The sequence below is a fragment of the Pseudorhodoplanes sp. genome, assembly GCF_035565795.1.
In the GTDB taxonomy this organism is placed as follows: domain Bacteria; phylum Pseudomonadota; class Alphaproteobacteria; order Rhizobiales; family Xanthobacteraceae; genus Pseudorhodoplanes.
In genome coordinates, this window is the sequence record NZ_DATMRV010000022.1 from 1 (window position 1) to 55606 (window position 55606).

The 55606-nt window shown below is 62.9% G+C and carries 58 protein-coding genes, 1 tRNA gene and 1 pseudogene (1 of these 60 cut by a window edge); 40 read left to right on the forward strand and 20 right to left on the reverse strand.

All coding sequences use genetic code 11. The features are described 5' to 3' along the window. A pseudogene (locus VNZ93_RS01795) lies at nt 1-320 on the reverse strand (porphobilinogen synthase); the annotation flags it as partial. A gap of 229 nt (nt 321-549) precedes the next feature. Between VNZ93_RS01795 and VNZ93_RS01800 the strand changes: the two are divergent. The 25 genes from VNZ93_RS01800 to VNZ93_RS01920 all read left to right on the forward strand — a co-directional run bounded on the left by VNZ93_RS01800 (nt 550) and on the right by VNZ93_RS01920 (nt 25695). Beyond that, nucleotides 550-1947 (forward strand): DUF1254 domain-containing protein, encoded by a 1398-nt coding sequence (locus VNZ93_RS01800; protein WP_325699211.1) that lies wholly within the window; start codon nt 550-552, stop codon nt 1945-1947. Nucleotides 1948-1964: 17 nt separating this feature from the next. Then, nucleotides 1965-2999 carry a DUF1254 domain-containing protein gene (locus tag VNZ93_RS01805; RefSeq protein WP_325699214.1) on the forward strand — a complete coding sequence of 345 codons (1035 nt, stop codon included), beginning with the start codon at nt 1965-1967 and terminating at the stop codon, nt 2997-2999. A 51-nt stretch (nt 3000-3050) separates the two neighbouring features. Further along, nucleotides 3051-4190, forward strand: a complete 1140-nt coding sequence (locus VNZ93_RS01810; protein WP_325699217.1) for an acyl-CoA dehydrogenase family protein — start codon at nt 3051-3053, stop codon at nt 4188-4190. 1 nt (nt 4191) lies between these two features. Then, a complete protein-coding gene (locus VNZ93_RS01815; protein WP_325699220.1) occupies nt 4192-5253 on the forward strand; it encodes an enoyl-CoA hydratase/isomerase family protein in 1062 nt (353 codons plus the stop codon). After that, a complete protein-coding gene (locus VNZ93_RS01820; protein WP_414709946.1) occupies nt 5250-5723 on the forward strand; it encodes a DUF6163 family protein in 474 nt (157 codons plus the stop codon). The genes VNZ93_RS01815 and VNZ93_RS01820 overlap by 4 nt, the downstream gene beginning before the upstream one ends. Nucleotides 5724-5771: 48 nt before the next feature. Continuing rightward, entirely contained in the window at nt 5772-6659 is an 888-nt protein-coding gene (gene mmsB / locus VNZ93_RS01825) for a 3-hydroxyisobutyrate dehydrogenase (RefSeq protein WP_325699223.1), read from the forward strand. Nucleotides 6660-6847: 188 nt separating this feature from the next. Next, nucleotides 6848-7078, forward strand: a complete 231-nt coding sequence (locus VNZ93_RS01830; RefSeq protein ID WP_325699226.1) for a DUF2945 domain-containing protein — start codon at nt 6848-6850, stop codon at nt 7076-7078. Then, on the forward strand, nt 7075-7608 hold the full coding sequence (locus VNZ93_RS01835) for a DUF488 domain-containing protein (RefSeq protein WP_325699229.1): 534 nt from the start codon (nt 7075-7077) through the stop codon (nt 7606-7608). Before VNZ93_RS01830 ends, VNZ93_RS01835 begins: the two co-directional genes overlap by 4 nt. 303 nt (nt 7609-7911) lie before the next feature. Continuing rightward, a complete protein-coding gene (locus VNZ93_RS01840) occupies nt 7912-8712 on the forward strand; it encodes a Crp/Fnr family transcriptional regulator (RefSeq protein ID WP_325699232.1) in 801 nt (266 codons plus the stop codon). A 499-nt stretch (nt 8713-9211) separates the two neighbouring features. Next, nucleotides 9212-9727: a transcriptional regulator LdtR gene (gene ldtR, locus VNZ93_RS01845; RefSeq protein WP_325699235.1), complete on the forward strand. Its 516-nt coding sequence runs from the start codon at nt 9212-9214 to the stop codon at nt 9725-9727. Nucleotides 9728-9882: 155 nt separating this feature from the next. Beyond that, nucleotides 9883-10137, forward strand: coding sequence for a hypothetical protein (locus VNZ93_RS01850; RefSeq protein WP_325699237.1), 255 nt, complete (start codon nt 9883-9885; stop codon nt 10135-10137). Nucleotides 10138-10543: 406 nt separating this feature from the next. Continuing rightward, nucleotides 10544-11836, forward strand: a complete 1293-nt coding sequence (locus VNZ93_RS01855; protein ID WP_325699240.1) for a L,D-transpeptidase family protein — start codon at nt 10544-10546, stop codon at nt 11834-11836. 20 nt (nt 11837-11856) lie between these two features. Then, a complete protein-coding gene (locus tag VNZ93_RS01860) occupies nt 11857-12045 on the forward strand; it encodes a DUF6898 family protein (protein ID WP_325699243.1) in 189 nt (62 codons plus the stop codon). A 94-nt stretch (nt 12046-12139) separates the two neighbouring features. Further along, on the forward strand, nt 12140-13444 hold the full coding sequence (gene glyA, locus VNZ93_RS01865) for a serine hydroxymethyltransferase (protein WP_325699246.1): 1305 nt from the start codon (nt 12140-12142) through the stop codon (nt 13442-13444). A gap of 54 nt (nt 13445-13498) precedes the next feature. Beyond that, nucleotides 13499-13984, forward strand: coding sequence for a transcriptional regulator NrdR (gene nrdR, locus VNZ93_RS01870; protein WP_325699249.1), 486 nt, complete (start codon nt 13499-13501; stop codon nt 13982-13984). 23 nt (nt 13985-14007) lie between these two features. Further along, on the forward strand, nt 14008-15081 hold the full coding sequence (gene ribD / locus VNZ93_RS01875; protein ID WP_414709947.1) for a bifunctional diaminohydroxyphosphoribosylaminopyrimidine deaminase/5-amino-6-(5-phosphoribosylamino)uracil reductase RibD: 1074 nt from the start codon (nt 14008-14010) through the stop codon (nt 15079-15081). Continuing rightward, on the forward strand, nt 15082-15690 hold the full coding sequence (locus VNZ93_RS01880) for a riboflavin synthase (protein ID WP_325699254.1): 609 nt from the start codon (nt 15082-15084) through the stop codon (nt 15688-15690). A 66-nt stretch (nt 15691-15756) separates the two neighbouring features. Continuing rightward, on the forward strand, nt 15757-16266 hold the full coding sequence (gene ribH / locus VNZ93_RS01885; protein WP_325699257.1) for a 6,7-dimethyl-8-ribityllumazine synthase: 510 nt from the start codon (nt 15757-15759) through the stop codon (nt 16264-16266). Beyond that, complete coding sequence (gene nusB / locus VNZ93_RS01890) at nt 16263-16760, forward strand: transcription antitermination factor NusB (protein WP_325699260.1); 498 nt, start codon at nt 16263-16265, stop codon at nt 16758-16760. The genes ribH and nusB overlap by 4 nt, the downstream gene beginning before the upstream one ends. A gap of 19 nt (nt 16761-16779) precedes the next feature. Then, nucleotides 16780-17769: a thiamine-phosphate kinase gene (gene thiL, locus VNZ93_RS01895; protein ID WP_325699263.1), complete on the forward strand. Its 990-nt coding sequence runs from the start codon at nt 16780-16782 to the stop codon at nt 17767-17769. A 63-nt stretch (nt 17770-17832) separates the two neighbouring features. Further along, entirely contained in the window at nt 17833-19068 is a 1236-nt protein-coding gene (locus VNZ93_RS01900; RefSeq protein WP_325699266.1) for an alpha-hydroxy acid oxidase, read from the forward strand. A 236-nt stretch (nt 19069-19304) separates the two neighbouring features. Then, nucleotides 19305-20522, forward strand: coding sequence for an MFS transporter (locus VNZ93_RS01905; RefSeq protein WP_325699269.1), 1218 nt, complete (start codon nt 19305-19307; stop codon nt 20520-20522). 93 nt (nt 20523-20615) lie between these two features. Next, nucleotides 20616-21602, forward strand: a complete 987-nt coding sequence (locus tag VNZ93_RS01910) for a tripartite tricarboxylate transporter substrate binding protein (RefSeq protein ID WP_325699272.1) — start codon at nt 20616-20618, stop codon at nt 21600-21602. 4 nt (nt 21603-21606) lie between these two features. Further along, on the forward strand, nt 21607-23373 hold the full coding sequence (locus tag VNZ93_RS01915) for an adenine deaminase (protein WP_325699275.1): 1767 nt from the start codon (nt 21607-21609) through the stop codon (nt 23371-23373). A 195-nt stretch (nt 23374-23568) separates the two neighbouring features. Beyond that, the gene (locus VNZ93_RS01920; RefSeq protein WP_325699278.1) at nt 23569-25695 is read left to right on the forward strand and encodes a sodium-translocating pyrophosphatase; all 2127 of its coding nucleotides are present in this window, start codon (nt 23569-23571) and stop codon (nt 25693-25695) included. A 239-nt stretch (nt 25696-25934) separates the two neighbouring features. Here the strand turns inward: VNZ93_RS01920 and VNZ93_RS01925 are convergent, their stop codons facing one another. Beyond that, on the reverse strand, nt 25935-26408 hold the full coding sequence (locus tag VNZ93_RS01925; RefSeq protein ID WP_325699281.1) for an outer membrane protein assembly factor BamE: 474 nt from the start codon (nt 26406-26408) through the stop codon (nt 25935-25937). Nucleotides 26409-26490: 82 nt separating this feature from the next. On the opposite strand from VNZ93_RS01925, the gene VNZ93_RS01930 reads away from it, so the two are divergent. From VNZ93_RS01930 to VNZ93_RS01955, 6 genes are all read left to right on the forward strand, one after another. Further along, complete coding sequence (locus VNZ93_RS01930; RefSeq protein WP_325699284.1) at nt 26491-27024, forward strand: ubiquinol-cytochrome C chaperone family protein; 534 nt, start codon at nt 26491-26493, stop codon at nt 27022-27024. 8 nt (nt 27025-27032) lie between these two features. Further along, nucleotides 27033-27572, forward strand: coding sequence for a DUF177 domain-containing protein (locus VNZ93_RS01935; protein ID WP_325699287.1), 540 nt, complete (start codon nt 27033-27035; stop codon nt 27570-27572). 97 nt (nt 27573-27669) lie between these two features. Then, nucleotides 27670-28728 (forward strand): phosphate acyltransferase PlsX, encoded by a 1059-nt coding sequence (gene plsX, locus VNZ93_RS01940; RefSeq protein ID WP_325699290.1) that lies wholly within the window; start codon nt 27670-27672, stop codon nt 28726-28728. Next, entirely contained in the window at nt 28722-29699 is a 978-nt protein-coding gene (locus VNZ93_RS01945) for a beta-ketoacyl-ACP synthase III (RefSeq protein ID WP_325699380.1), read from the forward strand. The genes plsX and VNZ93_RS01945 overlap by 7 nt, the downstream gene beginning before the upstream one ends. A gap of 166 nt (nt 29700-29865) precedes the next feature. Continuing rightward, nucleotides 29866-30195, forward strand: a complete 330-nt coding sequence (locus VNZ93_RS01950; protein ID WP_325699293.1) for an integration host factor subunit alpha — start codon at nt 29866-29868, stop codon at nt 30193-30195. A gap of 74 nt (nt 30196-30269) precedes the next feature. Then, on the forward strand, nt 30270-30776 hold the full coding sequence (locus VNZ93_RS01955; RefSeq protein WP_325699296.1) for a MerR family transcriptional regulator: 507 nt from the start codon (nt 30270-30272) through the stop codon (nt 30774-30776). A gap of 154 nt (nt 30777-30930) precedes the next feature. On the opposite strand, the gene VNZ93_RS01960 is transcribed toward VNZ93_RS01955, so the two are convergent. Together VNZ93_RS01960 and VNZ93_RS01965 are read right to left on the reverse strand one after the other, a co-directional pair. Beyond that, nucleotides 30931-31881 (reverse strand): cupin-like domain-containing protein, encoded by a 951-nt coding sequence (locus VNZ93_RS01960; RefSeq protein ID WP_325699299.1) that lies wholly within the window; start codon nt 31879-31881, stop codon nt 30931-30933. Beyond that, complete coding sequence (locus tag VNZ93_RS01965; RefSeq protein WP_325699301.1) at nt 31878-33116, reverse strand: GNAT family N-acetyltransferase; 1239 nt, start codon at nt 33114-33116, stop codon at nt 31878-31880. The genes VNZ93_RS01960 and VNZ93_RS01965 overlap by 4 nt, the downstream gene beginning before the upstream one ends. 288 nt (nt 33117-33404) lie before the next feature. Here VNZ93_RS01965 and VNZ93_RS01970 point away from each other — a divergent pair, with 288 nt between their 5' ends. Continuing rightward, nucleotides 33405-33599, forward strand: a complete 195-nt coding sequence (locus tag VNZ93_RS01970) for a hypothetical protein (RefSeq protein ID WP_325699303.1) — start codon at nt 33405-33407, stop codon at nt 33597-33599. 21 nt (nt 33600-33620) lie between these two features. Here VNZ93_RS01970 and VNZ93_RS01975 read toward each other — a convergent pair whose 3' ends face one another. After that, nucleotides 33621-34154, reverse strand: a complete 534-nt coding sequence (locus VNZ93_RS01975; RefSeq protein ID WP_325699306.1) for a VOC family protein — start codon at nt 34152-34154, stop codon at nt 33621-33623. Between the two features lie 311 nt (nt 34155-34465). On the opposite strand from VNZ93_RS01975, the gene VNZ93_RS01980 reads away from it, so the two are divergent. Further along, complete coding sequence (locus tag VNZ93_RS01980; RefSeq protein ID WP_325699310.1) at nt 34466-34876, forward strand: hypothetical protein; 411 nt, start codon at nt 34466-34468, stop codon at nt 34874-34876. 22 nt (nt 34877-34898) lie between these two features. On the opposite strand, the gene VNZ93_RS01985 is transcribed toward VNZ93_RS01980, so the two are convergent. Beyond that, nucleotides 34899-35681, reverse strand: a complete 783-nt coding sequence (locus VNZ93_RS01985; protein WP_325699313.1) for a DUF2189 domain-containing protein — start codon at nt 35679-35681, stop codon at nt 34899-34901. Between the two features lie 279 nt (nt 35682-35960). Here VNZ93_RS01985 and VNZ93_RS01990 point away from each other — a divergent pair, with 279 nt between their 5' ends. Both VNZ93_RS01990 and VNZ93_RS01995 read left to right on the forward strand, forming a co-directional pair. Then, nucleotides 35961-36356 carry a hypothetical protein gene (locus VNZ93_RS01990; RefSeq protein WP_325699316.1) on the forward strand — a complete coding sequence of 132 codons (396 nt, stop codon included), beginning with the start codon at nt 35961-35963 and terminating at the stop codon, nt 36354-36356. Between the two features lie 181 nt (nt 36357-36537). Continuing rightward, the gene (locus VNZ93_RS01995; RefSeq protein WP_325699319.1) at nt 36538-36837 is read left to right on the forward strand and encodes a hypothetical protein; all 300 of its coding nucleotides are present in this window, start codon (nt 36538-36540) and stop codon (nt 36835-36837) included. Between the two features lie 152 nt (nt 36838-36989). On the opposite strand, the gene VNZ93_RS02000 is transcribed toward VNZ93_RS01995, so the two are convergent. Both VNZ93_RS02000 and VNZ93_RS02005 read right to left on the reverse strand, forming a co-directional pair. Further along, nucleotides 36990-37067: transfer RNA gene (locus VNZ93_RS02000), tRNA-Pro, on the reverse strand. A 56-nt stretch (nt 37068-37123) separates the two neighbouring features. Further along, a complete protein-coding gene (locus VNZ93_RS02005) occupies nt 37124-38488 on the reverse strand; it encodes a hypothetical protein (RefSeq protein ID WP_325699321.1) in 1365 nt (454 codons plus the stop codon). Between the two features lie 152 nt (nt 38489-38640). On the opposite strand from VNZ93_RS02005, the gene VNZ93_RS02010 reads away from it, so the two are divergent. Beyond that, entirely contained in the window at nt 38641-39429 is a 789-nt protein-coding gene (locus tag VNZ93_RS02010; RefSeq protein ID WP_325699323.1) for a class I SAM-dependent methyltransferase, read from the forward strand. A 22-nt stretch (nt 39430-39451) separates the two neighbouring features. Here VNZ93_RS02010 and VNZ93_RS02015 read toward each other — a convergent pair whose 3' ends face one another. From VNZ93_RS02015 to VNZ93_RS02025, 3 genes are all read right to left on the reverse strand, one after another. Then, nucleotides 39452-40726: an O-antigen ligase family protein gene (locus VNZ93_RS02015; protein ID WP_325699326.1), complete on the reverse strand. Its 1275-nt coding sequence runs from the start codon at nt 40724-40726 to the stop codon at nt 39452-39454. Further along, nucleotides 40723-42246, reverse strand: coding sequence for an undecaprenyl-phosphate glucose phosphotransferase (locus tag VNZ93_RS02020; protein WP_325699328.1), 1524 nt, complete (start codon nt 42244-42246; stop codon nt 40723-40725). Before VNZ93_RS02020 ends, VNZ93_RS02015 begins: the two co-directional genes overlap by 4 nt. A gap of 122 nt (nt 42247-42368) precedes the next feature. Continuing rightward, nucleotides 42369-43505: a glycosyltransferase family 4 protein gene (locus tag VNZ93_RS02025; RefSeq protein WP_325699330.1), complete on the reverse strand. Its 1137-nt coding sequence runs from the start codon at nt 43503-43505 to the stop codon at nt 42369-42371. 169 nt (nt 43506-43674) lie between these two features. On the opposite strand from VNZ93_RS02025, the gene VNZ93_RS02030 reads away from it, so the two are divergent. Next, entirely contained in the window at nt 43675-45891 is a 2217-nt protein-coding gene (locus tag VNZ93_RS02030) for an exopolysaccharide transport family protein (protein WP_325699332.1), read from the forward strand. A gap of 12 nt (nt 45892-45903) precedes the next feature. Here the strand turns inward: VNZ93_RS02030 and VNZ93_RS02035 are convergent, their stop codons facing one another. The 3 genes from VNZ93_RS02035 to VNZ93_RS02045 form a co-directional block, all read right to left on the reverse strand. Beyond that, nucleotides 45904-47106, reverse strand: a complete 1203-nt coding sequence (locus VNZ93_RS02035; RefSeq protein WP_325699335.1) for a GNAT family N-acetyltransferase — start codon at nt 47104-47106, stop codon at nt 45904-45906. 153 nt (nt 47107-47259) lie between these two features. Next, nucleotides 47260-47895, reverse strand: a complete 636-nt coding sequence (locus tag VNZ93_RS02040; RefSeq protein ID WP_325699338.1) for a type VI secretion system-associated protein TagO — start codon at nt 47893-47895, stop codon at nt 47260-47262. Nucleotides 47896-47948: 53 nt separating this feature from the next. Next, entirely contained in the window at nt 47949-48362 is a 414-nt protein-coding gene (locus VNZ93_RS02045; protein WP_325699341.1) for a hypothetical protein, read from the reverse strand. Nucleotides 48363-48593: 231 nt separating this feature from the next. Here VNZ93_RS02045 and VNZ93_RS02050 point away from each other — a divergent pair, with 231 nt between their 5' ends. After that, entirely contained in the window at nt 48594-49655 is a 1062-nt protein-coding gene (locus VNZ93_RS02050; RefSeq protein WP_325699344.1) for a polysaccharide deacetylase family protein, read from the forward strand. Here VNZ93_RS02050 and VNZ93_RS02055 read toward each other — a convergent pair. Further along, nucleotides 49652-49861, reverse strand: coding sequence for a DUF2842 domain-containing protein (locus tag VNZ93_RS02055; RefSeq protein ID WP_325699347.1), 210 nt, complete (start codon nt 49859-49861; stop codon nt 49652-49654). The two genes, VNZ93_RS02050 and VNZ93_RS02055, sit on opposite strands and share 4 nt — an antisense overlap. A gap of 69 nt (nt 49862-49930) precedes the next feature. On the opposite strand from VNZ93_RS02055, the gene VNZ93_RS02060 reads away from it, so the two are divergent. Continuing rightward, nucleotides 49931-51010, forward strand: coding sequence for a COX15/CtaA family protein (locus tag VNZ93_RS02060; RefSeq protein WP_325699350.1), 1080 nt, complete (start codon nt 49931-49933; stop codon nt 51008-51010). 12 nt (nt 51011-51022) lie between these two features. Here the strand turns inward: VNZ93_RS02060 and VNZ93_RS02065 are convergent, their stop codons facing one another. The 5 genes from VNZ93_RS02065 to VNZ93_RS02085 form a co-directional block, all read right to left on the reverse strand. After that, nucleotides 51023-52093, reverse strand: a complete 1071-nt coding sequence (locus tag VNZ93_RS02065; protein WP_325699353.1) for an HD-GYP domain-containing protein — start codon at nt 52091-52093, stop codon at nt 51023-51025. A gap of 128 nt (nt 52094-52221) precedes the next feature. Continuing rightward, nucleotides 52222-53502, reverse strand: coding sequence for an O-acetylhomoserine aminocarboxypropyltransferase (locus VNZ93_RS02070; RefSeq protein WP_325699356.1), 1281 nt, complete (start codon nt 53500-53502; stop codon nt 52222-52224). Nucleotides 53503-53670: 168 nt separating this feature from the next. Then, nucleotides 53671-54252, reverse strand: coding sequence for a CoA-binding protein (locus VNZ93_RS02075; RefSeq protein ID WP_325699359.1), 582 nt, complete (start codon nt 54250-54252; stop codon nt 53671-53673). Between the two features lie 12 nt (nt 54253-54264). Next, nucleotides 54265-54492, reverse strand: coding sequence for a hypothetical protein (locus tag VNZ93_RS02080; protein ID WP_325699362.1), 228 nt, complete (start codon nt 54490-54492; stop codon nt 54265-54267). Then, nucleotides 54492-55307 carry an enoyl-CoA hydratase gene (locus VNZ93_RS02085; RefSeq protein ID WP_325699365.1) on the reverse strand — a complete coding sequence of 272 codons (816 nt, stop codon included), beginning with the start codon at nt 55305-55307 and terminating at the stop codon, nt 54492-54494. Before VNZ93_RS02085 ends, VNZ93_RS02080 begins: the two co-directional genes overlap by 1 nt. A 70-nt stretch (nt 55308-55377) precedes the next feature. Here VNZ93_RS02085 and VNZ93_RS02090 point away from each other — a divergent pair, with 70 nt between their 5' ends. Next, a protein-coding gene (locus VNZ93_RS02090; RefSeq protein WP_325699368.1) for a PaaI family thioesterase crosses the window boundary here: on the forward strand, nt 55378-55606 show its 5' portion. 209 nt of this gene lie beyond the right edge of the window; only the first 229 of its 438 coding nucleotides appear in the window; its start codon is at nt 55378-55380; the stop codon falls past the right edge of the window.

Below are 55606 nucleotides of genomic sequence, written 5' to 3' on the forward strand. Positions count from 1 at the left end.
TCGGTGTATGGAAAGATCGCGATGCACGGGATCGTCAGTTTCGCTGCGCGTTCGACTTCGCGGCACGCCTCATCGATCGACAGGCGGTCGACACCGGGCATCGACGGTACCGGGGTTCGCCTGGTGTTGCCGTCCACTACGAAGATCGGCCAGATCAGGTCGGCCGTGGACAATTCGTTCTCGCGCACCATCCGGCGCATCCAGTCGGCCCGCCGGAGCCGGCGCGGCCGATGTGCGAGGTCGAGCGGCAGGTGAGGGGGCGCCTCCAGTGGCACGACCCGGGTCTTTCGTTCGAGCGGCCGACCATATTTGATTGCCATGGCGAACTCCTTGCCCAGCCCTTTTACCGTTTCCCGATTTGCACCGCCACCGGTCGTGGAATGGTTCAGCGAGGATCATCCATGCCATCACGGGAGTTTGAATCGACCCATGCATGCGCCTTGCGCCTCCTGTCGCGCTGCGCGAAGGAGATGCAAGATGTGGCGTCCCGTTCCGGACAACCGCAAGGCTGCTAAAGCGACCGGTCATCGTGCGCGGAGAAAATATATCATGCGGCCAATTTCAATCCTGAGCTGTCTGCTCGTTGCCACCTGCTTCGTGTCGGTGGCGCAGGCGCAGACGACGACACCCGAGGAGGCGCGCGCGATAGCCAAGGAGGCCACGATCTATGGCTTCCCGCTCGTCGACAATTATCGCGTCCAGTATTCGTATTTTGTCGATCGTGGCAGTCCCGAATTCAAGGCGCCCTGGAATACGCTCGTCAATAATGCGCGGGTCTACACGCCGGACGACAAGGCGATCCAGACGCCCAATTCCGATACGCCGTATTCCTTTATCGGCGCAGACCTGCGCGCCGAGCCGCTGGTGTTCACGGTGCCGGCGGTGGAGAAGGGGCGCTATTACTCGCTGCAATTCATCGATCAATACACGTTCAATTTTGCCTATGTCGGCAGTCGGGCGACAGGAAACGGCGAGGGCCGTTTTCTGCTGGCGGGGCCGAAATGGAAGGGCCAGGCGCCGAAAGGCATCAAGCAAGTGATCCGCTCCGAAACCGAGTTTGCCTTCGTGTTGTATCGCACGCAGCTTTTCAATCCGGCCGATATCGACAACGTCAAGAAGGTACAGGCGGGCTACAAGGTTGAGCCGCTATCGGCGTTTTTGGGCAAGCCCGCGCCGGCCGCACCGGCGGCGGTGAACTTCATCAAGCCGCTGACCGCCGAACAGGAGCGGACCTCGCTCGAATCCTTCAACATCATGAGCTTCGTGCTGGGCTTCTGTCCGACCAACAAGGCGGAGGTTGCCATGATGCAGCGCTTCGCGAAGATCGGGATCGGTGCCGGTAAGTCGATCGACATCGGTGCGTTGTCACCGCAGATGCGCAAGGCGCTGGAAGATGGCATGGCTGACGCCTTCGCGGCGTTCAAGGTGTATAAGGAAAAGCAGGTCGATACGGGTAAACTCTCGAGCGCCGACAGCTTCGGGACGCGTGCCTTCCTGAAAGGCGATTACATGGCGCGTCTGTCCGGCGCTATCCTTGGAATTTACGGTAATTCGAAAGCGGAGGCGCTCTACCCGGTCTATTTCGTCGATGAGAAGAAGCGACCGCTCAGCGGCGTCAATCGATACACGCTGCGTTTCGCACCGGGTCAACTGCCGCCTGTCAATGCGTTCTGGTCGCTGACCATGTACGAGCTGCCGGCAAGTCTGCTCTATGCGAATCCGATCAACCGCTACCTGATCAACTCACCGATGCTGCCCAATCTCAAGCGCGATGCCGATGGCGGCATTACTCTCTATGTTCAGAACGAATCTCCCGGCAAGGACAAGGAAACGAACTGGCTGCCGGCGCCCAAGGGGCCGTTCTTCGCCGCCATGCGTCTCTACTGGCCGAAGCCCGCTGCGCTCGGCGGCAAGTGGAAGGCTCCGCCACTCAACGTCGTGAACTAGATTGGAAGGTGACACTCATGAACGCAAAGTTTTTCCTTGCTGCTCTCGCCGCAATGCTTGCCTCCGGCGCCGCGCACGCGCAGGCGCCGGCCGGCTCGCCGGTGCCCGTCACCGCCGATAATTTCATCCGCGCCGAAAGCGACCTCTATCTTGGCGGCATTCTGAAGGACAGTGGGGGGGCGCCAGGGAAGTTCAACCACCGGCGTGAGCCGGCTTCGATCGACGATCAGACAGTGATCCGACTTAATCGTGACACGCTGTATTCATCGGCGATTTTCGACCTCGATGCGGGGCCCGTGACGATCACCATGCCGAATCCCGGCAAGCGCTTCATGTCGCTGCAGATCATCAATGAGGACCATTATGTGCCGGCGGTGCATTACGGCGCCGGCAGCCATACACTCACACGGCAGAATGTCGGTACCCGCTATGTCGCCGCCGCCGTGCGCACGCTGGTCGACCCCAATGATCCAAAGGACATCCAGCAAGTTCATGCGCTGCAGGATGCGATCAAGGTCAGCCAGAAGGCATCCGGCAAGTTCGAAGTGCCGAACTGGGACCCGGTCAGCCAGAAAAAGGTCCGTGACGCGCTGCTGGTGCTCAGCAGCACAATTCCCGATTTCAGGAAAGCGTTCGGCACCAAGGCGGAAGTCGATCCGGTCCGTCATCTGATCGGATCGGCGGCCGCCTGGGGTGGCAATCCGGACAAGGACGCGACCTATCTGAACATCACACCGGCCAAGAATGACGGCAAGACGGTCTACAAGCTGCGCGTCAAGGACGTGCCGGTGAATGCCTTCTGGTCGGTGAGCCTGTACGATGCGAAAGGCTATTACGCGAAGAATCCGTACAACGCCTATTCGGTCAACAACATAACCGCGAAAAAAGAAGCCGATGGAGCGGTCGTCATCCAGTTCGGTGGCTGCGACGGCAAAATTCCGAATTGCCTGCCGATCATGGATGGCTGGAATTATACGGTCCGCCTGTATCGTCCGAAGCCTGAGGTCCTCAACGGCAAATGGAAATTCCCGGAGCCGCAGCCGGCGGGGTGAGGGCCGCTCGCCGCATTTGACGTAGCGGCGCGGCTAACCTACCGCTTCGGCATGGATTTCGCCCTCACCGAGGACCAGCGTGCCTTCCAGGCCACCGCCCGGCAATTCGCGCGCGACGCGATGATGCCGCAGGCGGCGCATTGGGACGAGAACGAGGTTTTCCCGGTCGAGACGTTGCGGGAGGCGGCGCAACTCGGCTTTGGCGGCATCTATGTCAAAGGCGATGTCGGCGGTTCGGAACTGACGAGGCTCGACGCCGCCATCATCTTCGAGGAACTGGCGCAGGGCTGCACCTCGACCGCCGCCTATATCTCGATCCACAACATGGCGGCGTGGATGATCGACGCGTTCGGCAGCGAGGCGCAGCGCAAGCGCTTCCTGCCGAAGCTTTGCACGATGGAGCATTTCGCGAGCTACTGCCTGACTGAACCGGGTGCGGGCTCCGATGCGGCGAGCCTTGCGACCCGCGCGCAGCGAGACGGCGACCACTACGTTCTAAACGGCGCCAAGGCCTTCATCTCGGGTGGCGGCACATCCGACGTCTATGTTTGCATGGTGCGGACCGGCGGCGCGGGCCCGAAAGGCATCTCGTGCATCGTGGTGGAGAAGGGGACGCCGGGGCTGTCATTCGGCGCGCAGGAACGCAAGCTCGGCTGGAAATCGCAGCCGACCGCGATGGTGATTTTCGAGAATTGCCGTGTGCCCGCGGACAATCTGATCGGCAAGGAAGGTGACGGCTTCAGGATTGCGATGATGGGGCTCGATGGCGGGCGGCTCAACATCGCGGCCTGTTCACTCGGCGGGGCGCAGTTCTGTCTCGATCGGACGATCGAATACATGCGCGACCGCAAGCAGTTCGGTTCTCGGCTTTCGGATTTCCAGGCGCTGCGCTTCAGGATTGCCGACTATGCGACCGAGATCGAAGCGGCGCGCCTGATGGTGCGGCGCGCTGCGCATGCGGTGAGCGTGGGTGAGCCGGGCGCGACGCGGCTTGCCGCGATGGCGAAACGTCTCGCGACGGATGCGGGGTTCGAGACGGTGAATGGCTGCCTGCAATTGCACGGCGGCTACGGCTATCTGCGCGATCATCCGATCGAGCGCGTGCTGCGCGACGTGCGCGTGCATCAGATCCTCGAAGGCACGAACGAGATCATGCGACTGATCGTGAGCCGCGATCTGCTGGATAACTGACGTGAGCAATACGGACGACATCCTGTTCGATCGGCGCGGCAGCGCCGGCGTGGTGACGCTCAACCGGCCGAAGGCGCTGAATGCGATCACGCACCAGATGGTGCGTGCGCTGGCGGCGCAGCTCGATGCATGGGCGCGCGACAATGCGGTGACGCGCGTCCTCGTCACTGCGAATGGTGATCGCGCCTTCTCAGCAGGCGGCGACATTCGTGCGCTATACGAACTGATCACCGCGGGCAGGCAGAACGAGGCGCTGTCGTTCTTTCGCGAGGAGTACATCCTCAACACGGCGATCAAGCGCTATCCGAAGCCGTATGTCTCGCTGATCGACGGGATCGTGATGGGCGGCGGCGTCGGCATTTCGATCCATGGTTCGCATCGCGTCGCGGGCGAGCGTTATGCCTTTGCCATGCCGGAGGTGGGCATCGGCTTTTTCCCGGACGTCGGCGGGACCTATGCACTCCCACGTCTCGCGGGTGAGATCGGTACGTATCTGGCGCTCACCGGCGACCGGCTGAAAGCGGCGGACGCCGTGCTGTCGGGCGCCGCGACCCATCACGTGAAGTCGCATCGCTTTCCTGCGCTGCTCGAGGCGCTGTGCGGGAGCGATCCGGTGAATGCGATCCTCGCCGATTTCATGGAGCAGGTGGGGCCGGGCGAGGTCATGCCACGGCGCCGCGCCATCGATCGGACATTCTCTTGGGATAGCGTCGGCGCAATCCTCGCGGCGCTCGAGCGTGAGGCACAGAAGAGTGCCGACCATTCCGAATGGTCTGCGAAAACAGCACAGACCATCCGGACGAAATCACCGACAAGTCTCGTCCTCGCGCTTGCCCAGATGCGATACGGGCGCGTGCACTCCTTCGAGGCCTGCATGGCCGCCGAATTTCGCATCGTGTCCCGGATCGTCTATGGTTCGGAGATGGTCGAGGGCGTGCGCGCGGTAATCGTCGACAAGGACAACGCGCCGCGCTGGTCGCCTGACAGTCTTGCGGCGGTGCCGGACGATCTGGTCGCGCGGCATTTCGCAAGATTGCCTGGTGACGAACTGGAGTTGACATGAGCGAGCCCGCCACCGCCGAAACGCCTGAACCTGCGATCCAATCGCAGCCTGTCGCGATGGCGCCGGTTCATGCCGATGACGAGCACAAGCAGCAGGGCAAGTGGACGCGCTGGCTGATCTGGTTTCTGCGCGCGATGGCGGTCGTGTCGATGCTGAAGGGGCTTTATCACTGGTCCGTGGTTCTCGGCATCGGCGAAGGACCTGATTCACGCTTTTCGACGGAATCTATTCCCTGGCAGACGGCGACGGTCTATTTCGCGATCATCGATCTCGTCGCCGCCGTTGGTCTGTGGCTCGCCGCTGTCTGGGGCGCAGTGGTCTGGCTGACTGCGGCCGTGTCGATGGCGGCAGTACAGGTGTTTTTCCCGCAGATCTACGGCGGTTCATGGCTTGTTGTGGTGATAGAACTGGTCCTGCTCTGCACTTATCTGGTGCTTGCGCTGCAATCGGCGCGCGAGCATCCACACTGATGTCATGCTCATAGAAGCAGGATAGCTCGGCTGGGAGGACGGCGGACCATGGCGCGAATAGCCTTTATCGGCCTCGGGAATATGGGCGGCCCGATGGCCCAGAATTTGATCAAGGCCGGCCACGAGGTTCTCGGCTTCGACATCAGTCTCGACGCCGTCGGCAAGCACGTAGCCGCAGGCGGCATCGCGGCGGGCAAGCCGGGCGCAGCGGCGGCCGACGCCGAGGTCGTGATCACGATGCTGCCGTCGGGTGCCGAGGTGCGCGAGATCTATCTTGGTCCGGACGGCATCATCGAACGCGCCGCCGCAGGCGCGCTCATCATCGACTCCTCCACCATTGACGTGGAGACGGCGCGCGAGGTCGCGGCGGCTGCCGAGGCGAGGGGGCTGATGATGGTGGACGCGCCGGTGTCCGGCGGCGTCGGCGGCGCGCAGGGCGCCACGCTCACATTCATGGTCGGCGGGTCGGACGAAGCCTTCGCCAGAGCGAGGCCAATCCTCGAGGCCATGGGCAAGACGATCGTGCATGCCGGTGGCGCCGGCAACGGACAGGCCGCGAAGATCTGCAACAACATGATCCTCGGCATTTCGATGATCGCGGTGTCGGAAGCCTTCGTACTCGCCGAGAAGCTGGGTCTCGACGCACAGAAGCTGTTCGACATCTCCTCAAAGTCGTCCGGCCAGTGCTGGTCGATGACGAGCTATTGCCCGGTGCCGGGACCGGTGCCGACGTCGCCCGCCAATCGCGACTATCAGGCCGGCTTCACCGCGCATATGATGCTGAAGGACCTGAAGCTCTCGCAGGAAGCCGCGAAGGCGGCAAAGGCGCCGACGCCGCTCGGCGCGGGTGCCGCCGCCATCTACGAGCGCTACGTCGATGCGGGCGAGGGCGCGCGCGACTTCTCCGGAATCATCCGCTTTTTGCGGGGGGAGTGAGATCGCAGAAATTTCGCTGCCGTTTGAGCGTTTACCGTTACGGCTGCGACGAATGCCGGCCGCGCGCGAGCGATGTGGGGCGGCCTGTTCGATATCCAGATTCCGAGCTGGGCGCGACCGCGCACCGGCGGATTGCGCCCTGAACCAATCCGCACTGCAGCGTTCGGGAGGCTCGCGTGAGGCATCCAATGGCCAGGACATTCAAGATCGGCGATCACGTCAGTTGGAATTCTGAGGCCGGGCGGGTGTCCGGGACGATCATTGCCGTTCACACGAGCGACTTCGACTACAAGGGGCATACCCGGCACGCGACGAAAGACGATCCGCAATACGAGATCAAAAGCAACCAGACCGATCACGTCGCGGCACATAAAGGTAGTGCGTTGACGCGTTCGGCGCCGCCGAAAGGCGTATCGTGACGTTTCCTTTCTTCACGATCGGCCATTCGAACCGGACCCTGGAGGCATTCGTCAGGCTGCTGCGTGAATCCGAAGTCGGCCTCGTCGCCGATATCAGGACGGTGCCGCGGTCGCGGGCGAACCCGCAATTCAACACCGACGCTCTGCCATCGTCTCTTGCCGCCTCCGGCATTTCATATGAACACATGGCGGCGCTCGGCGGACTTCGCGGCAAGTCAGAAGCGGTTTCGCAAGACGTCAACGATCTCTGGTCCAACCGCAGCTTTCACAATTATGCCGATTACGCGCTGTCCGCTCCTTTCGCAGCGGGGCTTGCGCATCTGATTGAGGCAGGACGCCGGCAGCGCTGTACGGTCATGTGCTCGGAGGCGGTCTGGTGGCGATGTCACCGCCGGATCGTCGCCGATTATCTGATCGCCGGCGGGGAAACGGTTTTCCATATCATGGCGGAGGGGCGCGCCGATCCGGCAACGCTCACGCCCGGCGCCGTCGTCCGCTCCGACGGCACGATCATCTATCCGAAAGCGTGAGAGCAAGGCGGTTCAGCGGGTGGCAACCCAATCGCGCTTGGAGCGTCGCACATCGCCCGACGCAGATGCGACCTGCGATCGACGAGCGTTATGTATCTGCGCGGCGAGTGGACCCTTGGAGCCGAGCAACTCAGACTGTTGATCGCGTAGGAAGTCTCGCCAAGGGTTGATCAAGTTTAGGCGCGACCATGCGAATCGTTGCGAAGGCTCGTCTTTCCCGACCACGACCTTTCTGCAGAGGCGGCTGAAACCAAACCGCGCGTCGCGCGTTAGGTCGGCCACATTCATGGCGACCTTTCTCCCATGCCCGCTGTTTCAAAAAGGCGCACGGCCTCTCACAACAAACCCGGCACCGGTGTCGTTGCGATTCCAGGCCGGCAGGTGCCGTGCGAGCAATGCCCGTTGCGTGCGATGGAGGTGCTGCGCGATTTCACTCCGGTGGAGCTCGATTTCGTTCGAACCTTCAAGTCGGGCGAACTGAACATCGAGGCCGGCGCCAATATTCTGCTCCAGGGCACCAACTCGGCGTATCTCTACACCGTGCTGGTCGGCTGGGCGTTCCGTCACAAGTCGCTGCCGGACGGACGTCGGCAAATTCTCAACTTTGCGATGCCTTCGGATTTCCTCGGGCTGCAGGGAACGGTGGCCGACGAGATGGAGCATTCGGTCGAGGCGTTGACCGACATGACGCTGTGCATCTTTCCCCGCGACAAGCTGTGGGACCTTTTCACGAAATTTCCGGCGCTCGCCTTCGACGTGACGTGGCTCGCCGCGCGCGAAGAACAGATGCTGGAAGAGAGCCTTGTCAGCATCGGGCGGCGCACTGCGATCGAGCGTATGGCCTATCTGTTCCTCAACCTGTTCGTTCGTGCGCAGGAGGTGTCGCTGACCAAGGGCAACACCATCCAGTTTCCGTTCACCCAGCAGCACGTCGCCGACACGCTGGGCATGTCACTCGTGCATGCGAACAAGACGCTGAAGAAACTCAGCGCAACGCGCACCATGCGCTGGAAGGGCAGGACGTTCGAGATCCTCGACCGCGAAGGCCTGGCCCGGATCGCGAATTTTGAATTCCCGGATGGCCGCAAGCGGCCTTTCATCTAACCTGCATTCGCGGCGCTTGTGCGTCGCCCCGCGGATGCTGCGTCAAACTTAATTCGCGGTCTGTTCCACGGCACCCAGGGTTGCGTCCCGAAGCGGGACGGCGTGTTGCATGGCGACCATTTTACATCCTGTCCGAATACGGGACGTGCGGTTTCGACCGGAGTCGGGACAGATTCGGACACCGTCCTGCGCATGCCGCACGTGATTGCCCGCATGCATTGAACCCGTCGTGGACATCAGCACAATTGGTCGAAGTCCAGCCGCTTTTTTGCGCGAACGCAGGAGCGCGATCACATCGAAACGCGACATCGAAGGGTGAATCACCGGTTACGAAAAGCCCTGCAATTGCAGGCTCAATCGATCGTTCACCCTGCTAAATTCATCTTCTCTTTATGCTGTTGTTTAATCCGATTTTAGATCATCACTCCTACATTGGCCTTAAGCGGGGAAAACAGGGCCTCGCAATAAAGACACTAAGAACTACAAAGGAAGGCGTCACATGAAAGCCGTTATGAAGCCGGCGGAGCAACCAGCGCAGAACGCGCAGCGCTTCGATCACATTCGCCCGCTATATCTCGAAGCCTTGACCCTGGTGGAGCGCCTGCATCGGCGCCTCCTCGACGTGATCAAGGACGAATTTGATCGCCGCGGCCGCGCCGACATCAATTCCGTGCAGGCGCTCCTGCTTTACAACATCGGCGATAAGGAACTGACCGCAGGCGAGCTGCGCACGCGCGGCTATTACCTCGGCTCCAACGTCTCCTACAATCTGAAGAAGCTCGTTGAAATGGGCTTCCTCGATCATCAGCGCTCACGCGTCGATCGCCGCTCGGTCCGCATCAAGCTGACCGACAAGGGCCGCGAGGTCCGCGACATCGTCGAGAATCTCTACCAGAAGCATGTGCGCACGGTTGAGCAGGTGGGCGGCATCGCGGCGGAGGAATTCGGCACGTTGAACAAGTCGCTGCATCGCCTCGAGCGCTTCTGGACCGACCAGATCCTGTATCGGCTGTGATGGCCGCAGCGGTTCAATAAGCCAAGTGTGTCGACCTTGACTGGCCCCGGCGGAAACGCCGGGGCCATTTTCGCTATTGGCATCTGCTGGCATGGCTGGGCGGTGTGAACCCGCGCGTGCGTTGGTGCGACCCAATGCAAAGAGGAGAGTGCCACATGGGCGAACTCGCTTTGCGCGCGGCTGTCGTTCTCATCGACGCCGGCTTCGAGTATATCGGCTATTATACAGCGCGTGTCCTGGTGCCGTTCGCTACCATCGGCCGCTGCAAGGTCGGAACGCCTCGCAAGATCTACGAGCTCTGGGGCGAGTCCAACGGCGATGGCATGCACCCGGCCTTCGCCGCTACGCTTGGCATCGTGTTTTGGCTCGCTCTGGCGGTCGCTGTCGCGCTGGTCTTTGCCCGCGCCTGATCATACTCCGAGGTCGATGACGCATGCGGCCCCGCATCGACAGGCCGCAAATGCGCCGCGACCATTCTCCCGCCGCATTACCTGTTATTCTTGGCTTGATTCTTGCTGCGTTCACCACGTGAGGTTCACCGCGTTTCAGCACAGCCTGCGGCCATGCGGTCGCGACCATGGGGGTCCGATGCTGCAAAGACGATATTGTCCGAACTGCAAGCAATATCAGCGTACGAAGCCGAACAGCCTTGTCTGTCTGCCCTGCGAGGCCAAGGAGTTGCGGGCGCGCTGATTGGCAAAATAGGTCCATGCGGACGGGCGCGGTTGAACGCCGCGGTCAAATTTCCGCTGCGCCCATTGCCAACGCGAACGCCTCGGATTTAATGCGCTTTCACGCAGGGCCTGACGCACGCGCATGATCGATCGCCCGGAATTTCTATCGTCCTGGAACCGCCGCACGCTGCTCCGCCACCTTGGCCGCGGCACGCTGGGGGCAGGCGCCGCGCTGGTCGCAAGCCGCGCTCAGGCGCAGGATCAGATGCTGCAGCTCCTGATGGAGCAGACGCGGCGAAGCGATTTCGGTCAGACCTACGATTCCGGCATCCGCTCGGTGAAGATGCCGAAGTCCTCGCTGCCGACATTGTCGCCGGCGACCGCGCAGACCACCGAGGCGGCGATCCCGCGCTACGAGCAACTCGCGTCCCAGGGCGGCTGGCCGATGGTCCCGACCGGCGAGCGGATGCGGCTCGGCAACCGCAACAAGGCCGTGATCGCGCTGCGCCAGCGGCTGATCGCGGGCGGCGATCTTGCGACCAGCGCGGGCGTCTCCGACGTGTTCGATTCCTATGTCGAAGCCGGGGTGAAGCGCTTCCAGGCGCGTCATGGCCTGACCGTCGACGGACTCGTGCGCGAAGCAACGCTCAACGCAATGAATGTCCCGATCGAAGCGCGGCTCGCGCAGCTTCGGATCAACATCGGGCGGCTGAAAAGCTTCTCAGGCAATCTCGGCCCTAAATTCGTGATGTGCAACCTTCCTGCGGCACAGATCGAGGCGATCGAGAATGGCGTCGCGGTGACGCGTCACACCGCCGTGGTCGGCAAGCCGGACCGCGCATCGCCCGACATCAACAGCCGCATCGTCGAGGTGAATTTCAATCCGTTCTGGACGGTGCCGGTTTCGATCGTCAAACGCGATCTGATCCCGAAGATGCAGGAAGAGCCGGATTATCTGACCAAGCAGCGCATCCGGATCATCGACGCGCGCGGCAACGAATTGCAGCCGACGCAGGTCAACTGGAATACCGACGAAGCGGTCAACTACAAGTTCAAGCAGGACCCCGGCGACTTCAACTCGCTGGGTGCGATCCGCATCAATTTCCCGTCGGCGCATGGCGTCTATATGCACGATACGCCGTCGCGCAATCTGTTCGGCGAGGACTTCCGGTTTCATTCGTCCGGATGCGTGCGTGTGCAGAATGTGCGGGAGCTCGTGACTTGGCTGCTCGCGAGCACGCCCGGCTGGTCGCGTCAGCAGATCGATGAGGTGATCCGTTCCGGCGACCGCAAGGATGCTCGGCTGAAGACACCAGTGCCGCTCTACTGGGTCTATGTCACTGCCTGGGCGACGCCGGACGGCGTGGTGCAATTCCGCGACGATATCTACTCACGCGACGGCATCGGTTCCGCACCGGCGACCAGTCGCGGCTAGCTTTACGTGCGATTTCTCATATGTCCGAACACCGCGAGGTCCTGTTCGAGTTCACGGCGGTCGGATCGGTGATGAAGGTCGCCGCCATCGATGCTGAAACGGGGGTCGAGGTCACGGTCATGGGGCCTGTCCACGCCTCGCGGGCCGACCTCCAGAAGCTCGCTCTGGCGAAGCTGCGACGGCGCCTGGAGCGGTCGGATTCGCGCTAGATATTGAGGCTTTTCAGGCGATAGAAGCTATCGCTTGGCGGCCGGCGGGCGGACGTGGTAGTCCCGCCGCATCGAGCTATCCAGGAGATACGTCATGTCGGCAACCGACCGGTCAGCGGCCGGCGCTGAGCGCAACGATATGTTTACCGCGCCCCTTCGCGAGAGCGACCCGGAAATCGCAGCCGCAATCGAAAGCGAGCTCGGTCGCCAGCGAGATGAGATCGAACTGATCGCATCCGAGAATATCGTGAGCCGCGCGGTGCTCGAGGCGCAGGGCTCCGTGCTGACCAACAAATATGCCGAGGGCTATCCGGGCCGCCGCTATTACGGCGGCTGCCAGTTCGTGGATGTCGCCGAGCAACTGGCGATCGACCGGGTCACCAAGCTGTTCGGCTGTCAGTTCGCGAATGTGCAGCCGCATTCCGGCGCCTCGGCCAATGCGTCGGTGTTCTTCGCGCTGATGAATCCGGGCGACACCTTCCTCGGTCTCAATCTTGCCGCCGGCGGCCATCTCACCCATGGCATGAAGATCAACTATTCCGGCAAGTGGTTCAACGCGGTCGCCTATAACGTGCGGCCGGACGACCATCGCATCGACATGAATGAGGTGCGCAAGCTTGCCCAGGAGCACAAGCCGAAGGTGATCATCGCGGGCGGCTCGGCCTATCCGCGCATCATCGACTTCAAGGCGTTCCGCGAGATCGCGGACGAGGTGGGCGCGTATCTGTTCGTCGACATGGCGCATTTCGCGGGACTCGTCGCGGGCGGTGTCCATCCGTCGCCGTTCCCTCATGCGCATGTGGTGACGACCACGACGCACAAGACGCTGCGCGGGCCGCGCGGCGGCGTGGTGCTGACCAACGACGAGGAGATCGCCAAGAAGATCAATTCGGCGGTATTCCCCGGCCTGCAGGGCGGTCCGCTGATGCACGTGATCGCGGCCAAGGCCGTCGCGTTCGGAGAGGCCTTGCGGCCGTCTTTCAAGGTTTACGCGAAGAACGTCGTCGAGAATGCCAAGGCGCTCGCAGAGACGTTGAAGTCGAACGGCTACGACATCACCTCGGGCGGCACCGATACGCATCTGATGCTGGTGGACCTTCGCCCCAAGCGCCTGACCGGCAAGGTGTCGGAAGTGGCGCTTGGCCGCGCTCACATCACCTGCAACAAGAACGGCATCCCGTTCGACCCGGAAAAGCCGACGATCACCTCCGGCATCCGGCTCGGCACGCCGGCCGGGACCACCCGCGGATTCGGTGTGGCGGAGTTCAAGCAGGTCGGTGAGATGATTGCGGAGGTACTTGATGTATTGTCGCAGAAACAGGCCGAAGAAGATTCGCTCGTGGAAGCGGCCGTGCGCGACAAGGTGAAGACGCTGCTGAAGCGTTTTCCGATCTATTAAAGGGCGAGGGCGTCATCGCCGCCCGAAAGCGGCGATGACGAGGGGAAGGTCATCATGCGCTGTCCGAATTGCGGCAGTCTCGATACCCAGGTGAAGGACTCGCGCCCGACCGAGGATTCGAACGCGATCCGCCGGCGGCGCGTGTGCCTGACCTGCCAGTTCCGGTTCACCACCTTCGAGCGCGTTCAACTGCGCGAACTGGTGGTCATCAAGCGCAACGGCCGGCGCGTTCCCTTCGACCGCGACAAGCTGATGCGTTCGCTGCAGATCGCGTTGCGCAAGCGCAACGTCGATCCCGAACGCCTCGAACAGATGGTGTCGAAGATCGTGCGCGAGCTTGAAGGTCTCGGTGAAAGCGATATCTCGACCGACACCATCGGCGAGGTCGTGATGGCGCATCTGCGCGAGCTCGACGACGTTGCCTATGTGCGCTTCGCTTCGGTGTATCGCAATTTCCGCGAGCGCAAGGATTTCGAGGATGCGATCGCCGAACTCGCAAGCGAAGAGGACGGCAAGGCCGCACCGCCGCAGCGCAAGTGAGCGCGCACGACGATCGCAGGTTCATGCAGCTGGCGCTGACGCTCGGCCGGCGCGGGCTCGGCAATGCCTGGCCGAACCCTGCAGTCGGCGCTGTTGCCGTCAAGGATGGCATCGTCATCGGGCGCGGCTGGACGCAGCCTGGCGGGCGGCCGCATGCGGAGACCGAAGCTCTCAAACAGGCCGGCGACGCCGCGCGTGGCGCGACGCTGTATGTGACGCTCGAGCCCTGCTCGCATCACGGCAAGACGCCGCCCTGCGCCGACGCGATTGTCGAGGCCGGGATCGCGCGCGTCGTGTCGGCGCTTGAAGATCCCAACCCGCGCGTTGCCGGGCAGGGCTACGAACGGCTGCGCGCGGCCGGCATTGCCGTCTCTGCGGGGCTGTGCGCCGATGAGGCGCGGCGCGCTCATGCCGGGCATATCCGGCGCATCCTCGACGGCCGGCCTCACGTGATGCTCAAACTCGCAATAACCGTGGATGGCAAGGCCGCGCTTGCAGGGCGCAAGCCGGTCCAGATCACCGGCGAGGAGATGCGGGCGCGCGTGCATCTCATGCGAGCGATGAGTGACGCGATCCTCGTCGGCATCGGCACGGTGCTCGCGGACGATCCGGCGCTGACCTGCCGGCTGCCGGGCATGCTGAAGGCGTCTCCGGTCAGGGTCGTGCTCGACCCGTCGCTGCGCCTGCCGCCCACATCACAACTTGTGGCGAGCGCATCGGAGATTCCGGTCTGGGTGATTGGCGGGACCGACGCGCCGAGCGAAAGGGAACAGGCGTTGAGCGACCGCGGCGTCGCCGTCATGAGGGTACCGACCCACGATGGAAAGCTCGACCTGACGGCGCTGCTGCACACGCTCGCCGAGCGCGGGATCACGCGCCTGATGGTGGAGGGCGGCCCAAGGGTTGCGGCGTCGTTTGTCCGCGAGGATCTCGTGGACGAGGCCGTGCTGCTGCACGGGCCGATCACGATCGGGTCGGACGGCGTCGATGCGCTTGACGGGCTTCCGCTCGGCGCTCTAACGGCTTCTCCCAACCTCATCCTGTCCGGCGTCGAGACCGTCGGCGCCGACAGGCTCGAGCGGTACGAGCGGCGCTAGATGTTCACCGGGATTGTCACCGATATCGGCGAAGTGGATGCGGTCGAGCCGAAGGCCGACGGTCTGCGCCGCATTGTGATCGCGTGCCGCTATGACCGCGCGTCGATCGACATTGGCGCTTCGATCGCCTGCGCCGGCATCTGCCTGACCGTGGTCGAAACCGGGCTCAGCGGCAACCGCACCTGGTTCGCTGTGGACGCTGCCGCCGAGACTGCCGCGCTAACCAACGCGTCCGGATGGACCGTCGGCACGCGCATCAATCTCGAACGCTCGCTGAAGATGGGTGACGAACTCGGCGGACATATCGTCACGGGGCATGTCGACGGAATCGCGCGGGTGAAATCGCGCGAGGATTTGGCAGAGCAGGTCCGGTTTGTCCTCACTGCGCCGCACGAGATTGCACGGTTCATCGCGAAAAAGGGATCGGTCGCGCTCGACGGCGCTTCACTGACCGTGAACGAGGTCGACGGCGACGATTTTTCGGTCCTCATCATCCCGCACACCTTGCAGGTGACGACGCTGAATGCGTGGCAGGCCGGGACGCCGGTGCATCTTGAGGTTGACCTGATGGCGCGCTATGCGGCGCGCCTTCTGGAGACTGCGAAATAACGCGCGATCATCGCCCTTGCGGACCTGCGCCGCGTGTAGTTAGTGGCGCCGCAACGGAGATGAAAAATGGCCGGACCGCGACAAAGCAAGACAACCAAGACAGAAAAGGCGGATGCGAGCCTCAAGGGCGCGCGAGTTCTGGTGGTTGAGGCTCGTTATTACGAGCAGCTCTCCGATGCGCTGCTCGCCGGTGCGACCGCAGCGCTGGACGAGGTGGGAGCGGCATATGACGTCATCACCGTACCCGGCGCACTCGAAATCCCGACCGCTCTCGCCATCGCGCTCGATGCCGCGACTGCGCGGAAGAAACCGTATGACGGGGCCGTCGCGCTCGGTTGCGTAATCCTGGGTGAGACCTTTCATTTCGAAATCGTTTCGGAACAATCGGCGCGTGGCGTGATGGACGTGTCGGTCGCGCGCAAGATCCCGATCGGCAACGGCATCCTCACAGTCGATACCGAGGCGCAGGCCTGGGCTCGCGCACGCGTGACCGAAGGCAACAAAGGCGGCGCCGCTGCGCGTGCGGCACTGGCACTCATCGACATCAAGCGCGCGGTCTCGAAGGCGAAACGATGAGCGGTTCGTCCGGCGAGGGGCGGAAAGACGAGCGCAAGGCCAACCGGCGCGGCGCGGCTCGGCTTGCTGCCGTCCAGGCGCTGTACCAGATGGACATTGCCGGCACCGATCTGAACGAAATCCTCGCCGAGTTTGAGAGCCATTGGCTCGGTGGCGAGGTTGAGGGCGACAAATATCTGCCGGCTGACGCCAACCTGTTCCGCGACATCGTGCGCGGCGTTGTGGCCGATCAGCGCAAGCTCGACCCGGTAATTGATCAGGCCCTGACGAGGGGCTGGCCGCTGAAGCGCGTCGAGGCACTTGTGCGTGCGGTCTTGCGTGCCGGTGCGTTCGAGATCGAAAGCCGCAAGGACATCCCGGCGCGGGTCATCGTTTCGGAATATGTCGACGTCGCAAACGCCTTCGTCGACCGCGACGAGACCGGTATGGTGAATGCCGTGCTCGATATGCTCGCGCGCAGTTCCCGGGCGGAGGAGTTCGGGACGTCGCGATAGCGCAACCGGATGTCGGCTCATGTCGTCAGGCGAAGACAGACTGATCGCCACGTACTTCAAGCCACTGGCGACAGCACAGGGGGCTCTCGGTCTCACTGACGACGCCGCGATCTACGCGCCGCCTGAGGGACACGAACTCGTTCTCACAACCGACGCCGTCGTGTCGGGCATCCATTTCCTGCCGGATGACCCGCCGGAAACGGTGGCGCGCAAGGCGCTGCGGGTGAACCTGTCCGACCTCGCAGCCAAGGGGGCGCATCCAGCCGGATGCCTTTTGACCATGGCACTGCCGGAGGGGACGGCGGAGACGTGGCTGAAGTGCTTTGTCGCGGGATTGCAATCGGATAGCCGCCTGTATGGTTGTCCGGTCTATGGCGGCGACACCGTTCGGACGAATGGCCCGCTCTGGGCCTCCATCACGGCCTTCGGAACATTGCCGCGCGGCACGATGGTGAAGCGGGCCGGGGCAAAGCCCGGCGACGTGATCCTCGTGACCGGCACGATCGGCGATGCTGCACTCGGTCTGAAGCTGTTGCAGGATCCAGATCACATCGAGCAATGGGCGCTCAGCCATGACGAGGCCGCCCATCTTGCCGGGCGTTATCGCGTGCCGCAGCCGAGGACTGCAATGGCGGAGGCGGTCCGCGTGCTGGCGTCGGCTGCAATGGACGTGTCTGACGGACTGATCGGCGATCTCGCCAAGCTGTGCGATGTGTCCGGCGTATCCGCGCGTGTTGACGCCGCGAAAATTCCGCTTTCGGTTGCAGCGCGCAGGGCGTTTGCCACGGCGCCGAGCCTGATCGAGGTGATCGCGACCGGCGGCGACGATTACGAAATCCTCGTCACCATTCCCGCCGGCAAGGTCGCGGCCTTCCGCGAACTCGCGAACACCGCCGCGGTCCCGGTCACGGAGATCGGGGAGATCGTCGCCGGCCGCGAGCCGCTTCAGGTCATCGATGTTGATGGCAAACAGCTCGCTTTCGCGCACGGGTCGTTCAGTCATTTCTGAGATCTGCCATTTCTTAGATTTGCGGTGTCACACGCGCGCTATAAGGAGCGCGGGGGAATCGAAATGCACGATCGCACCGATGCCAGGAAGCCAGCGACGCATTGGGGCGTCGCCGGAAATTCACGCGAGGCGCAGCTGCGCCGGCGCTATCCGACGGTCGAGGACCTGCGCAAGGCCGCGGAGCGGCGCATTCCCTCGCTTGGGTACGAGACTGTCGCAGGCGGCGCCGGACAATATCTCGGTGTGAAGCGCAATGCCGATGCGCTCGATGACATCGAGCTGGTGCCGCGCGTCGGCGCGGACAAGGGGCCAATCGCGACCGATACGACATTGTTCGGTCGGCATTACTCCGCTCCGATCGGCGTTGCTCCGATGGGTTTGCAGAGCGTGTTCTGGCCGGGCGCGGAGCGGCATCTGGCCCGCGCTGCGCAACGTGCACGCATTCCCTACACCGCCGGCGCCGTGAGCGGTCTTGCCCTGGAAGAAGCCGCGAAGCTCGCGCCCGATGTGGTGTGGTTCCAACTCTATCGATTGCCGCGCGACGATCACCGGGTCGGTTTCGATCTCGTGCGGCGCGCGCAGGAGGCGGGCGTCCACGTGCTCGTGATGACCGTCGACACGCCGGGCCGCGCCAAGCGGCCGGGCGAGTTGCGCAACGGCCTGACGCTTCCGTTCCGTCCGACGCTCAAAACGATCATGCAGGCCGCCGTGTCACCACACTGGGTCGCGGCGCTGCTGCAGAACGGGCAGCCGAGCTTTCCCTGCTTCGCGCCCTATTGCGGGGACAATCCGAGCAAGAACGACATCGCCTGGTTCGCGCAGCGTGAGGTCGGCGGCGCCTTCACCTTCGAAGAGCTCAAGCGCTACCGCGATGTCTGGAAGGGCCCGATGGTGATCAAGGGCGTCATGCATCCGGCCGACGCGGAGAAGGCGGTCGCGATCGGTCTCGACGGTGTCCAGGTGTCCAACCATGGCGGGCGTCAGCTCGAGGCGGCGCCGGCCGCGATCGACATGCTTCCGGCGGTTGTCCGCGCGGTGGGGAGCAAGGCGACCGTGCTGTTCGACGGCGGCGTGCGCTCGGGGCTCGATGCCCTACGGGCGGTCGCGCTCGGCGCGGACGCTGCGCTGGCGGGCAGGGCATTCCTCTACGGCGTCGGTGCCGCCGGGGCCGATGGCGCCAATTACGTGACCGATATGCTGATCGAGGAGATTTCTGTTGCGATGCGGCAGATGGGAACCCCCGATACTGCGGCTTTAAGGGCGCTCCCGATCCGGCATCCCGGCGCATGGCAGTTCTGACCTGACTTTTCCAGGCTGGTTTACATTCAACCGACCGGATATGTAGGCGTCGCCCTAGTGGAGCGGATTTGACATTCGCTACATGCCCAGCCGCGAGCTTCGCGATGCGAATGTCAAATCCAAAGCTCCACTAGAATCCAATACTTGCTAGTGGTCCTTTGATTCTAACATTCGCAAAAAGCACCCGCCGAGAAGGGATGCGAATGTTAGAATCGGACCACTAGCCGGGGAATCCCATGTCGGTTGTTGCTGACGGATCGCATCATCTGATCGACGACACGCTCGCGCGCCGAAATGCGATTGTGCTGTCGATCGCGCAGGCGATGGCCGGCGGTAACAACACGGTGCTGCTTGCGACCGGCGCGATCACGGGCGCGATGCTGGCGCCGGAGAAGGTTCTCGCGACCGTGCCGATCACCGTCTACGTGATCGGCATGTGGCTCGGAACGCTGCCGGTCGGCGCGCTCGCGCGCCGGTATGGCCGCCGCACGGCCTTTCAGATCGGGACCGTGTGCGGTGTGCTGACCGGACTGATCTGCTGCGTCGGCGTGCTGTATGGCTCATTCGCTCTCTTCAATGTCGGGGCGTTCTTCTCCGGGCTCTATGCCGCGGCGCATCAGGCCTATCGCTTTGCCGCGGCCGACACCGCGAGCGATGCGTTCCGGCCGAAAGCAATTTCGTGGGTGCTGATCGGCGGCGTGTTCGCTGCGATCGTCGGCCCGCAGGTCGTGATCGCGACCAAGGACATGATGCCGCCCTATCTGTTCGCCGCGACCTATCTGGCGCAGGCGGCGATTGCCGTGCTGGCCGGAATTATCCTGATGTTCCTGAAAATTCCGATGCCGTCAGCGGCCGCGCGCGCCAATGCCGGACGTCCGCTATCAGAAATCGTGCGGCAGCCGAAATTCATCGTGGCCGTCGCGTGCGGGATCGCGAGCTATTCGATGATGAACATGGTGATGACGGCAGCCCCGCTCGCCATGATCGAATGCAATCACACGGTCACGCACGCGGCGCTCGGACTGCAATGGCACGTGCTCGGGATGTTCGTGCCGAGCTTCTTCACCGGCACGCTGATCGCGCGCTTCGGCGTTGAACGGGTGATCGCAGCCGGCTTCGTGACGCTGCTCATCAGTGCCGCGATCAGCATATCCGGCGTCACGCTGTGGCACTTCTGGGTCGGCCTTGTGCTGCTTGGCGTCGGCTGGAATTTCGGTTTCATCGGCGCAACGACGCTGGTGACACAGACCCATCGCCCGGAAGAGCGGACGCGGGTTCAGAGCTTCAATGACTTCCTGGTGTTCGGATCGATGGCGATCGGCTCCTTCGGCTCTGGCAAGGTGCTCGCCCAGTTCGGCTGGGCTGCGGTGAACGAGATCGTGTTCCCCGTGGTGCTGACCGCGGCACTGATGCTGGGTTGGCTGGTGCTGCGTCAGCGGCGCAGTCTCGCCTAGGGCGGCTGCAACTTCCGGGTGCTCTTGCGGGACGGCGTGTGGCGGCGCAATCTGCCGTCAACGCTGCCGGGCCGTCGTCAAGAGAGCATGTCTATGCACAAATTTGCCCGCTTCACCGCCGTACTCGCCACGTCGTTCGCAGTCAGTCTGGCTGCCCAGACGGCGCAGGCGCAGACCTATCCATCGAAGCCGATCACGCTGATCGTGCCCTATGCGGCGGGCGGCAGCGTCGACGCCGTGGCGCGGCTGATCTCGGATCGTCTCGCGGCGAAGCTCGGCGGCAATATCGTGATCGAGAATGTCTCCGGGGCGGGCGGCGTGATCGGCACCCAGCGCGCAGCGCGTGCGGAGCCGGACGGCTACACGCTGCTGTTCTCGGTCGAGAGCACGATGGTGATCGCGAAGCTCGTGTCGCCATCGATCGTTCAATACGATGCGGCGAAGGACTTCGCACCGATCTCGATGGTCGGGTCCTCGCCGCTGGTGCTGCTCGGGCGCAAGGACTTCCCGGCGAACAATATCGCCGAGCTGATGAAGCTCCTGAAGGAGAACCCCGGCAAATACAATTACGCCACGTCCGGCGTCGGCACCTCGCTCCACGTCGCGGGCGAGATGATCAATGCCGAAGGCAAGGTCAAGATGGTGCACGTGCCCTACAAGACCGGCGCGCAGATCCCGACCGACCTGATGGGCAACAATATCGATCTCGCCGTGCTGCCGCTGGTCATGGCGATGCAGAACGTGAAGGCCGGCAACATCAAGGCCTTTGGCATCACCGAGCCGAAGCGGTTCGAGTTGACACCCGATGTGCCGAGCCTTGCCGAACATCCCGATCTGAAGAATGTGTCAGTCACGGTGTGGTACGGCCTGTTTGCGCCCGCCAAGACCGATCCTGCGATCGTCGAAAAGCTGCACCGGGCGCTTGCGGATGTGGTGATGGAGCCGGGCGTCGTCGAAAAGCTCAAGGCGTCGAACCTGATCCCGGTCGGCAATTCGCCGAAGGAATTTGCCGATTTCCTCAAGGCCGAGAACGAGAAGTTTTCCGCGCTCGTGAAGGCGGCCAACATCAAGGCCGAGTAAGCCCGTGCTGGAATCGATCCCGTTCGCGGTCCGCAGACGCGCGATCGCGGCTGCACAGGGCAGGGAGCCGTTCGACCTGCTGCTGCGTGGCGCGCGCGTCGCGGACGTTGCGACCCTGGAGATCCGCGAGGCCGATATCGGCATTGTCGGTCCGATGATCGCCAGCGTGCATGCGCCGGGCGCCTTTTCCGACGCGACCGTGACGCACGATCTCAACGGGCTGCTCGTTACGCCGGGATTCATCGACGCGCATGTGCACGTGGAGTCCTCCCACATGCTTCCGCATCGATATGCGGAAGTGGTGGTGCCGCAGGGCACCACCACGATCTTCTGGGACCCGCACGAACTCGCCAACGTGCTGGGACTCGACGGCATCCGCTACGCGATCGAGGCAACGCGCAATCTGCCTCTGCGCTTCATCGTGCAGGCGTCGTCCTGCGTTCCGGCCGCGCCCGGACTGGAGATATCGGGCGCCGATTTCAGGTCGGACGAGATCCGCGAACTGATGTCCTGGCCGGACGTTGCGGGACTTGCCGAAGTGATGGACATGCGGGCGGTGCTGGAAGCGCAGCCGCGCATGATGGGCATCCTCGAGGCGGCCAACGCGTCGGGCAAGATCATCGAAGGGCATGCGCGCGGTCTGACCGGACCGGGGCTGATGGCCTACCTTGCGGCCGGCATCTCTGCTGATCACGAGATCACCTCGGGCGCCGATGCGCTGGAGAAACTGCGCGCCGGCTTCACGGTCGAGATCCGCGGCTCGCACGATTATCTGCTCCCCGACGTCGTGGCCGCGATCAACACGCTGCCGGTCATCCCGACCAGCCTGACGGTCTGCACCGATGACGTGTTTCCGGATTACCTCGTCGAGTTCGGCGGCATCAACGACGTGCTGCGTCGGCTGATCCGCTACGGCATGGACCCGCTGCAGGCGATCCGCTGCGCGACGATCAACAACGCGATCCGCCTGCGGCGCGACGATCTCGGTCTCGTTGCCGCCGGGCGGCGTGCCGATCTCGTCGTGCTGTCCGACCTGAACGAGGTGAGGGTGGAGGCGGTCTATACCGGGGGCCGCCATGTCGCGCAGGGCGGCCGGATGATCGTGCCGACGACCGAGACGAAGCCGCCACTCGACAACACCATGCGGGTCGGGCCGCTGACCTCCGACGATTTCCGCATCCGGATACCGGGCGTCACTAACGGGCGCGCGCTGATCCAGACCATCAAGGGCGCCCGCTTCAACGCCTGGAGCGAGATCGAGGTCGAGGTCCGCGACGGCTTTGCGGTGGTGCCAGAGGACCTGAGCGTGATGGCGATCGTGCACCGGCACGGCCGCAACGATCCGAAGCCGCAACTGGCCATCATCGAAGGCTGGGACCGCTGGCGCGGGGCGTTCGCGACCTCCTACTCGCACGACTCGCACAACCTGATCCTGTACGGCCACAACCCGGCGGAACTCGCGCTGGCTGCGAATACGGTGATCGGCATGCAGGGGGGGATCGTCGTGGTGAAGGATGGAGCGGTGGTCGCTCAACTCGCCTATCCGGTCGCAGGGATGCTCTCGCTCGGCGATCCGGCCGAAGTCGCCGCCGCCCACAAGCGAATCGTCAAGGCGGCCGGCGAGATCTGCACGTGGCAGCCGCCTTATCGAACCTTCAAGGCGCTGAGCGGCCAGTCGCTTGCCTGCAATCCCGGTCCGCACCTCACCGACCTTGGGCTGACCGACGGAACCACGAAGGAAATCCGGCCCACCCTGATCCGCGCGATGTGAGTCCCGCATCGCGGTGAAACGGCCTGAAAAGCCTGCAAAAATCGTCGGGAATCCAGCCGTTTGCACGGTTGCTTTGCAATTTCGTTTTTGGCAATGTCCGCGCGATTTTGAGGCCGGGCGGAGGCGATTCCGCGCGCTCGGCCCCAAGCAGCGAGCCGGCTTCGTCCGGCTCCTTCCACATCATCGGGGACGTCAATGACAGCTTTGTGGGTGATTATCGCCTGCGGTTTGCTCGCCGTGATCTACGGCATCTGGGCCACCATGTCGGTCATGAAAGCGGATGCCGGCTCGGCGAAAATGCAGGAAATCGCCGCCGCCGTCCGTGAAGGCGCGCAGGCCTATCTGAAGCGCCAGTACACGACGATCGGCATGGTCGGTGCGGTGATCTTCGTAGTCGTCGGCCTGCTGCTCGGCTGGCTGGTCGCGATCGGCTTCCTGGTTGGCGCGGTTCTGTCCGGCGCGGCGGGCTTCATCGGCATGAACGTCTCCGTCCGTGCCAACGTTCGCACGGCGCAGGCGGCTGTTAAGTCGCTCGCCGGCGGACTTGAGATCGCCTTCAAGGCGGGCGCCATCACCGGCATGCTGGTGGCGGGTCTCGCGCTCCTTGGCGTGGCTGTCTACTACATGGTCCTGACCGGCCCGCTGGCCCTGTCTCCGAACAGCCGCACGGTGGTCGACGCACTTGTCGCTCTCGGCTTCGGTGCTTCGCTGATCTCGATCTTCGCCCGTCTCGGCGGCGGCATCTTCACCAAGGGCGCCGACGTGGGCGGTGACCTCGTGGGCAAGGTCGAAGCCGGCATTCCGGAGGACGATCCCCGCAACCCGGCGACCATCGCCGACAACGTCGGTGACAACGTCGGTGACTGCGCCGGCATGGCCGCCGACCTGTTCGAGACCTACGCGGTGACTGCGGTCGCCACCATGGTCCTTGCAGCGATCTTCTTCGCCGGTCAGCCCGCGCTGTCGTCGATGATGATCTATCCGCTCGCCATCGGTGCGGTGTGCATCATCACCTCCATTGCCGGCACCTTCTTCGTGAAGCTCGGCGCCAACCAGTCGATCATGGGTGCCCTCTACAAGGGCCTCGTCGCCACGGGCATCCTGTCGCTCGTCGGTATCGCGATCGTCACGCACCTGATGCTCGGCTTCAATACGACGTTCAAGACCGGCGGCGGCGTGACCTTCACCGGCATGACACTCTTCATCTGCGGAATCGTCGGCCTCGCGGTGACGGGCCTGATCATCTGGATCACCGAGTACTACACCGGCACCAACTTCCGGCCGGTGAAGTCGATCGCCGAAGCCTCGGTGACCGGCCACGGCACCAACGTGATCCAGGGTCTCGCCATCTCGATGGAAGCGACCGCCTTGCCGGCGCTCGTGATCATCGCCGGCATCCTGATCACCTACGGTCTTGCCGGCCTGTTCGGCATCGCGATCGCAACCACCACCATGCTGGCGCTGGCCGGCATGATCGTTGCGCTCGACGCCTTCGGTCCGGTCACCGACAACGCGGGCGGCATCGCCGAAATGTCGGGTCTGCCGAAGGAAGTCCGCAAGTCGACCGACGCGCTCGATGCTGTCGGCAACACCACCAAGGCCGTCACCAAGGGCTACGCGATCGGCTCTGCCGGTCTCGGCGCGCTGGTGCTGTTCGCGGCCTATAATGAAGATCTGAAGTACTTCATCGCCTCGAAGACTCCGTACTTCGTCGGTGTGAGCCCGGACTTCTCGCTGAACAACCCGTATGTCGTGGTCGGCCTGCTGTTCGGCGGCCTGCTGCCGTATCTGTTCGGTGCGATGGGCATGACCGCGGTCGGCCGCGCCGCGTCCTCGATCGTCGAGGAAGTGCGCCGGCAGTTCCGTGAGAAGCCGGGCATCATGCAGGGCAAGGACAAGCCGGATTACGGCCGCGCTGTCGACCTGCTGACCAAGGCTGCGATCAAGGAAATGATCATTCCGTCGCTGCTCCCGGTTCTGTCGCCGATCGTCGTTTACTTCGCGATCTACTTCATCGCGGGTGGCGGCGCGGCCGGCAAGTCGGCCGGCTTCTCGGCGGTCGGCGCAATGCTGCTCGGCGTGATCGTGACCGGCCTGTTCGTCGCGATCTCGATGACCTCGGGCGGCGGCGCGTGGGACAACGCCAAGAAGTACATCGAGGATGGCCACTTCGGCGGCAAGGGCTCGGAAGCCCACAAGGCGGCCGTGACCGGTGACACCGTCGGCGATCCGTACAAGGACACGGCCGGTCCTGCAGTGAACCCGATGATCAAGATCACGAACATCGTGGCGCTGCTGCTGCTCGCGATCCTCGCGCACTGACGATCGCGCGATCTCGAAACGGCAAGAGCCCCGCGCAAGCGGGGCTCTTTGCGTTTTGGGGGATGCCCGGCGCGGACGCGCAAGATCGCCAGCTGACGAAAGGGGCGCTCGATCTGTGCGCCACTGAAAGCCACACCGCCGCCGGTCGTGACGACGTCTGTTACCGACCTGCAGCTGTCGCCGACAGATCGTGGCCAGTCCGTTGACTGAGGAAGTCCGCTGAAGCCGTTCGGGACGGCTCAGTTCTGCATGCCGACGATCTTGAAGAGATACGTCAGGTACGACATCTCCGCGCCGCCCGTCGGGGTGGTCTTGCTGACGAAGTCGAACACCTTGCCGTCCTTGATGCCGTAATCGGCAAGACGGGATACCCGGCGCTCCTTGTCGAAATAGACCGCGATAACGCGCTGATCGACGACCTTCTGCGGCAGGAAGGCCGCCGCCTTCTGCCCGCGTTGCGAGATGTAATAGAAGACCTCACCCGTCACGGTTGCGACCGTCGAGGGCGTGCCCATCACGATCAGGACCTGCTCCTGGCTCGATCCCAGGGGGATTTGCTCGAGCGCGCCCTCGGGAACCACGTAGCCGCGCTGGAAGGTCTGTTCGGTCGCGCCGCATCCGGGCAGCGCGAGCGCGCAGGCCAATGCCAGCAGCGCTGCGCCGCTGGAACGGCGCAGTGAAGGCAGAATCCCGATACGGCTGCCGAGCGTCATGCCGGTTCGATTACCCCCCAAAGTCCGCGATTGCAACGCGGCCGCTCTGGCGATACCTGCCGACCGGACCTAGAACAGACCGATGCTGAACGTGTTTCGCCGAAAGCCCCAAGCCGCCACCATCGATGCGCTCTATGGCGCCATCGTGGCGCGAGCCCGCACGCCTGTCTTCTACCTCAGCCACGGAGTTGCCGACACGGTCAACGGCCGGCTGGATCTCATCATGCTGCATCTGGCGCTGGTGTTCGAGCGGCTGTCGCAAGGGGACGCCGCGGCACGGACGGTGGGGCAGGCGGTGTTCGACCGGTTCCTGCAGGACATGGACGACCACCTGCGCGAGGAGGGCGTCAGCGATCTGAAGGTTCCGAAGGACATGAAGCGCGTCGGCGCAGCTTTCTTCGGCCGGCACCGGGCCTATATCTCAGCCCTGAAGACGGGCGACCGGGAGGGCCTGCGAGGAGCGCTGCGCCGGAACGTGTTCCTGGATCAGGACGCGGCGGGGCTGGACGGGATGGTCGCCTATGTCGAGGCTGCGGCGCAGGCTCTGCAGCAGCAGGACATAGCCGGGATCGCTGCCGGCCGGATCGACTGGCCGGATCCCGCCGGCCGGATGTGAGGATTGCCATGACAGATCGCGATCAGCCCTGGACCGAGCGGGTGGCGCTGGCCGACGTGCCGGAGGAGGGCCTGCATGTGGCCATCGAGGCGAATGCCGAGGTGCGAGCGGCCCTTGCGCGCGTTGCCAACCTGCGTGATTTGCCGAGACTCGATGCGAGCTTCGACCTCCGGCGGAAGGGGCTGGGCCTTCATGTGGTGGGTGAGGTCAATGCGGTCGTGGGTCAGAATTGCGTCGTAACTCTTGAGCCTATCGACAAGAATCTCAATGAGGTCGTGGATCTGGTGTTCACGCCGGACACCGCGGCGACCCTCGGCGATGAAGACCGCGAGGCCTCGTTTGGAATAGCGGATGCTGAACCGCCGGAGCCCCTTGTCGGGGGCATTGTCGACCTCGGCGCGATCGCCACGGAGTATTTCCTGCTGGGGATCGATCCCTATCCCCGCAAGGAGGGTGCGGTTTTCGAGTCTGAAAGGGCTTCGGAGCCACCCGAAAGCCCGTTTGCCGCGCTCGCGGCGTTGCAAAAGCCTCCGCTGGGGAGGAAATAGCCCGATGGGTTGTATCCGCCGCATCAGTGGCTATGGTCCGCGCCCGCGCCGTATCCCCCATCTTCCTGTGATCCGAGGCCTCCGGTAAAGTCGGCTCATGCCAGAAAAGGTTCGCATCGCGCTCGATGCCATGGGAGGAGACCATGGTCCGGCCGTGGTCATTCCCGGCGCAGCGCTTGCGCAAAGTCGCCATCCCGACACCGAGTTCATCTTCTTCGGGGCGTCGTCCGCCATCGAGGGCGTGCTCGCGTCGTATCCGCAGCTGAAGGCGGTGTCGCGTGTGGTCCACGCCGATATCGCGATCAAGATGGACGACAAGCCGAGCCAGGCCCTGCGGTACGGCCGCGGCAAATCGTCGATGTGGCTTGCGATCGACGCGGTGAAAAACGGTCAGGCCGATGTCGCGGTCTCTGCCGGAAACACCGGCGCGCTGATGGCGATGGCGAAGATCAACCTGCGCACCATGGCGGGGATCGAGCGGCCGGCCATTGCCGCGATCTGGCCGACGCTGCGCGGCGAATCGGTGGTGCTGGACCTTGGCGCGAGTATCGGAGCCGATGCCCAGCATCTGATCGACATGGCCGTGATGGGCAGCGCGATGGCGCGCATCCTGCTGAATATCGACCGGCCGAGCGTCGGGCTCCTGAACATAGGAGTCGAGGAAATCAAGGGGTTGGATGAGGTGCGTGAGGCCGGTCAGATCCTGCGCGAGCGCGAGCTTCCGCATCTTCGGTATGCCGGCTTCGTCGAGGGCGACGACATCGGCAAGGGGACGGTCGACGTCGTCGTGACCGAAGGCTTTGCCGGCAACATCGCGCTCAAGGCGGCGGAGGGAACGGCGCGACAGATTGCCGGTTACCTGAAGGCCGCGATGCGCGAGACGATCTGGACGAGGATCGGTTACCTTTTCGCGCGCGGAGCCTTCCGAAAGCTTGCGGCCAAGATCGATCCCGGCCGCGCCAACGGCGGTGTTTTCGTCGGGCTGAACGGCATCGTCATCAAGAGCCACGGCGGCGCCGATGCAAACGGCTTCTCGGCGGCAGTCGATATCGGGTACCAGATGGTGCGCAACGATCTGAAGGCAAAGATCGGGCAGGCGCTCGTTCCTGAGGCGCGCGTAGTGGCCGACGCACCGGTGGCCGGAGCAATATCGTGACATTACGATCCGTGATTGTGGGGGCCGGCTGCTACATGCCGGAGCGTATCCTCACCAATGCCGAACTGGCGACCATGGTCGACACATCCGACGACTGGATCGTGCAGCGCACGGGCATCCGCGAGCGGCATATTGCGGCCGAAGGGGAGGTCACGTCCGACCTCGGTATCAAGGCGGCGCGTGCTGCACTCGCAGATGCGGGCATGACGCCCCAGGACATCGACCTGATCGTGTGCGCGACCTCGACGCCAGACAACACGTTTCCGGCGACGGCCACCACCATCCAGGCAGGGCTCGGCATCACCGGCGGATTCGCCTTCGATATCCAGGCGGTCTGCTCGGGTTTCGTCTACGGGCTCGGTACCGTTGACGGGATGCTGCGCACCGGCCTCGCCAAGCGCGCGCTGCTGATCGGCGCGGAAACGTTTTCCCGGATCCTCGACTGGACCGATCGCACCACCTGCGTGCTGTTCGGCGACGGGGCCGGCGCCGTGGTGATCGAGGCGCAGGAGCAGCCGGGAGCGATGACCGATCGCGGCATCCTCACGACACATCTGCGCTCCGACGGCCGGCACAAGACCAAGCTCTATGTCGACGGTGGACCGTCCTCGACCCAGACGGTCGGGCATCTGCGGATGGAGGGCAAGGAGGTCTTCAAGCACGCGGTCTCCATGATCACCGACGTGATCAAGGACGCGTTCAAGGCCACCGGCTATACCGCGCGCGACCTCGACTGGTTTGTGCCGCATCAGGCCAATCGTCGCATCATCGATGGATCGGTGATCAAGCTCGGACTCGATCCGGCCAAGGTGGTCATCACCGTGGACAAGCACGGCAACACCTCGGCTGCTTCGATTCCGCTCGCGTTGTGCGCCGGAATGGCCGACGGGCGCATAAAAAAGGGCGATCTGGTGATGTTCGAAGCCATGGGCGGCGGCTTCACCTGGGGCGCATCGCTGGTGCGGATGTAACTTCTTACCGGCACTGCGCGGGTAACGGCCTATCAATAATGTCCGGTTGAATGGCTGCGCGGTCGGCTAATGATGCGCTTGGCCGGTTTTCTTCGGTTGACCGTAGAGGAGTAAGTCCATATCGTCTTGTAAAATAAGAAGGATCGCCGGTTAGGGGCTGCGGGCGATGACGGCCAAAACAGTGACACGTGCGGATTTGTGTGAGGCGGTCTACCAGAAGGTGGGCCTGTCGCGCACGGAATCTGCCACCCTCGTTGAGCAGGTGCTCAAGGAGATCACCGATTGTCTGGAGCGCGGCGAAACTGTGAAGTTGTCGTCGTTCGGCTCCTTTGTGGTGCGCAAGAAGGGACAGCGTGTCGGCCGCAATCCCAAGACCGGCAAGGAAGTGCCGATCTCGCCTCGTCGGGTGATGGTGTTCAAGCCGTCGGCGATCCTCAAGCAGAAGATCAATGGCGGCAGCGGCCATGGCGTCGTTGACGACACCGACAGCCATTAACCACATCGGGCCCCCGAAGCGGGGACCGGTGATCGGATCGGCGTCTGACGGACAAACAGCAATCGGGGAGTGGCTTGGATAAGGCGCCCGACGCGTTTCGGACCATCAGCGAGGTCGCGGACGACCTGAAAGTTCCGCAACACGTGCTGCGGTTCTGGGAAACGCGCTTCAGCCAGATCAAACCGATGAAACGCGCCGGCGGCCGGCGCTACTACCGGCCCGACGACGTCGACCTGCTGCGCGGCATCCACCATCTGCTTTACGGCGAGGGATACACCATCCGTGGCGTGCAGCGGATCCTGCGCGATCAGGGACTGAAATTCGTTCAGAGCGTTTGGCAGCCGGGCGCCGAACAGCCGGTACACGGTCCGGTCGACGATGATGATGTCGATCAGCCGGAAGACGTCGCGACTGAGGAATCCGCCGTCGCCGCGCCGCCTCCGCGTCCGCAGGCAACACCCGCCGCGATCCGCGCGCAGATGTCGCGCGAGGATCTCCGGCGGTTGCAGGCGACGCTGTTCGAACTGAGCGAATGCCGCCGTCTGCTCGACAACGCCATGCAGAAGACGACGACGGACTGATTACGAGAAACAGGGCGCGGCCAGTCCGCACGGCACCATCGGTTGGCATGCCCTACGGCGGACAGGCCCGGAGCGTGGCCGCGCCTGCATCTTGGTCGCAGACGGACGCAGGCGGGTTCACGGATCGGTGATTTTTCTGGCGCTTGCGCGCGCGTCAGGACGCCCTGGCGTCCTGCTTGCCAGCCTCGCGATAATAGTAATTCGCGTCGCGCCCCTTCACGAGACGCCGGATGACCCGCCGCATGCTTTCGCTGCGGCGAAGCGGCGCGACCGCAGCCGATGCGGCACGGAACGCAACAACCTTCGCTGTGTCGAGCGCCGGGTTCACGCCGGGCGGGTTCTGCGGCATGCCGACGCCGCGCAGCATCGCGTTGACGGCAAAGATGTCGTTGCGCCGGCGCACCTCTTCGGACTTCCATGTCAGCGATAGGGAGATCGAATAGCTGTCGGCCGTTCGCACCCAATGCGGCCATTGATAGGGCACGAACACGCCGTCGCCGGGCTTCAGCTTGTATGTCGTGCACTTGGCATCGAACCGCGCCTCGTAGGGCAGGTTGCGGTGCTTGATCGCGCTCGACTCCAGCGCCTCTTCCGAAGCGATCATCCGATCGCGGTTGTCGTAGACGTGGAAGAACTTGTCGCCGTGGATCTGGAAGAAGAAGTTCTCGTCGGCGTCGGCGTGGAACGGCGTGGTCGAATTCGCCGACGAGACGAAGATGAAGCCGCGGATATCCTCGAAGCCGGCCGCCTTGAGGCTGTTGTATCCACGCGCCCGCGCGACTTCCATCAGCGCATCGTCGATCAGCTTGCGGTAGGCGGGCTCCTGTTCGACCGATTTCAACACCATCCAGGCGCCCGCAGTCTCGATGTTGCGGACGATCTGTTCCGGTTCGAGATCGACGGTCGGCGTTGTTTCGGGCCGCTGACTGATGGCAGCCTTGCCCGAATTGTATTCCAGCCGATCGCGCGGCAGCTTGCCGACGACCTCGGCGAGCTTCTGCAGCGTCAGCAGCGGATTGCCGACGAAGTGGTGCTTGAGCGCAAACGGCAGGTGCGGGAAGTCCTGCGTGAATGCGGCCGTATCGGTCGGCTCGAAGAATGTCATGAAAGGTTCTCCTTGATCCGGCGAATGCTTCGAACTGCGTTGATGGCGGAATAACGCGCGGCCACCAGCGCACGAATGGCTAAGGCGTACGGATCGCGCGGTGACAGCGGCACGAAAACGTCGGCAATCTCGATGCGCTCGCGCCAGACATGATCGATCATCGGATGCTCGCCGTCGGCCGTGGAATCGGCGAATACGATGGCTCCGTCGGCGCACAGATGCGTTGTGAGATCGAGCGTCAGCTGCATGCCGGGTGACGTGCGGGCCTGCGTTTCGTCCATGGCAATCTTGAAGAAGAAGGCTCGGCCGGCATCGCGCAGCATCAGTCCGGAGGCGAGGGTGGCGCCGCCGCGCATCAGGCTCACGATCTCGAATTGTCCGCGTGCTGCGAGCGCTGTGGCAGCCTCGCGAATGAATGCCGCGTCTCCATGATCCTGAACGAGCGCAGTGCCCCGCTGGCCCTTCCAGCCCGCGGCTTCGAGCGCGAGAAACGCCTCGAGCGCAGGGCCGATCTGTTCCGGAGTGGAAGCGATTTCAAACGTCACGGGACCGGCGTCCTCCAGCCGGTTGCGCTGGCGTCGCAGCTCTTTCAGCTTCTTGGCGGACAATGCCTCGCGCAGCACCGTGTCTTCGTTCTGACGGGCATCGAGCGCCGCACGACGGAAGCTGCGCATTACTTCGGACTTCAGCGAGCGCTGATGCAACGCCGCGCGCAAAGCAGCATAGGCCGGTCCGCCGGTCGCGACGCTCTGCAGGAGGAGCGCACGCGCGCCAGCCGTCCTCGCTGCATCGATCATTGCGCCGGCGGCATGGACGGCGCAGTCGCGGTCCAGCAGTGGCACCGAGAACGGCGCATACGCATTCCACGACACGAGCAGCGGGACCGGCAGCGACAGCGCGCGCTTCGCCCATCGTACCGGCATGAGGCCGGTCAAACGGTCGGGCGCCGCGCAATCGAAGGCAGCGAGCGCGAGCGCATCGCCTCGACCGCGCGCATGGTGCGCAACCGCAAGTGCCCAGGCCGGGAGATAACAGGCATTCGGTTCGATCGCGTGCGCGGCGAGCGACTCCCAGGCATCGACGGGTAGGGAAGCAAGCGCGGTCAGGCGAGCAGGCGCCGACTCGCGTTCGGCCATCACAACCCGGTGAATGGGAGTGTGCGCTGCGTGAACCGGGGAGACTGCGTGAACCTGATCCGCGGGGATCGGCGCGCTCATGCGGTGACCTGACGCCATGGTGACTCTCTGGCTGTCAGATAGGCCGCAAGCGTGACTGTTCGCTTTAAAAGAGCGCCAAAATGCGTCTTTGCCGTTGCACGGTTAACGAACGCTCGCCGCGATTGCGGAAAATCTCACTTCGGCGTGAGAGGGGGCTTCGGCAAAATTGTCACTTACGATTGGCTAACTTTAATTGCGGCCGAATTTCCTCGCCTTTACCTCAAATTTGCCAAGTGCCGGCGAGATTGAACCGTCCAAAGCCCGGTCGCGACAAATGCGCATCGGGTTCTTGGAAGGAAAGCCGTCATGTCGCTCACTACGTTTCAGATTTCACAGCTCAAGAAGCTCCTCAACGGAGACATCCGCTTGTCGGCCTTCTGCGATACAATCGAAGGCGAGAAGCTGTGCTGGAGCGGCCTCGTCGGTATCCGCCCGAACGATCTGCATTCGACCGTGACGCTCACCGAGCGCGGCCGCGCCGCGCTCGCCGAACTCCGCTGACGCTTTGACGCGAAGCGCCGGTCAGGCGAATTCTTTCTGGTGCACCCAGGACGCCTGACGCGGCGGTTGCTTGGTGCGATCCCACTCATCGAGCATCGCGGGGGCGATCTTCTTGAGGTCTTCGAGCTGGCCGGGTTTCGCTGTCATGTAGGTGACCTCCACCCGGTTGCCGCTTGGATCGAAGAAATAGATCGACTGAAACACCGCGTGATCGGTCGGGCCGACCACCTCACATCCAATCGCCTCGGCATTTGCCTTGGCTTCGAGCATCGAAGCGCGATCCTTGACGCGGAACGCGATGTGCTGAACCCAATCCGGCGTGTTCGGATCACGGCCCATCGGCGGTGATTTCGGCAATTCGAAGAACGCGAGGACGTTGCCGTTTCCCGCGTCCAGAAAGACGTGCATGTAAGGGTCGGGCGCCTTGGTCGACGGCGCCTTGTCTTCCGCCATCGCCATCAGGAAATCCATGCCGAGGACCTTCTGATAGAAGGCGACCGTTTCCTTGGCGTTCTTGCAACGATAGGCGACGTGGTGGATCTGCTCGACCTTCATGGCGTGCTCCCTGAGTTTCGCGCATCTCAGCGCCGTGCACGTCCGAGGGCGTTGATGCAGGTCAATCCCTGATAGAGGGGCAGGCGGCTGCCCGCGGTATGCATATCCCGCCGCAAGGGCACCGGGTGGCGGGGCCGTGTCGGGATACCGCACGATCGCCCGGTGACATCACCTCTCCCTAGTTTTGACCCTGCTCATTCACGGCGCGAACACACTTCGGTGATCCGGTCTGCCGGAACTCAGACTATCGACCCTGTCCTCAGAAAGAGGAGCCCGGAATGAAAAACATGATGATCGTGGGCGCAGCCGCCTTGGCCGTCGCGGCCGTTTCGCCGTCGGCGTCAAGCGCCGAGTTGATCGAGTGCGCGGCGGATGCGCCGGCTGCAAAATCCGGTCACTGGTATTACCGCATCATCGATGGGCGTAAATGCTGGTACCAGGGCAAAGCGATGCTGCCGAAGGAACAGCTGTACTGGGCAAAATCATCCGAGGCGAAAGCGCGGGAGGCGAAGGTTACACCTCGCGTCCGGGCAGAAGAGCCGATCGTCGAGCGTGAAATCACGGGGCCGCAAACCGACGAGCGTCAAGCCGATGGGCGCCAAACCGATGGACGCAATTCCGCTCCCGCGCCGATGACGGAGGGCCGCGCGTGGCCGGCGCCGGCCGCCAGCGAGATCAGCTTTGAATCGCGCTGGCTCGGTCTGACGTCGGGGTGGCGTTGATCGAAGGCGAGCGACGTTGCGCTCAACCTGCGGGGGCAGGCACGATGATGCGCCGGTAAAGATGCCAGGTCGCGTGGCCGAGGACGGGTAGAACGACGATCAGCCCGAGGAAGAAGGGCAGCGCCGATATCACCAGCAGGACCACGATCACGGCCGCCCATCCGAGCAACGGGGCGGGGCTCTTTACGACCGCGCGAACGCTCGTGACCATCGCGGTCACGCAATCGACGTCGCGATCCAGCAGCAGCGGAAACGACACCACGGTCAGCGAGAACATCACGGCTGCGAGGAATGCGCCGATGATGTTGCCCACGAGCAGGAAGAGGAGCCCCTCATTCGTGGTCAGCACCACGGCGATGAATTGCGTGAGCGAGACGAAGGACGCGTTCAGGCCAAAGAACAGCGCCATCAGAAAGCGCACCTGATACATCCACATGATGAAGACAAAGAGCGTGACAAAAGCCATCCAGCCGATCTCGCTGCGGCTCGTCATCGTCCTGAGGACGTCGCCAAGACCTGGGCGTTCGCCGGCCTCGCGCTTGCGGCTGATCTCGTAGAAGCCGATCGCGACAAACGGGCCGATCAGCGCAAAGCCTGCGGCCAGCGGATAGGCGAGATAGCTCATGCCAAGTGTGGTGACGCTGAGCACGACGGCGATGCCTGCGACGCAATAGAGTGCACCGAGCGCCATCCCGAGAAGCGGTGCCGCCTGGAAGTCACGCAGACCCTCGATCATCGCTTCCGCGACATCGCCGAACGTGATCGGCCGCACGACCGGATCGGTCTTGCCGGAAATTGTCGTCATGGATCCTCCCGGGCGGGAACGATCAGGGGCGCCGCGCCCCGAAGCCTTGATCGGAAAAAAGGCGCCCGCGCGTCGGATCACCTCAAAGCGTGGAGCATAGAGGAAATGCGGCGGGCGCGCAGTCGCGTTCGAGGGGGCTACTGGAGCGCAACCGATCGGGCGTTCCCAGACGGTGCGCCGACGCGGGTTTCTTGCGGCGGTGCAAAATAAAAAAATCGCGCGCCCGACTTGACGCGGTGACGGTCTGTCCTAAATCGGTTCGCTGCCGGGGCGCAGAGCGTGCGCGTCGGCGCAGGCATTTCCATGTTCTTTCAGGAGGATATGGTGATGACGGAGACGAGGCGAAAAGTATTCGATCCTGACGACCTTTTGCATCCTGCTCGAGCGTTTGCTCACCCGTCCGAAGTAGCGGCGGACCCAGACCTGACCCTCAACGAAAAGCGCGCGATTCTGGCGTCATGGGCATCCGATGCCTGCGCGCTGGAAGCAACTCCGGAGCTGCGCGAAATTCCGGGCGGCCGCAAAGTGCGTTTCGACGACATCATGGACGCCCTGTGCGCTCTCGACCGCGAGATGGGCCGCTGGTTGCCGACATACAGGCGAACCAGACGCAAGCAGCAGGTCGGCGGCCTGGTGCGTCGCGGTGGTCCCGACCAGGGCCAGCCGCTTCAATAGGTGCGGCCATGCCAGGTCGACTGGAGGGGATTGTCGTTGCTCGGGAGAGCAACGTCATTCGCGTGAATTTTGCCGCGCGACGTGACCCGCCTTCACCCACCTTTCCCGGAGCTGCGGCGCTTCGAAATGAGGCCGCAGCCTCAACAGCAGCGTAAACATAAGAAACGACGAGGAGTCAGCGATGAAGAAGGACGTGAACCGTCTTTTGCGGGGCCATCGAGCCAACATCGATCGTTATGCGAAATTGCTGGCAACGAACCTGACCGAACTTGAGCGCCAATACATTCATCGGCGCATCGCGGAAGAGCACGCGGCGATTGCGCGGCTCGAGGCTGAGCGCTTCCTGCCGATAGCGACAGCAACGGCAGATCCGGCAACTCTGATCGCTGCGAGACAAGCTGCGGGACGGCAAAAGGGTGGTGGTAGCGGCGACGCGCGCCGGGCCTTTTCGCTAACGGCGGGAGCCCGCGCAAACGGTTGATCACCTGGTGCGCCCGCTTGCGGACAGGAGTGCCTGCCATGCACTCCTGCATCGCCGCGCCGGTGCCGGCCTTGCGGGTGGACGAAGGAGAAGGGCTCTCCTGACCCTCAACCGTCGGCGCCTTGCCGGGGCATTTGTAAAAATCGTCCAAATGGTCGGAGCGGCGGGATTTGAACCCACGACCCCTAGTCCCCCAGACTAGTGCGCTAACCGGGCTGCGCCACGCTCCGACGGCGCCGTTATAGGGACGCCGTCGCGCCCGCGCAACCGGGACCGGAGGGCAGGGTCAGCTTTTCCTGGCGAGCGGGCCGCGCAGGGCCAGCGTCATGTAGGAAAGGGCGCTGGCGACATAAACCGCGACAAAAGCCTTGATGAAGCCGGTGAGGTCGGCCCCGGCGACGATCGAAATGCCGGCCACCAGCGTTGCCGCGACGCTCACCAGCACGCTCAGCCGCGCGATCACCCTGAAATAGCCGGTGTGGATCAGAAGGAAATTCGAGATCGTCTGGATCAGGTTGGCGATCAGGAGGACGATCATCAGGTTCGAGATGGCCTGCGGCATGACCGCCGAATTGCCGAGCAGGATCTTGAACATCGGTTCGGAGAAAAAGGCGAGGGCCATGCAGATGACGATACCGGGCAGGCTCGCGAGCCCCGCCGCCATCCAGGTCGCCAGCACGAGACTCCTCCGGTCGCCCTCGCTATGGGCGCGCGTCTGGCGTGGCAGCGCGACGTCGGCCGCGGCGGAATAGAGGACGGTCGCTCCGCGCACGACCTTGAACATCGTATCGAGAATGATCGTCGGCGCGCCGAGCCCGTACGCGACCGGCACGATCGCATAGGCGAAGTTGTAGAGATAGAATTCGTTCACGGCGTAGGTGCCGCCCGAGACCACTTCCTTCTTGTTCTCGCGGAAGAACGAAAGCAGATGTCCGGGAAAGCCGGCGACAGTCGCCGTTAGCGCGCCCTTGCGCGCGAGTCGCGAGATCGTGACCGCGAACAGCGCGAGCCAGATCACATTGGCGATGACGAGGAACGCCATCAGCGACAGACCGACCAGCGTCGCAAGCATGAAGCCGACATGCAGCGTGCGCCGCGTCACCTCCATGGTCTCGAAAAAGATAAAGTCGTCGACGGCGAGGCTGATGTTGCGAAGCGCGAACCAGACGAGGGTGATCGCGGTGAACAGGAAGAACAGCGCGAGTTCGAGGCTGCCATAGGTGCCTGCACCGAATGCGAGTGCGCCGAAGAAGCACGCAACCGTGCAGACGATCCCGAGGATGAAGTAGAGGATCACGATCGCCGTCGCATGCCGGACGATGCCCGCGTCCTGCGGCGCGCCGCCGAGCAGCCACGCGCGCAGGCGCACGAAGATGATCTTCACGAGGCCGATATCGCTCAGCCACAGCGCGATGCCGAGCGTGCCGACCAGAATGAAAACCGAGAACCGCTCGGGATCGAGGATGCGCGCGAACACGAAGGTCTGGACAAAGCCGCCCACGAGCCCGCCGCCCGCCGTGGTGGCGCGCAGGAGGAGATACGGGATCGACAGGAACCGGCCCGATGCGCCTTCAGGTTTCGCGGCTGGACCAGAGCCCGCCGGACCTTCGGAACTGCCGTCGATCATGGGCTGGGACGTGGCGGCGGACATTGTCGTTTGGCTGATCCGGGGCGGCGCGTCGGAATCGAATGGCGCACGTAAGACATCATAAACGCCTGGGGTTTAAGGAACTCTCAAGCGCGGACGGGTCTTTCCGGCCGTGCCCATGCTCGTGCCACGAGCGCTGTGCACGGAGAGGCGCCATGCTCGACAAGACCGCCGGCGACATCCTGAAGCGACTCGACGATGGCGACATTCTCGCCCGCGCGTTCCGTGAGCTCGGTGTCCGCAACGACCGCGACTGGGCCTGGGACAATTATGAGACTGTCGTGCGTGGTCTTGCCCGCATCCTGCATGCGCACCGGCTTCTCGAAGTCGGCGGTGGCCGCGATCCGCTGTTCAAGGCCGACGAACTGAAATCCCTCGGCGTCGAGATGACGGTCAACGACATCTCGCAGACCGAACTCGACGTGCTGCCGGACAGCTATCGCAAGGCCTGCTTCGACGTGGCGGGCGACATCTCGGCGATGGCGCATCTGCGTAACAGCTTCGATCTCGCATTCTCGCGCATGGTGTTCGAACATGTCGCGGATGGACAGCGTGCCTGGTCCAACCTCTATCAGTTGCTCGCACCGGGCGGCGTGGCGCTTGCGTTCGTGCCGACCCTGTATGCTTTCCCGTTCGTGGTGAACCGGCTGCTGCCGGATGATGTCGCGGCGAAGATCGTCAAGGCGATCTATCCGAACCGTACGAACGATGAGGATCCGGTATTTCCGGCGCGCTACAGCTGGACTTATGCGAGCGAGCGAAAGATGAAACCGATGCTGCAGGGCATCGGCTATCGCGAGGTCGTGATCCTGCCGTTTTACGGACACGGCTATTTCGACCGCTTTCCGGTCGTGCGCGAGATCCACGCGCAGTTCACCGCGCTCGCGCGCAAATACGATTGGCGGACCGTTGCGAGCTACGCCTATATCGCCGCACGGAAGTAAGACGCCGCCGCCGACCTGAGAGTCAGGCAACGGCCCGCGCCGCCTGGCGTCGTCTGAAATTCATGGTGGCGGCCGAGAAGCCCCAGATCAGGCCGAGCAGAAGATAATAGTGCCGCCAGTGGTCGGTATCGATGACCAGCCCTTCCAGCGCGACGCCTGTGTAGGTTGACATCGCCGCAATGAAATAGGGCTGCCAGGGCGTAGCGACGAATACGGTCCGCAGCCCGATCGCGAGCGTGATCAGCACCAGCGCGAGATAGGAGAAGCCGCCGAGCCAGCCATAGGACGCGAAGGCGTTCAGATACACCTGGTGCGGATCGTTGGTGTAGTGATTGCGGAATTGCAGCGGGCCGTATCCGTTAGGGAGCTCCAGCAGCTCGTTCACGCTTTTCTTCTGGTTGCCGAACCGTCCGCTTTCGCCCGTGTCGTAATACTGATTGAGCGACGCGCGCTCCTTGAAGACCGTGCCGACATTTCCGACCGCGAGCAGCGCAATGAGCAGGCCTGCGACCGCGAGGCTCGTCATCACGGAGAACGAGATGATGCGCGCCCGGAACCAGCCACTCGGGCTCGTCACGAACAGGAGTGCCATCATCATCACCGACGAGAACACCATGTGCGCCCAGGCGGCGCGGGAGAAGCTCAGGAAAAGGCCTGCCGCCATGATCAGGAACGCGGCGAGCGGCAGTAGCCGCAGGCCGCGATTCAGGAAGGACTGCAGCAGGAAAAGCATCGGCAGGATCAGGAACGGGCCATAGACGTTCGGATCCTTGAACGTGCCGCGCGCGCGTCCGTAGAGTGTGAGCAGGTCGATGCCGTTGAAATAGCCGAAGATGCCGGCGAGCGCCGCGCAGACGCCGGCGAGGATATACGCTTTCCGCAGGATCTCGGCGCGTCGCACGCAGTCGGTCGTGAAGATCATCGCAAAGATGATCGCCGTGAACGCCATGTAGAACGAAATCAGAATGAAGCGTCGTGAAGGATCGTCACCGATCACGGGGATCAGCGCGAAGGCCCCGCCAAGATTGTAGAACAGGAGCAGGAACAGAAGCGGCAGCAGCTTGCGGTCGAACGTCACGCCTGCAAGCAGGCATGTGAAGACAAGGAGTGCCGAGAGAACTTCATACGGGGAAGGCTCGATGAAGACGAGGAAGCTCCCGAGGATGGTGAGAAACAGCGCGCCATGGAGCAGCGTCGTGGCGACAGCTGGTGCCCGTCCTGCATCAACGGGGCCTGCGGGCGGATCGGCAGGCCGCCGCCGCGCGGAAATCGCCGCCGCCTGGTCGAGCGTGATCAATACGCGTTCTCGCTCTTGAGGAGGGCGAAGGGCGTCATGAGCACGATGTAGAAATCGAACAGCAGCGACCAGTTTTCGATATAGTAGAGATCGTATTCGACGCGCTTCTGGATCTTCTCCTGCGTGTCGGTTTCGCCGCGCCAGCCGTTGATCTGGGCCCAGCCGGTCACGCCCGGCTTCACACGATGCCGTGCGAAATAGCCGTCCACCGCTTCGTCATAGAGGCGCGCCGCGGCCTTTGCGTTGACCGCGTGCGGACGCGGACCGACAAGCGAGAGATTGCCCTTGAACACGACGTTGAAAAGCTGCGGCAATTCGTCGAGGCTCGCCTTGCGAATGAAGCGCCCGACGCGCGTCACGCGAGAATCGCCCTTTGTGACGAGCTTGTTTGCCGTGGCGTCGCACTGGTCGACATACATCGAGCGGAATTTGTAGACCTCGATCAGGTCGTTGTTGAACCCATAGCGCTTCTGCTTGAACAGGACCGGGCCGCGGCTGTCGAGTTTGATGGCGATTGCAATCACCGCCATGATCGGCAGCGCCGCGATCAGCATGAGGCCGCCGACGATCTTGTCGAACAGCCACTTCATCACGACGTCCCAGTCCGCGATCGGACGATCGAATACGTCGAGCACCGGCACGGTGCCGATATAGGAATACGAGCGCGGCCGGAAGCGCAGCTTGTTTGAGTGCGCCGACAGGCGAATATCGACCGGAAGCACCCAGAGCTTCTTCAGCATCGAGAGAATGCGGTTTTCTGCGCTGATCGGAAGCGAGAAGATGACAAGATCAATGCGCGTGCGGCGCGCGAATTCGACGAAGTCATCGACCGTTCCAAGCTTGGGGAAGCCGCCGCAATGGGTCGGCGCGCGCTCGTCGTTGCGATCGTCAAATACGCCGATGACGCGCACGTCACCGTCCTCCTGCGCCTTGAGCGAGTTGATCAGCGCTTCACCCGGAGCGCCGCCGCCGACGATGACAGTGCGTCGCGTAAGCCGGCCGTCGCGCATCCACGCCTTGACCAGCACGTAAAGTCCGGAGCGCAAGGCGAGCAGCACGACGAGACCGACGGCCCAGAAGGACAGGAGCCATACGCGTGAAAATGCGAGGTCGAGCTTGAAGAAGAACGAGACCGCAATCGCCACCAGGAACACCACGCACCAGGCGGAGAAGAGGCGCGCCATCTGGCCGAGCGGCCGGCGGAAGGCGTGGACCTGATAGATGTCGACGGCCTGGAACACTACGATCGAGAGCGTCGAGATGCCGACGATCGCGACGATATAGGGCCAGCGCAAGCCTTCGGCCGGAAATACGTAGACGTAATAGGCGAGGGTTCCGACGAATGCGATCAGCGTCGCCTCGATCGCGCGAACGACGCCGGCGACAACGATTGGCGAGATCGCGGGTCGCGTGGCGACCGATGCTGCGGCAAGTGCCGCAGGCGACAATTGCCGCTTGGCGTGCGCACCAATGCCGGCGCTACCGTTCGTGGCAGCGACAGCCGCAGGCGCGCCCAACATTTTGCGAGCGTCCAGATCAAACATTGCGCCGTCCCTCGATCCGTCACGCCGGTGGCCATGCGGATCTTGTTTTGAGGGGACAGGTCGTATCGGAAAAAATTCAACAAAGGCTTATTCGCATTTTAGCTTCTGCGCGCTGCAATCGCCGCGCGATAAGCCTCAATTCCGCCATCGACCATGTCGTCGAGGGAGAAATTGGTTCGCACGCGTTCGCACAACAAGGCTGCACGCTTGCGCGTGGTATCCGGATCGTTAACGGCTTCGTTCAATTTGTCCGCAAGTGCAGCGCGATCGTCGGGCGGGATCAGGTTGTCCGCGAGCGGGCCGAACATGTCGGGGATGCCACCGACATTGGTTGCGATCAGCGGCTTCCCGGCGGCAGCGGCTTCCAGAACGATATAGGGAAAGGATTCCGCGCGCGACGGTACCGCCATGATGCGTCCAAGCGCAAAAGCCTCGCGGGCGGGCATAGGGGGAAGAAATCGCACCGCGTTCTCAAGTCCCGATGCCGCTGCCTGGCGCTTCAGGTCTTCACCCGACGCGCCAGCGCCGACGATCGTTGCGCTCAACGCAAGGCCGCGGTCGCGCAGGGCTGCGATCGCAGCGAGCAGCACGTCGATGCCCTTCAGCTTTCGCAATTCGCCGATATACAGGATGTCTGTCGCGTCAGCAGACAGCTCGACGTTGGCAAATTCGTTGTCGCCAACACCGTTCGGCACAATCCGCCACGACGCTGCCGGCTTCCCGATCTTTTCGCGGAACATCCTTTCGATGAAGCCGCTCTCGAACAGGAACAGGTCGGTGCGATTGTTGAGTATCTTCTCCAGCGTCAGATAGAGCCGTCCGCTGGCCGTGCGTGGCTGAAACAGCATGCTGCCGCCATGCGGCGTATAGACCCGCAAAGCGCGTCCGGCTGATGTCGACAATCTCGCATAGGCGCCGCCTTTCGCGCCGTGCCCGTGCACGACGTCTGGCGCGGCTTGCCGGATGGCCGCCGCAACGTGCCACATCGCGGATACGTCGCCGAAGCCCAGTTGTCGCGTCATCGGGATGCGGGAGAGGCCAAGCGGCAGGTTCGGGGAGAGCTCGTTCAGAACCCGTATCGCGTTGTCGCTGCCGGTGAGACTGTCGCAAACGACGCCCACGAGGTGCCCACGCGCCGACTGGCCACGAACCAGATCGGCGACGTGCCGGAACAGGCCGCCGACGGGTGACCGGAGCACATGCAGGATGCGCAGGGGCCTTGCAGGATGGAGCATCGCAAGGATGTGGGACTTAATGGTTAAGTGATGTTAACGGATCGAAGATGAAAGCGATTCTCCGCATCCGCCAATAACCTTGCGCTTATTGGCCGCATGTCTTGCGCCCTTTAACGCGACAATAACCATAATCGGCCGAAATAGCTCCGTTCGTGGTGCGGAGTCGGTGATGCGGTCGGTACAGCAGAGTGACGTCGGCGTTTCCCCAACGCAGGCCGATAGCGAGCTCGATCTAGGCGCTCTTGGTGCCGCCCTGTGGCGCAGAAAATGGTTGATCCTGATCCCGACGCTTCTTGTCGCCGCGGCGACGATTGTCATCGTCGATCGGATCACTCCGAAATTCCGCTCCGAAGCCAAGATCGCAGTCGAGGGACGGGAGAACGTGTTTCTCCGTCCCGAGGCCGAGAAGTCCATCGACCGTGCCGCCGCCGACCAGGAGACGATTGCGACACAGGTCCAGATCATCCAGTCACGCGACATTGCCCGTCAGGTGATCCGCGAATTGAAGCTCGGCGATCTCCCCGAATTCGATTCGGTACGGGACGGTGTCTCTCCAATTGGAGCGCTGCTGTCGGTGATCGGCTTTGGCCGCGACAAGCTGAAGATGACCCCGGAAGAACGGGTGATGGAGGTTTATTACGAGCGGCTGACGGTGTCGGCCGTCGAGCGTTCGCGAGTCATCACCGTTGAATTCCTTAGCGAGGATCCGGAGCTTGCAGCTAAGGTCGTCAACGCGATCGTCGACGCCTACATGCAGATGCAGCAGCAGGCGAAGCTCGACCAGACGCGCAGCGCCGGCGCATATCTCGCCAACGAAATCAAGCAGCTGCGCCAGACGGTGCAGGAGGCCGACGCGAAGGTCGATGAATTCCGCGCGAAGTCGAACCTGTTCATCGGCAACAATCAGACCAGCCTCAATACGCAGCAACTTGGTGAATTGACCACCCAGCTCGCAACGGTGCGCGCCCAGAAGGCCGATCTCGATGCGAGGTCGAAGGCGATCCGCGACATGCTCAAGTCCGGCAAGCCTGTGGAATCGGCCGATATCGTCAATTCCGACCTGCTGAAGCGTCTGGTCGAACAGCGCGTGCTGCTGCGTGCGCAGCTTGCCGAGCAATCCTCGACACTGCTCGAGCGTCATCCGCGAATCCAGGAACTGAACGCGCAGATCAACGCGCTGGATGCGCAGATTCGGGGCGAGCTTGAGCGCCTCGTGACCTCGATCGAGAACGATGCCCGCATCGCCGCGTCGCGTGTCGATCAGACCAACGAGGCGATCGACCGCATCAAGAGGCAGATCAGCGGGGCTTCGCCCCAGGATGTGCAATTGCGGGCGCTTGAGCGAGAAGCCAAGGCTCAGCGCGATCTGCTGGAGTCCTATCTCGCCCGCTATCGCGAAGCGACCGCCCGCGAGAACATCAATGCAGCCCCGGCCGAGGCGCGCGTTATCTCCCGCGCCACGGTGTCGAACGTCCCGGCTTATCCGAAGAAGCTCCCGATCCTCATCGTGGCGACGCTGGCCACCTTCTTCCTCCTGTCCGCCTTTGTGCTCTCCTCGGAAATCCTGAGGCAGGGCGTGCCGGCGCGCGATCTGGTCCGGCGCGCCAGCCCGCTGCCGGCGGCTCCGGCCGAACCGACAGCCCCCGAAATGCCGGTTCCCGCGCCATCGAAGACGCGCCGGTCGCTCTTTGGCCTGTTCCGTCGAAAGGCAGGAGCGGATGGCGTTGCCGAGCCCGAACTGAAGGCAAAGCCGACGATCGAAGTGCCGGTCCCGGCACCGGCTGCGCCAAAGGCCGACCGGATCGAAACGCTCGCCAATGCGCTCTCAACCATGGGCGAGCCCGGACGCTGCGTCGTCCTGTTCGGCACCGGCCGCAACGTCGGTACGACTTATGCCGCGCTTGCGCTTGCACGTGCGCTGTCGACGAAGGGCGGCCGTGTCGTGCTCGCCGATCTCGCACTCAGCGCCCCCAATCTGTCGATTACTTCGGTCGATCCTCAGGCTCCGGGCTTGGCAGAGCTCGCGCGCGGGACCGCATCATTCGGCGACATCATCACCCGCGACAAGTTCTCGCGCGTTCACATCGTGTCGACCGGGCAGGTGGCGGGCGATGCGCTCAACATCTTCGCATCGCCGCGTCTGACCATCACTCTCGATGCGCTTGCGCGGGCCTATGACCACATGGTGATCGATGGCGGCGCCATTGCCGACAGCCCGATCAAGCTGCTCGCCGGTATCGCACCGCGTGCGGTTCTGGTGGCGAAGGATCTGGCTGCTCCCGAAACGCTCGAAGCCCGAGCGAAACTCAACGTAGCGGGCTACGCCGACGTAGCCGCGATCCAGGGTGGCAGCGATCAGGCAGGTTCAGAGCCGGTTGCGGCCTGAGTGGGAGCAAGGTCAGCGCGCGAACAGTTTCGCGCGCGTCTTGCTGACAAGATCCCACATCTGCGGATTGTTCTTGATCGCGCTCTTAAGGGTGCGCATCGCCTTTGTCGCCATCGCAAAGACGTGACCGCGTGACGTCAGGCCGATGAAGCTGTCGAAGGGCTGCTCGACGGTGTCGCACAGCGCCGATTTGTATTCCGCCGAACCGACCCCGAGATTGAGCGTGTCGAACCCGCGCTTTGCACAATCGTCGACAAGCTTCATCAGCAAGGTCAGGCCCGGGCTCATGCGTGCGTGCTCGCTGAGCGTATAGGAATTGAACATCGTCGAGAATGCGTGCCGGTCGTGTATTCCGGCGAACAGCGCGAGAATTTCGTAATCGCATTCGAGCGCGTGAATTTCGATCAACGGCGTGCCGTTGGAGAGACCCGTGCAGCACGCCTGCCGCAGAAACTCCTCCGTGCCGGGTTCGTCGAACGCATTGCCGATGCCGCGCGCCGCAAGCCGCGCCGCCTTCTGTTTCAGAAATTCCGAGACACAGCGGTCCGCCTGTTCGGGTGTCGTCACGCGAACATACCGATAGCCGGGGAGTTGCGCGAGGTGGCGCTCCTTCCGGCGAAGCTTCCGGCGCGTATCGGAATTGTAGCGCCGTGCGATGATCTCATCGCCGCTGCCGTGCAGCGACAGGCTGTAGCATTTGTCGGGCGCCGGTTGATGCGGCAGCAGCAGCATCGGGTTCGCGATGCCGCGGATCTGCATTGGCTGATTGTGCAAGGCCAGCGCGTCGATCCCGTGTTCGGTGAGCCGCCGCAGGATGGCCTGCAGATCGGAGAGGGTGACGTTGGCGACGACATCGCTCCGCCACAGCATTGTCCCGACATTGGCGTGGCGCCCGCAGAAGAAGCTCGCAACCTGACAGCCGGCCACCGAGTTGCGGACCAGCGGCCAGACGAAGAGGGGGCTTCCTGCCGCATCTCGCCCGATGACGACACAAGGCTTGTAACCGGCCGGCGCGCCGACGTGACGGAACCACAGCGCGCAAAGGTCGAAATCCTGATAGGCGCTGGCGAAGCAATCCTGCGCCAGGAGGGCGCGCCAGGGGCCCTCTGCGGCCTCCATGGTGTCGGCAATGTCCACCACCCAGGCGCTGCCGGACCGGACCGGCAGAGCAGGTAGCGGCAGCGCATGGTCGGTCCTCGCCAGCGCAAAATTCATCGCCAGTCTCCTTGAAAAACCCACCGTGGCAAAGGATTCTCAACAAAGGCTTAGGAGAAACGAAATCAATTAGTTAAGCGTGATTCTTCAAAGGGTTTGCCGTCAGACGTTCGCCGGCCGTTAGATCACGTCGCAATGAAAGACCGATGGTTGTTACTGCTTAGGCGATGAGCTTTTGCGCCTTTCCTCTTGCCAAGCGCATGCTGCCTGCAGTGGTTTGATAGCTTCCGCGAGTCCAGAGATCGGAAATTCCGCTGTAACAGCGCTCTCGGAAAGCGGGGTCGCAACAACATACAATGTCTGCCCGTCGATCAGTTCTTTGATGAAGGGGATTGCATTCGCGCCACCCCACAAACCGAGCGCTTGGTGGTCGTTAGACTCCTGCATGCGCTTCTTCACTGCAGGGCGCTTGTCGATGCGATATGTTACGGTGCCGTGATTGAGGTCGCTCATGAAATGACCCCCGAAGATTATGTATGCGTCCGTTTTCCTCTCGCGGCAGGCGAGGATAAGGTTGGCGTGACGCTTCTGTCCAAATCTGGCGCGCAACGGCTCTAACGATTCCAGCGAGATAACGACGTTCTTGACGTCGCTAATTTTCGAAGTCTCCTCGACAACGTGCCAAGCACCTTTTATTTGGCTCGACTGTGTCTTGCGATAGCTAAGGTCATAACACAGCAGCCGCTTCGCGGAGTCTTCAATGCGGGCGCATTGCTCATTTCCAAAAGCAGATTGCGCGGCCAAAGCGCCAAGTGATATCAGCGCCAGAAGGTATCCCTCAGACCTCATCTTTCCTCCAGTTTCTTCGCGTCTGCGTGCGCCCCGCTGGACCGGCGATGCCACTAGCGCCCGACGGCCCGAGTAAAGTCTTCCCACTTCCGATATTTCGTCGGCCCGTCAGCCGTGAAAACCTCGACCGCGCCCTTGGGCAACATGCGGAAGCGATAGCCCATGTATTCTTGATCGTATTCTTCCGGGATATCGTCTGGTCGATACACATCGACTTTGAAAACAGTTGGAAGATGTAGCTGGGACCTGCCGTGCAGCAATGATCCGACGCCGATAGCAAGCGTGCATCCGATCCAAGCTAGGAAGAGCGAGATCGAAAAGAGCGCACCCTCAGCCTTGCCCGTGGTGAGAAGTACGGAAGCTAAGAAAACCGATGGGACGCCCAGACACACCTGGACAATCCAAAAGCAAATGGCGGCGACTCCGAACTGCCTACGGATTGCGAATTCGCGCGTCTTAAAAACCATCCCATCCCCCGGATCTGCATACCATAACTGCTACTTTTGCGGATGGGGAGCTGGTCGTGCCCGCGAAAATAGAAGGGGCGGAGGCGCTGAATCCGTCCCGCCCTTTGCCCAGTTTTGCCGACTTTTGATTCCACAAGGGTCTCAGAAGTCGTTGTTTTGAAAGCGTTAATCCTAACTCAACAAAGCGTTGGCAGAATCGCGCCTCTTTCATTGAAAAGCGGCAGTTCGGCAGTGAGCGGGCTCAAAAAGACCATCATCCGGGCAGGGCTCGAGACGCTCTATTTCAGCGGCGCCCACGTCGCCCTGCGTCCGTTCTTCCAGGGGGTGGGCGCCATCCTGACGCTTCACCATGTGCGGCCAACGCGGCCCGGAAGTTTCCAGCCGAACCGGCTTCTTGAGGTGTCTCCCGGGTTTTTCGCGGCCGTGGTGCGGCGGCTCAAGCGGTCCGGCCTCGACATCGTGTCGCTCGACGAGATGTACCGGCGCCTGGTGCAGCGAGATTTCAAGCGCCGCTTCGTGTGCCTGACCTTCGACGACGGCTACCGCGACAACCTGCAATGGGCCTATCCCATCCTGAAGAAGCACGAGGTTCCGTTCGCGCTCTATGTGCCGACCAGCTTTCCCGACCGCATCGGCGAAATCTGGTGGGTCGCCCTCGAGCGCGTGATCGCGAATAACGACCGCATCGGCCTTTATGTCGACGGCAAGGAGCGGCGCTTCGACTGCGCGAGTCTCGACGAAAAGCGGAACATCTACGAGCAGCTCTATTGGTGGCTGCGCAGCCTCGAAACCGAGGAAGAGCTGCGAACCGTCGTGCGGGACCTCGCGGCGCGCTACGGCGTCGACATGAAGGCGCTCTGCGATGAGCTCTGCATGAGCTGGGAGGATATCGCGGAATTGTCGCGCGACCCGCTCGTCACGATTGGCGCGCATACCGTGAACCACTACATGCTGAAGAAGACCCCCGATCGCGTCGTCCGGGCCGAAATGGAGATGAGCCGCGCGGTTATCGAGTCCGCGATCGGCATTCGCCCCGAGCACTTCTCCTATCCGGTGGGCGACCCGAGTTCCGCAGGGCCGCGCGAGTTCGCGATTGCCGCCGAAGTTGGCTTCAAGACCGCGGTCACGACCCAGCCCGGCGTGCTCTTTCAGGAGCACCGCAACCACCTGATGGCGCTGCCACGCATCTCGCTGAACGGCGAGTTCCAGCAGTTGCGCTATCTGCGTGTCCTGATGTCGGGAACCGCGACCGCGATGTGGAACGGCTTCCGTCGTAGCCCGAAGGCCGCCTAGGCCCTTCGGCCGCCTTCCATCCAGCGGATCAGCGGCATGGCGGGCAGAATCCAGCCCATGCCCGCAACGACGTAGAAAATCCACGCTGCGATTGCGTTCGGGCTCGAGAATGCGAACTGCGCGAACGCCATCGCCAGCAGCGCCCAGACCGTGATCAGGAGCAACAGCAGGACAGCGCCGATCAGCTTTCGCGTGCGATTAGACATGCGCGGGTTCGAGTTGTATGGCGACGGGACTGCTGACTATATCGTCGGCGGCGGTCCGGCAAGATGCAGATGGCGGCAGGTTTGGAAATCGAGATCAACCAGGAGAAGGGGCGGCGCGCTGTCAGGGCATGGCTGCTGATTGTGGCTGCGTTCGTGGTGGCAACGCTTGTTGTCGGTGGCGCGACGCGACTGACGGAATCGGGACTTTCCATCGTCGAGTGGAAGCCGGTGACCGGACTGGTGCCGCCGACTACAGAGGCGCAATGGACCGCCGAGTTCGAGAAATACAAGCAGATCCCGCAATACCGTGAGGTCAATCGCGGGATGTCGCTGTCCGACTTCAAGACGATTTTCTGGTGGGAATGGGGGCACCGTGTTCTGGGCCGTACGATCGGCGCGGTGTTTCTGATCCCGTTCCTGTTCTTCCTGTGGCGCGGCTATATCGGACGCGATCTGCGCGCACCGCTCTTCGGCCTGTTTGCGCTAGGTGCGATCCAGGGCGCGGTTGGGTGGTGGATGGTGTCATCCGGCCTGACCGAACGGGTCAGCGTCTCGCAATACCGGCTCGCGTTCCACATGACGCTCGCCTGCGTGATCTACGCCGCGATCATCTGGATCGTTGCCCGCATGAAGGCTCCTGCTCCAGTTGCAGCGCCCGTGCGCTTGCGCGTCATCGCCGGACTTTTCGTCGCGCTCGTCCTGCTGCAGATCTATCTCGGCGCGCTGGTTGCCGGGCTCGATGCCGGACTTGTCTACAACACATGGCCGCATATCGACGGCGCGCTTGTTCCGTCTGCGGATCGGCTGCTGTTCGAAACTCCGCTATGGCGCAATTTCTTCGAGAATGCGCTGACGGTTCAGTTCAACCATCGTGTGCTGGCCTATCTCATTCTGCTGCTGGCGCTCTGGTATTGCTTCGACGTGAACCGCACCGTGAAGGATCGAACCACGCGCGCCTATGCGACATTGTTCGTGCTGCTGATTGGCATCCAGGCGATGATCGGAATAGCGACGCTGCTTTACGCCGTGCCGATCAGTCTAGCGCTTCTTCACCAGGCAATGGCGATCCTGCTGCTGACGGTTGCCGTGCTGCAGGCCGCAACGCTGATCGCACGCCACGTCCGATCGCCGGCGCTCGCGCAGGTGTGAGCCAGTCGCCGACTATGCAGTGAATTCCGCGCGACACGTCGCGAGATCATGGGCGAGTGGCGCGAAGACGCGAACCAGAACTCCGTCGAGTTTCGGCCCCATCTGCTGCAGGACGTCCAGAGCGTTGGTGGCCGACATGGGTGGCCGGTACGAACGCGGCTCGATAAGCGCGCCAAAAACGTCCGAAATCGTCATCATGCGATTGAGGTCGGAAATGTCTGACCCCTGCAGGCCGTGCGGATAGCCCGACCCGTCCAGATACTCGTGATGATGCAGGATCATGTCGAGAGTATCGTCCGGAAGTCCCGGCGTTTCGCGAAGCATTTCATGTCCGATCACAGGGTGCGTCTGCATGATCATCATTTCGCGCTCGTCGAGTGCGGCCGGCTTCTCGAGGATTTCGACCGAGATCCGCGCCTTGCCGATGTCATGCAGCAACCCGGCAATCGCCATGCGGTGCGTGTCTTTCCGGTTGAAACCGAGATGAAGTCCGAACGAAACGGCCACCGCGGTTACAGTCAGACAGTGGGTGTAGGTGCGGCTGTGATGCGCGCGGATTGCCGCAAGATAGGCGGAGAGCCCGATGTCTCTCAGTCTGTCGACGATACGCGCACCCGCTTCGGACACGAATTCCATGTTGGGAATCTGACCGGTACGTGCAGCTTCGAAAATGTCGCCGATCGTCTTCAGGTCTTCGGCCGGGTCGCTGATCGAAGGTTGCAGAGGCGGGCCGGGGTAACGATCGAGCCTGCACAGCAGCCCGTCGAGTTGCGCGGCGTCGAGCGGGCGCGCGAAGACCGCTGTCGCTCCAATCGCACGAGCCTGCGTAAGCTGGAGATAGGAGGTGACGTCGTCCACGCAGATGATGACCGGTCCACGCGACGCACGGCGCGACAACCATGTCCTGATCCTCTCGACGTCTTCGGGATGGCTCAGATCGAGATCGAGGATCGCAGTGTCCTGCGGCGGCGAAAACGGCAGGTCGTGCAGCCGCAGGAAATCCGCGGACACATCGAACGGCAGCATCGCGCGAATGGCCGCGAGTTGGTGTGAAGATGCTGCTACGACGCTTATGCCGGACATGTGCACGGACCCGAAGAAGCCGTGCGAGAGGCTAGCGCAAATACTACTAAAAATTGTAAGCGCCGCCGTGCGCGGCGCTTAATTTGCGTTAACGATTGTGGCTGTCGCAAACCGGTCCGCTTGCCTGCCTATGCCGCGAGGGCCTGCTCCAGATCGGCAATGATATCCTCCTTGTCCTCGAGGCCGATCGACAGACGCACGACATCGGGGCCGGCGCCGGCCTGCGCCTTCTGGGCGTCGGTCAGTTGCCGATGCGTGGTCGAGGCGGGGTGGATGATCAGCGAACGGGTGTCGCCGATATTGGCGAGGTGCGAGAACAGTTTCACGTTCGAGACGAGCTTGACGCCGGCCTCGTAGCCGCCCTTCAGTCCGAAGGTGAGAACGGCGCCGGCGCCTTTTGGGCAATAGCGCTGCGCCAGCTTGTGGTAGCGGTCGCCCGGCAAGCCGGAATAGCTGACCCAACTGACCTTGGGATGCCGTGACAGCCACTCCGCCACTTCCTTCGCATTGTCCGAGTGGCGCTGCATGCGCAGCGGCAGAGTCTCTACCCCGGTGAGGATCAGGAACGCGTTGAATGGCGAGAGCGCGGGGCCGAGATCGCGCAGGCCCAACACGCGGCAGGCGATCGCAAAAGCGAAATTGCCGAAGGTCTCGTGCAGCACGATGCCCTGATATTCCGGCCGCGGCTCCGACAGCATCGGATAGCGGCCTTCGCGCGACCAGTTGAAGGTGCCGGCATCGACGATCATGCCGCCGATCGAATTGCCATGCCCGCCAAGAAACTTGGTCAGCGAATGCACGACGACGTCGGCGCCGTAGTCGATCGGCTTGCACAGATAGGGCGTAGCCAGCGTGTTATCGACGATCAGCGGTACACCGGCCTTGCGCGCAACGTTCGCCACTGCCTCGATGTCGGTGATGATGCCGCCCGGATTGGCGATCGACTCGATGAAGATGGCTTTGGTCTTCGGCGTGATCGCGCGCTCGAAGCTCGAAATATCGTCGGGGTCGGCCCAGCTCACATTCCATCCGAAGCTCTTGAAGGCATGGTTGAACTGGTTGATGGAGCCGCCATAGAGCTTTTTGGAGGCGACGAGTTCATCGCCCGGCATCATCAGCGTCTGCATGACGATGACCTGCGCGGCGTGACCGGAGGCAACGGCAAGACCGGCGGTACCGCCTTCCAGTGCGGCGATCCGTTCTTCCAGCACTGCATTGGTCGGGTTTCCGATGCGGGTGTAGATGTTGCCGAAAGCCTGCAATCCGAACAGCGAGGCGGCGTGATCGACGTCGTCGAAAACGTACGACGTGGTTTGATAGATCGGGGTTGCGCGGGCGCCGGTGGTCGGATCGGGTTGCGCGCCGGCATGGATGGATAGCGTGGCAAAGCCTGGAGTGCGCTCGGTCATGGCAGGATCCTTCACGCTGTTCGCCCGCGGATTGCGGTCGTCAGGGGCGGTTGATGTATCTAAGGCCAAGAACGGGTCAAGCGGCACACAGAAGCCGCCGGTATTTCAGTCAAGCAATTCCGTATTTTGGCAAATCACGAGGATTTCATGCTCTAAAAAGGCGATAGCTTAGGTTTTGATGTCACGTTCCGCACGGGCGGTCGCATCGGTCGTACCGCCCGCCATGGTCTGTCGCTGCAAAGACATGCGCTGGATTCCCTTGCCGAGCAGCGGCGCACGCTTGGAAGAGAGCGTACGCGAGTTCACGCCCATCCATGAGATTTCCGACGACAGCCGCCCGTACTCGATCTTGGGGCAGCGGTTCATGATCACTTTCAACCCGGCGGCATCCGCGATCGCTGCAGCTTCATCGTTGCGCACGCCAAGCTGCATCCAGATCACCTGCGGCTTCGGATTGAGCGCAAGGGCCTCCCGCACAACGGAGACCGCCGCATCCGAATTGCGGAATATGTCGACCATGTCGACAGGTTCGGGAATGTCCGCGAGCGTCGCATAGACCTTCTGCCCGAGGAGTTCCTTGCCCGCCTGTCCCGGATTGACCGGGATCATGCGGTAGCCGCGCTCGAGCAGATATTTGAATGCGAAATAGCTCGGCCGGTTGGTTTTCGGCGACACGCCGACCACGGCAATGGTCTTCACGGTGTTCAGGATGCCCCGGATGAAGGCATCGTTGTAGCTGTCATGATTCATTTGCGCCTGGACTTAGGCCTCACGCCGGAGGAGCGCAATGGGACCGATCGTAAGCATACCCGCTGCAAGCGACATCGCCGTGGTTTCGACGATCTGCCCGAGGCAGATCGTGCCGCACTGATGGAAGGCAAGGCCGAGCAGGGCGGTCGCCATGGTGATGCCCCATGCGCTGCCAGCCGTAACGCCGCGTATGAGCGTGCGGCGGTCAGGTTTCGGCCAGCGTTGCGCGATCGCGATCATCAGCGATCCTCCCAGGCAGCATCGCGCTTCTCGATGAATGCACAAATGCCCTCATTCGCATCGTGCGTCATCATGTTTTCCGTCATCACTTCGCTGGCATAGGCATAGGCGTCGGCGAGACTGAGCTCCGCCTGGCGATAGAAGGCCTGCTTTCCGATTTTCACCGTTGCGCGCGATTTTGATGCGACGGTCCTGGCGAGCGCGAAGGATGCGTCAAGCTCGGCGCCTTTGGGCACGACGCGATTGACGAGGCCAAGACGCGCGGCTTCTTCGGCCGAAACCGGCTCTCCGGTCAGGAGCATGTGCATCGCGTTCTTGCGCGGAATGTTGCGTGTCAGCGCCACCATCGGCGTCGAGCAGAACAGTCCGATGTCAACGCCGGGCGTCGCAAAGCGCGCTTCTGTCGAGGCGATCGCAAGGTCGCAGGTCGCGACAAGCTGACAGCCGGCTGCGGTCGCGACGCCCGATACGCAGGCGATCACCGGCTGCGGGATCGCAATGATCTTCTGCATCATGTCGCTGCACGACGTCATGATCTGGCGGAAATAGGCCTTGCCGCCATCCGGATCGGACCGTCGTGCGGTAAGCTGCTTCAGATCATGCCCCGCGCTGAACGCTGGACCATTCGCGGCAACGATCACAGCGCGGATCGCAGCCTCGCGTCCGATCGCGTCGAACGCCGCGGAGAGGGCGGCGATCAATTCCTCGGACAGCGCATTGCGCGCGGCTGGATTGTTCAGCGTGAGGAGCGCGATGCCGTCGCGGTCTTCGCGCAACAGGATCGTCGCGCTGTCCGGCCTGGCGTGGACATTCATCTCGGAGCCCTTTGCGTTGCGCGCAAGCCATTGTATCCGATCTCATCTCGGCATGCGAAGGGCGGGCAGCATGACAAAGCCGGCGATGAGCGTTGCGGATCTGGAAGAGTTCCTGAACCGCGAATTCCCGCAGGCCTTTCATCCTGGCAGCGGATTGTCGATCGAAGAGGTCGAACACGGACGGGCCGTCGTTCGGCTTGCCTACAGCGAGAAGTTCGTACGGCCCGGCGGGACCATTTCCGGCCCGACCATGATGATGCTGGCCGATTTCGCCCTTTACCTCGCCGTCCTTTCCGCCA

What these genes read in the sequence shown, in the direction of transcription:
- VNZ93_RS01800 (WP_325699211.1), top strand. Translation starts at nt 550, where the DNA reads ATGCGGCCAATTTCAATCCTGAGCTGTCTGCTCGTTGCCACCTGCTTC.
- VNZ93_RS01805 (WP_325699214.1), top strand. Translation starts at nt 1,965, where the DNA reads ATGAACGCAAAGTTTTTCCTTGCTGCTCTCGCCGCAATGCTTGCCTCC.
- VNZ93_RS01810 (WP_325699217.1), top strand. Translation starts at nt 3,051, where the DNA reads ATGGATTTCGCCCTCACCGAGGACCAGCGTGCCTTCCAGGCCACCGCC.
- VNZ93_RS01820 (WP_414709946.1), top strand. Translation starts at nt 5,250, where the DNA reads ATGAGCGAGCCCGCCACCGCCGAAACGCCTGAACCTGCGATCCAATCG.
- mmsB (WP_325699223.1), top strand. Translation starts at nt 5,772, where the DNA reads ATGGCGCGAATAGCCTTTATCGGCCTCGGGAATATGGGCGGCCCGATG.
- VNZ93_RS01830 (WP_325699226.1), top strand. Translation starts at nt 6,848, where the DNA reads ATGGCCAGGACATTCAAGATCGGCGATCACGTCAGTTGGAATTCTGAG.
- VNZ93_RS01840 (WP_325699232.1), top strand. Translation starts at nt 7,912, where the DNA reads ATGCCCGCTGTTTCAAAAAGGCGCACGGCCTCTCACAACAAACCCGGC.
- ldtR (WP_325699235.1), top strand. Translation starts at nt 9,212, where the DNA reads ATGAAAGCCGTTATGAAGCCGGCGGAGCAACCAGCGCAGAACGCGCAG.
- VNZ93_RS01850 (WP_325699237.1), top strand. Translation starts at nt 9,883, where the DNA reads ATGGGCGAACTCGCTTTGCGCGCGGCTGTCGTTCTCATCGACGCCGGC.
- VNZ93_RS01855 (WP_325699240.1), top strand. Translation starts at nt 10,544, where the DNA reads ATGATCGATCGCCCGGAATTTCTATCGTCCTGGAACCGCCGCACGCTG.
- VNZ93_RS01860 (WP_325699243.1), top strand. Translation starts at nt 11,857, where the DNA reads ATGTCCGAACACCGCGAGGTCCTGTTCGAGTTCACGGCGGTCGGATCG.
- glyA (WP_325699246.1), top strand. Translation starts at nt 12,140, where the DNA reads ATGTCGGCAACCGACCGGTCAGCGGCCGGCGCTGAGCGCAACGATATG.
- nrdR (WP_325699249.1), top strand. Translation starts at nt 13,499, where the DNA reads ATGCGCTGTCCGAATTGCGGCAGTCTCGATACCCAGGTGAAGGACTCG.
- ribD (WP_414709947.1), top strand. Translation starts at nt 14,008, where the DNA reads ATGCAGCTGGCGCTGACGCTCGGCCGGCGCGGGCTCGGCAATGCCTGG.
- VNZ93_RS01880 (WP_325699254.1), top strand. Translation starts at nt 15,082, where the DNA reads ATGTTCACCGGGATTGTCACCGATATCGGCGAAGTGGATGCGGTCGAG.
- ribH (WP_325699257.1), top strand. Translation starts at nt 15,757, where the DNA reads ATGGCCGGACCGCGACAAAGCAAGACAACCAAGACAGAAAAGGCGGAT.
- nusB (WP_325699260.1), top strand. Translation starts at nt 16,263, where the DNA reads ATGAGCGGTTCGTCCGGCGAGGGGCGGAAAGACGAGCGCAAGGCCAAC.
- thiL (WP_325699263.1), top strand. Translation starts at nt 16,780, where the DNA reads ATGTCGTCAGGCGAAGACAGACTGATCGCCACGTACTTCAAGCCACTG.
- VNZ93_RS01900 (WP_325699266.1), top strand. Translation starts at nt 17,833, where the DNA reads ATGCACGATCGCACCGATGCCAGGAAGCCAGCGACGCATTGGGGCGTC.
- VNZ93_RS01905 (WP_325699269.1), top strand. Translation starts at nt 19,305, where the DNA reads ATGTCGGTTGTTGCTGACGGATCGCATCATCTGATCGACGACACGCTC.
- VNZ93_RS01910 (WP_325699272.1), top strand. Translation starts at nt 20,616, where the DNA reads ATGCACAAATTTGCCCGCTTCACCGCCGTACTCGCCACGTCGTTCGCA.
- VNZ93_RS01920 (WP_325699278.1), top strand. Translation starts at nt 23,569, where the DNA reads ATGACAGCTTTGTGGGTGATTATCGCCTGCGGTTTGCTCGCCGTGATC.
- VNZ93_RS01925 (WP_325699281.1), bottom strand. Translation starts at nt 26,408, where the DNA reads ATGACGCTCGGCAGCCGTATCGGGATTCTGCCTTCACTGCGCCGTTCC.
- VNZ93_RS01930 (WP_325699284.1), top strand. Translation starts at nt 26,491, where the DNA reads ATGCTGAACGTGTTTCGCCGAAAGCCCCAAGCCGCCACCATCGATGCG.
- VNZ93_RS01935 (WP_325699287.1), top strand. Translation starts at nt 27,033, where the DNA reads ATGACAGATCGCGATCAGCCCTGGACCGAGCGGGTGGCGCTGGCCGAC.
- plsX (WP_325699290.1), top strand. Translation starts at nt 27,670, where the DNA reads ATGCCAGAAAAGGTTCGCATCGCGCTCGATGCCATGGGAGGAGACCAT.
- VNZ93_RS01950 (WP_325699293.1), top strand. Translation starts at nt 29,866, where the DNA reads ATGACGGCCAAAACAGTGACACGTGCGGATTTGTGTGAGGCGGTCTAC.
- VNZ93_RS01960 (WP_325699299.1), bottom strand. Translation starts at nt 31,881, where the DNA reads ATGACATTCTTCGAGCCGACCGATACGGCCGCATTCACGCAGGACTTC.
- VNZ93_RS01965 (WP_325699301.1), bottom strand. Translation starts at nt 33,116, where the DNA reads ATGGCGTCAGGTCACCGCATGAGCGCGCCGATCCCCGCGGATCAGGTT.
- VNZ93_RS01970 (WP_325699303.1), top strand. Translation starts at nt 33,405, where the DNA reads ATGTCGCTCACTACGTTTCAGATTTCACAGCTCAAGAAGCTCCTCAAC.
- VNZ93_RS01975 (WP_325699306.1), bottom strand. Translation starts at nt 34,154, where the DNA reads ATGAAGGTCGAGCAGATCCACCACGTCGCCTATCGTTGCAAGAACGCC.
- VNZ93_RS01985 (WP_325699313.1), bottom strand. Translation starts at nt 35,681, where the DNA reads ATGACGACAATTTCCGGCAAGACCGATCCGGTCGTGCGGCCGATCACG.
- VNZ93_RS01995 (WP_325699319.1), top strand. Translation starts at nt 36,538, where the DNA reads ATGAAGAAGGACGTGAACCGTCTTTTGCGGGGCCATCGAGCCAACATC.
- VNZ93_RS02005 (WP_325699321.1), bottom strand. Translation starts at nt 38,488, where the DNA reads ATGTCCGCCGCCACGTCCCAGCCCATGATCGACGGCAGTTCCGAAGGT.
- VNZ93_RS02010 (WP_325699323.1), top strand. Translation starts at nt 38,641, where the DNA reads ATGCTCGACAAGACCGCCGGCGACATCCTGAAGCGACTCGACGATGGC.
- VNZ93_RS02020 (WP_325699328.1), bottom strand. Translation starts at nt 42,246, where the DNA reads ATGTTGGGCGCGCCTGCGGCTGTCGCTGCCACGAACGGTAGCGCCGGC.
- VNZ93_RS02025 (WP_325699330.1), bottom strand. Translation starts at nt 43,505, where the DNA reads ATGCTCCATCCTGCAAGGCCCCTGCGCATCCTGCATGTGCTCCGGTCA.
- VNZ93_RS02030 (WP_325699332.1), top strand. Translation starts at nt 43,675, where the DNA reads ATGCGGTCGGTACAGCAGAGTGACGTCGGCGTTTCCCCAACGCAGGCC.
- VNZ93_RS02035 (WP_325699335.1), bottom strand. Translation starts at nt 47,106, where the DNA reads ATGAATTTTGCGCTGGCGAGGACCGACCATGCGCTGCCGCTACCTGCT.
- VNZ93_RS02040 (WP_325699338.1), bottom strand. Translation starts at nt 47,895, where the DNA reads ATGAGGTCTGAGGGATACCTTCTGGCGCTGATATCACTTGGCGCTTTG.
- VNZ93_RS02045 (WP_325699341.1), bottom strand. Translation starts at nt 48,362, where the DNA reads ATGGTTTTTAAGACGCGCGAATTCGCAATCCGTAGGCAGTTCGGAGTC.
- VNZ93_RS02055 (WP_325699347.1), bottom strand. Translation starts at nt 49,861, where the DNA reads ATGTCTAATCGCACGCGAAAGCTGATCGGCGCTGTCCTGCTGTTGCTC.
- VNZ93_RS02060 (WP_325699350.1), top strand. Translation starts at nt 49,931, where the DNA reads ATGGCGGCAGGTTTGGAAATCGAGATCAACCAGGAGAAGGGGCGGCGC.
- VNZ93_RS02065 (WP_325699353.1), bottom strand. Translation starts at nt 52,093, where the DNA reads ATGTCCGGCATAAGCGTCGTAGCAGCATCTTCACACCAACTCGCGGCC.
- VNZ93_RS02070 (WP_325699356.1), bottom strand. Translation starts at nt 53,502, where the DNA reads ATGACCGAGCGCACTCCAGGCTTTGCCACGCTATCCATCCATGCCGGC.
- VNZ93_RS02075 (WP_325699359.1), bottom strand. Translation starts at nt 54,252, where the DNA reads ATGAATCATGACAGCTACAACGATGCCTTCATCCGGGGCATCCTGAAC.
- VNZ93_RS02080 (WP_325699362.1), bottom strand. Translation starts at nt 54,492, where the DNA reads ATGATCGCGATCGCGCAACGCTGGCCGAAACCTGACCGCCGCACGCTC.
- VNZ93_RS02085 (WP_325699365.1), bottom strand. Translation starts at nt 55,307, where the DNA reads ATGAATGTCCACGCCAGGCCGGACAGCGCGACGATCCTGTTGCGCGAA.